Source organism: Sphingomonas alba, from assembly GCF_023516555.1.
GTDB lineage: Bacteria > Pseudomonadota > Alphaproteobacteria > Sphingomonadales > Sphingomonadaceae > Sphingomicrobium > Sphingomicrobium album.
Window position 1 is genome coordinate 1 of record NZ_JAMGBD010000002.1, and the last position, 54,700, is coordinate 54,700.

Sequence of the window (54,700 nt, forward strand, 5' to 3'; positions counted from 1 at the left end):
CGGCTGTCAGCGTCGTCGAAGCCAATGCAAGCGCAAGCATAGTGTATTTACGCATAGGTGGTCGCCCCTTTCGGTCCCTGTTGGCGTTGTTGCGCAACCGCATTGATATGCCATTGGGCGTCGCGTTGCCAGCGGTTTTTAACTCCAATCAATGCCCGATCGTCGATTGCGGCCAGTTGCGAGTCATTCGCATTGGCTTTCGCTGGCCGCTGACGGTAATGGCCGCCAAAAGCGAAGAGAGTCCAAAGAGTAACAGTGGATTACGACCGCATCTTCAAAGCCGCGATTGACCGCCTTCACTCAGAAGGACGGTACCGCGTGTTCATCGATATCCTGCGCACCAAGGGCCAGTATCCCAATGCGCAGTGCTTTGCCGGCCATAATGGCCCGAAACCGATCACCGTATGGTGCTCGAACGATTATTTGGGCATGGGTCAGCACCCCGCGGTCGTCGCGGCCATGGAAGAGGCGCTCCACAGCGTCGGCGCCGGCTCGGGCGGCACTCGCAACATCGGCGGCAATACCCATTACCATGTCGAGCTGGAGCGGGAGCTCGCCTCGCTGCATGGCAAGCAAGGCGCGCTGCTCTTCACGTCGGGCTATGTCTCGAACGAGGCAGCCCTTTCGACGTTGGGAAAGCTCCTGCCCGGCTGCATCATCTTTTCCGATGAGCTGAACCACGCGTCGATGATTGCCGGCATCCGCAACTCGGGCTGCGAAAAGAAGGTCTTCCGCCACAACGACCTTGAGCATCTAGAGGAGCTGCTGGCGGCGACGCCAGCCGAAACGCCGAAGCTGATTGCTTTCGAGAGCGTCTATTCGATGGACGGCGACATCGCGCCGATTGCCGAGATCTGCGACCTTGCCGACAAATATGAAGCCCTCACTTACTTGGACGAAGTCCATGCAGTCGGCATGTACGGTGCCTCGGGCGGCGGCATTTCGGAACGCGACGGCGTCGCCCACCGCGTCACGCTGATCGAAGGCACGCTCGGCAAGGCCTATGGTGTCATGGGCGGCTATGTGACCGCATCCACCGACATCATCGACTGCATCCGCAGCTATGCGCCCGGCTTCATCTTCACCACCTCGCTCTCGCCGGTGCTGGTCGCCGGAGCTCTCGCCAGCGTGAAGCATCTCAAGGCGTCTGCCGATGAACGCACCGCGCAGCAGTCTGCCGCGGCGCTACTGAAGGCCAAGTTCGCCGATGCAGGCCTGCCGGTCATGCCGTCGGTGACGCACATTGTGCCTCTGCTCGTCGGCTGCCCGGTCAAGGCCAAGGGTATCAGCGACATCCTGCTCGCCGAGTACGGCCTTTACGTTCAGCCGATCAATTATCCGACCGTTCCGCGCGGGACTGAGCGCCTGCGCTTCACGCCAGGCCCCCATCACAGCGCCGAGATGATGGATGAGCTGGTGGGCGCCTTGGTCGAGATTTGGGACCGGCTCGAGCTGAGATTGGCCGCCTGACACTGGCGAATCCCTCGCGCTTGGCTTAGTCACAGACCATGCGCATCGCCCTCGCCGCCGACCACGCCGGATATGAACTGAAGGACTCGCTCGCCGTATGGCTTAGCGAGGCCGGACACGACATCATCGACCTAGGAACCAATGGCCCCGAAAGCGTCGACTATCCGCGCTTCGGCGCAGCCTTGGCCGAAGCGATCGCCGACGGGCGGGCCGAACGCGGCATTGCCATTTGCGGATCGGGGATCGGCATCTCCATCGCCGCCAATCGTAATCCGGCTTGCCGCTGCGCCCGGGTCGACGACCCGCTGTCCGCGCGGCTGGCCCGCGAGCATAATGACGCCAATGCGCTGGCTTTCGGGGCGAGGTTGATCGGTAGCGACATGGCACGCGCTTGCGTCACAGCGTTCCTGGGTACCGATTTCGCTGGCGGGCGCCATGAGCGCCGCGTCGAACAACTCTCCCAACTCATGCAGGATAGCGACTGATGGCCACCGCGCCCGACCTCACCGACGTCCAGCCGCTCGGCTTCTTCACGCGCGAACTCGCCGATGCCGATCCAGCGGTCGATGCCGCCATTCATGCCGAACTGAGGCGCGAGCAACAGCAGATCGAGCTGATCGCCTCTGAGAATATTGTCAGCAAAGCGGTGCTTGAGGCACAAGGGTCGGTTCTCACCAACAAATATGCAGAGGGCTATCCCGGCCGCCGTTACTACCAGGGCTGCGGACCGTCCGATTCCGTCGAAACCCTCGCCATCGAGCGCGCCAAACAGCTGTTCGGTTGCGGCTTCGCCAACGTCCAGCCGCACTCGGGCGCGCAGGCGAACGGCGCGGTGATGATGGCGCTACTGAAGCCCGGCGACACGATCATGGGGATGAGCCTCGCCGCAGGTGGGCATCTGACCCACGGCGCCCCGCCAGCACAATCCGGCAAATGGTTCGACGCCGTCCAATATGGCGTCCGCCCCGACGACCACCTGGTCGATTTCGACGAGGTCGAGCGCCTCGCCAAGGAACATCAGCCGAAGATGATCATCGCCGGTGGCTCGGCCTATCCGCGCCACCTCGACTTCGCCCGTTTCCGGCAGATCGCGGACGAGGTTGGCGCCATCCTTTTTGTCGACATGGCTCATTTCGCCGGCCTCGTCGCCGCGGGCGAGCACCCCTCCCCCTTCGGCCACGCCCATGTCGTTACGACGACCACGCACAAGACTTTGCGTGGTCCGCGCGGCGGCATGGTGCTGACGGACGACGAGGCCATTGCAAAAAAGATCAACTCGGCCGTCTTCCCCGGCCTCCAGGGCGGCCCGCTTATGCACGTCATCGCCGCCAAGGCGGTCGCGTTCGGTGAAGCGCTGCAGCCGGAGTTCAAGACCTACGCAAAGGCGGTCATCGCCAATGCTCAGGCGCTGGCCAATCGCCTGAAGGAACGCGGCGCCGATCTCGTCGCCGGCGGTACCGACACGCACCTCGCCCTCGTCGATCTTCGCCCGCTTGGCCTCACCGGCAAGGACGCCGACCAGAGCCTCGAGCATGCAGGAATCACCTGCAACAAGAATGGCGTTCCTTTCGACCCGCTGCCGCCGGTCCAGACCAGTGGCATCCGGGTCGGCTCGCCTGCCGGCACGACCCGCGGCTTCGGTGTCGAAGAATTCCGCGACATCGCAGACATGGTCGCGGACGTGCTCGACGGCCTGCGGGTCAATGGGGTCGACAATAACGGCGCCATCGAACAGTCGGTCAACGCCCGCGTTCGCGCGCTTTGCGACCGCTTCCCGATCTACCAGGGATAAGGGATGCGTTGTCCGTTCTGCGCGCACGAAGACAGCCAGGTGAAGGACAGCCGCCCGTCCGAGGACGGCGCGGCGATCCGGCGTCGGCGGCAGTGCGAAGGCTGCGGGGCGCGTTTCACCACTTTCGAGCGCGTCCAGTTGCGAGACCTCACGGTGGTCAAGAAGGACGGCAAGCGGGAGCCCTTCGACCGGGCCAAGCTGGAGAGGGCCGTCGGCCACAGTTGCCGCAAGCGCGACGTCGACCCGGCCAAGATCGACCAATTGGTCAGCGGCGTTCAGCGGCAGATGGAAACGCTTGGCGACGAAGTGCCCTCCGTAAAGATCGGCGAGGCGGTCATGGCCGGCCTCAAGGCGCTCGATCACGTCGCCTACATTCGCTTCGCCAGCATCTACAAGGACTTCAGCGAGCCGGGCGATTTCGCGGAAATCGCGGAACGCGTCGAAAAGGAAGGCCCCCTGCCCCCGGTAGGCCACAACAAGTTGCTGTGAGCACCAACAGACCAGTCATTGTCCTCGTCCGTCCCCAGCTCGGCCAGAACATCGGCAAGGCTGCGCGGGCGATGCTCAATTTTGGCCTGGCCGAACTGCGCCTGGTCGCGCCCCGGGACGGGTGGCCCAACCCCGACGCCGGGCCTGCCGCGAGCGGCGCCGACATTGTCCTGGACCAGGCGCGACTCTTCGCAACGACCGCAGAAGCCATTGCCGACTGCTCGACGGTCTACGCGTCCACCGTCCGGCGTCGCGACCTGATCATGCCGGTCGTCGATCCCGCCGGAATGGCGGAAGGAATCACCGCAAGTCCAGGTCGCTCCGCGATCCTGTTCGGGCCAGAACGTTCTGGCCTGGAGACCGAGGATGTCGCCCTCGCCAACGCCATCGTCACCGTGCCCATCAATCCTGAATTCGGTTCGCTGAATCTCGCCCAAGCGGTGATCCTGCTTGCCTATGAATGGTCGCGTGGCCAGCAACTCGCCCAGCCCCCGGCCAAGGACCTCGAACCTCCCGCTGCTCACGCCGAGCTCGAAGGCCTCATCCGCCAACTCGATGAAGCCCTCGACGTGAAGGGCTATTTCCACCCGCCCGAACGTACCCAGGCGACCCGCAATACGCTGCGCACTATTCTCACCAAGCCCCAATGGTCGAGCCGCGAGATCCAGGCCCTTCGCGGAATCATCCGGGCATTGAACGAGCCCGCCAATTAATGATAATTAACATCATCAACGAAAAGAAGGGGCTGGCCATGTCGATATTATTCGCGTTGCTGCTGGTTCAGGCCGGGGGTGGCTCCACTGGAGTTAACAATGCTTCGCCCCAAGCACCGCTTCCCAAAATTAAAGAGCCGCTCGAGTGTCGGATCATGGTTGCTGGCGTGTCGCGGTCCAGCGACATTACGGTCTGCAAGGCAAGGGCCGCGTGGCGCGAACTAGAACTTTGCAAAGGCGCGACGCGCTACTGCTCTCCTGAGGAGAAAGCTGCCATCGCAGCCAAGCACACCGCCTTTTCCCTGAGCGAAGACAGCCGGATTATTTGTCGGTTGTTATCGGCTACAGGTTCACGGCTGCGCACACAACAGACTTGCATGGCGCAACGTGAATGGCAGCGAATGTGGGACGAGAGTCGCGCGACGATGGGACATCTTCAGAACAAGCAATCGACTCGCCCGGAGAACGTCGGACAATAGGCTCACCTTGACCTCGGGGCGCCTCTCGGCTAGGCGCCCGGCTCGCAATTGACCCTGCACGTCCGGTGAAGCGGTGGTCGCGCATGGCGCAAGGCTATGCGGTGCGGTTCCGGGCATTTTGAAACGCGAATTGGAGAATATCGCATGTCGAAGCGCTCAAGCGCCAAGTATAAGCTCGACCGCCGCATGGGCGAGAACGTCTTTGGACGTCCCAAGAGCCCGGTCAACCGCCGCGAATATGGCCCCGGCCAGCACGGCCAGCGCCGCAAGAGCAAGATGTCGGACTTCGGAATCCAGCTGCGCGCCAAGCAGAAGCTGAAGGGTTATTACGGCGACGTCACCGAGAAGCAGTTCAAGCAGACGTTCCAGCAGGCTAGCCGCATGAAGGGCGACGCCAGCCAGAACCTGATCGGCCTGCTCGAGCGCCGTCTCGACATGATCGTTTACCGCGCCAAGTTCGCGCCGACGATTTGGGCCGCCCGCCAACTGGTCAGCCACGGTCACATCCGCGTCAACGGGGTGAAGTGCAACATCGCCTCGCGTCGCGTCGATGTCGGCGATGTCGTCGAGCTCGGCACCAAGGCCCAGGATATGGCGCTAGTGATCGAAGCGCAGAGCCTCGCCGAGCGCGACGTTCCCGAATATATCGTTCAGGACGGCACGTCGAAGGTGACCTTCAACCGCGTGCCGACGCTGGATGAGGTTCCCTATCCGGTCCGCATGGAGCCGAACCTCGTCGTCGAATTCTATTCGCGCTAAGCCCGTTGGTTAGCTGAATGCAGATGGGGCGGCCTGAATAGGCCGCCCTTTTTGTTTGGAGAGCAGATTGACCCGACCTCCCCTTCCCGAATGGGCGCCGCATGAGGCGGTCTGGATCGGCTTTCCGAGCCATGGCGAGCTGTGGGAAGACGATCTTGCTCCGGCGCAGGAGGAAGTCGCGGCCTTTGCCAAGGCCGTTAATGCGGGGGGCAAGGGTGAAGCGGTGTGGTTGGTCGCGGCCAATGACGAAGCCGCTGAACGCGCGCGGGCGCTCGCGCCATTCGCCAAAGTGATCACTGAATTGTTCGGCGACATCTGGCTGCGTGACACGCCGGCCATCATCCTCGGCAGTGGCAAGGGCCGGCGCGGCGTCGATTTTCGCTTCAACGGCTGGGGCGGCAAATACGATTTGCCCGGCGACGACACGATCGGAGTCCGCCTGTCCGTAGAGGCGGGCCTGCCTTGCACCAGCGCCGATTGGGTCCTGGAAGGCGGCGCCATCGACGGTGACGGCTCGGGCACACTGATCACCACCGAACAATGCCTGCTCAATCCGAACCGCAATCCCGGCATGTCGCGAAAAGATGTCGAGGGAGCACTTTCCCGCGACCTTGGGTTCGAGCGCTTCGTCTGGCTCGGCGACGGCCTGCTGAACGATCACACAGATGGCCATGTCGACAATCTGGCGCGTTTCGTCGCGCCGGGTCGTGTCGCCATTCCCACCGCTGCAAATGGCGATCCCAACGCCGCCGTCTACAAGTCCGCCGCACGCCGTCTTGCCGATGCCCGGCTGGACATCGTCACCTTGCCGTCACCCGGAGAAATCGTCCGCGACGGCGAGATCATCCCCGCCAGCTACATGAACTTCTACATCGGCAATGCCGTGGTCGTCGTGCCGCTCTACGGTAGCGAAAATGACGAAGCCGCCGTCCATGCCGTCCAGGCCCTCTTCCCGGACCGCAAGGCGGTCGGATTGCGAGCGGACCATGTGCTGACCGGCGGCGGCAGCTTCCATTGCATCAGCCAGCAACTGCCGCTTTAAGGCCCGCGCCATGACCAAGCTTACCGTCGCCGCACTCCAGCTCGCCTTCACGGACGATACCGCCGCCAACATCAAGGCGGTGGCCGAACTCGTGCGCGAAGCCCATTCGAAGGGCGCGGAAGTGGTCCTGCCGCCCGAGCTGTTCGAAGGCCCCTACTTCTGTCGGGTCGAGGATGAAAAGTTGTTTGCCAACGCCTTGCCGACCGCCGAGCACCCGTCAGTGCTGGCGATGCAGGAACTGGCGGCCGAGCTGAAAATCTGGATCCCGACCAGTTTCTTCGAAGCGGAAGGCCCCCACCATTATAATTCGCTCGCCATGATCGGCCCGGACGGCAAGGTCGCCGGCGTCTATCGCAAGAGCCACATTCCCGACGGTCCAGGCTACGAAGAAAAATTCTATTTCCGTCCCGGCAACACCGGCTTCAAGGTCTGGAACGGCCCGCACCGCTCGACGCTCGGCGTCGGCGTCTGCTGGGACCAATGGTATCCCGAAACCGCCCGCGCGATGATGCTGATGGGCGCCGACATCCTCTTCTATCCGACCGCCATCGGGACCGAGCCTCACGATCCCGACCTCGACACGTCACGCCTGTGGCGCCGGGCGATGATTGGCCATGCGGTCAGTAATGTCGTGCCGGTCGTCGCCGCCAACCGCATCGGCACCGAGCACGGCCAGCGCTTCTACGGTCACAGCTTTATCTGCGACGAGCGCGGCGACATCCTCGCCGAGTTCGGAGCGGAGCAAAGCGGCGTGCTGGTCGCGACCCTCGACCTGGCCGCAGCCAAGAAGCACCGCGCCGCCTTCGGTTTCTTCCGGGACCGCAGGCCGGAACTTTACGGACGGCTGGTCGAAGACATTTAGTCGCGCCGCATGTGGAGCAGCGGATAAGGCCTGCCGTCCTCGTCCGTCTCGCTCCTGCTCGTCACTTCGAACCCCAAGCGCTTGTAGAAGGCCACCGCGCCTTCATTCTGCTCGTTGACCTCCACGGTCGTCGGCCGCGCGACCTCGTCGACAAGGCTGCGTCCAATTCCCGATCCGTGCGCTGCGGGGTCGATAAACAGGGAATCTACGTTCTGGCCGGTCACGCCCATGAAGGCGACGACCTCACCGTCTTTCTCGGCGATCCGCAATGCGGTGCTGCCAACATAATCCGCCACGAGGGGATCGATCGCCACCCGGTCCTGGGCAGAGAGAAAATGGTGGGTGCCATCGACTGCCCGCCGCCAGACCCGAAGAAGGGCGGCGGCATCGGTTGGCTCGCTTGGACGGAAACGAATTGTCATCGAAGCTCCAATGCCCTTTCGAAAGGCTGTTCAAACATTGCCGGCGTCAATCGCCGCGTATTCTGGTTGTAGCGGCTGCAATGATAGCTATCGAGCACGCGTTTGCCGCCCGGAAGTTCGTGTTCCGCGCCGTGCGCGAACCTGGCCTTTGAAAGCGGAACGCCGAACGACCGGCAAAGGCTGTCGTGCGCGACCTTACCGAGTGCGATGAAGATCGTCAGCTTTGGCAATGCCCCGATGGAAGCCATCAAGAACGGCCTGCAACTCGCCTCTTCTGCCGGCAGCGTTTTGTTCTGCGGCGGGAGGCATTTGACGGCATTGAGGATGATCGCACCCTTCAGCCGCACTCCGTCGTCTGGAGATCCGCCATATCGCCCCTCAGACAGCCCGAACTTCTCCAGCGTCGCGTACAGCAGGTCGCCGGCATAATCGCCCGTGAACGGCCGACCGGTGCGGTTGGCACCATGCTTGCCCGGCGCCAGCCCGACGATCGCCAGCCAGGCATTGGGATCACCGAATGATGGCACCGGCGCGTTCCACCAGTCGGGATGCTCCGCCCGGCACTGCAGTCTCAGGCCCACCAGCCGCGGACAACGCGGGCAATCGCGCGAGGGCTCGGCGTCATAGATTGGCGACAGATCCGCGGGCTGCACAGGCACGGTCCAACCCCTAACGTTCGTCCTGAGCGAAGTCGAAGGGCGTTCTATTTCCCATCCGCTCCCGCTAACGCCCTTCGACTACGCGCCCCGCGCTCCGCTCAGGACGAACGGATTTGGCTGAACGAACGCACCTCTACGCCATCGCCATCGGCTCGAACCGCATGCACGGCCGTCACGGTCGCCCCGCCGGCGTGGTCGAAGCTGCCATTGCCGAGCTCGACGGACGCTTCGACCTGTTTGACGCCTCGCCGATCCTCCTGAACCCGGCGGCCCACGGCGCCGGGCGCGATTTCGCCAATGCCGTGGCACTGGTTGAAAGCGATAAGGATCCTCACGCCGTCCTCGGCGAGTTGCACGCCATCGAGCGCCAGTTCGGCCGCCGGCCGGGCAAGCGCTGGGCAGCACGCGTCCTCGACCTGGATATCCTCGCCTGGGACGGCGGCCGTGTTCGGTCGCGCGGGCTCCGGGTGCCTCACCCTATGCTGGAGCGGCGAGCGTTCATGCTCCTGCCTCTGAGCCAGGTCGCCCCCACCTGGCGCATTCGCGACGGCCTCACTGTCCGGCATCTCGCCGCGCGCCTTGCCCGCCGCGCCCCGCACCGCTAAGCGCCCTCTCGCGCCATGGCTGGGGCCGTTAGCTCAGTCGGTAGAGCAACTGACTTTTAATCAGTAGGTCGCTGGTTCGAATCCAGCACGGCTCACCATGGCGCGCCGCAAGAACCTCCATCGCGGACCCGTTTCTAACAATCTGGTAATCCTCTGGCATTACGAGACTTTTTCGGGTGCGATGGAGTTCGCGTGGAAGACCAACCGGTAGAGACGACCCTGTACTCGCTGTCGAACGCCGCGCCGAAGCCAGGCGAGCGGCGCGAGGACGACCGTCATCTCACCCTGTTCCGCGTCGGCTCGATCACCATCGGCGATCGCCGCGAGCTTTGCCTTATCAAGAACATCTCTGCCGGCGGCATGATGATCCGCGCCTATTGCGCGATCCTCGAAGGCACGGCCCTCTCGGTAGAGTTGAAGAGCGGGCAGCCCGTCAGCGGCAAGGCGACCTGGGTCAAGGATGCGAACGTCGGCGTCGCTTTTGACGAGCCCGTCGATGTCATCGACATCCTCACCGCCTGTGCGGAAGGGCCAAAGCAACGCATGCCGAGGATCGAGGTGGACAGCATCGCCACCGTCCGCGACGGCGCCAATGTCTATCGCCTGCCAGTCCGCGATATCTCGCAGGGCGGCATCAAGGTGAAGGGCGATCCGGCGCTCGAATATGGTTGCGACCTGTCGATCACCTTGCCTGGGTTGGGGCCGCAGCCCGGCGCGCTGCGGTGGCGGCACGACGGTCACATCGGCTTGAGCTTCAATCGACTGCTGCCGCTGGCCGAGCTGGTCGGCTGGCTGCAGGGAATCCGCGACGGCCTGCGCGCCGCAGGCTAGCGGCGAACGAAGCGCAACATGAGGTTATTCGCCGGCATTTCACGCCGCTCCACGTAAAATAGGCCACGCTTCTCCGCTTCCGCGGCAAATTCCTCGACGATTCTGAGTCCCCACGCCGGATTCCGCCTTCTCAAATCCGCATCGAACGCTAGGTTGGACGGCACAGTCGGAACGCACTCCTCGATCCAGGGTCCATAGAGAATCAGCGGTGCTCCGGGGGGAAGAATCCACCTCGCACCGTCGAGCAAACCGAGCGACGTCTCCCACGGGCAGATGTGCGCCATATTGATGTTGAGCAGTGCGTCGGCGCGATCGAGCGGCCAGGTCACGCTCGTCACATCGAGAATCACCGGCTCGCGAAGATTTGCCAAACCTGAATCAGCCCGCCAAGCCTCGATCGAGCCAAGTGCATCGGCGTGGGGCTCGCTCGGTTGCCAGTCGAGATTGGGAAAGCGCTCGGCCAAATACGCCGCATGCTCCCCCGACCCGCTTGCCGCCTCCAGCACCAACCCCGAATCCGGCAGCCAATCGGCCAGAACCGCGGCGATGGGCTCGCGATTGCGCTGGACCGCGGGGTGGTTGAGTTTCACTCGGCTGCTTCGACTCCAGCCAGGATTCGCCGGGCTCGTATGGCGAGTTCGACGCGGGTCATGGCGATGAGGCCGACCGCGAAGAGCAATAGCGCATCCGTCGCGATCAGAGCCTGTTCGCTCATCTGGCCGTTGGCATCAGGGCTGGCACCGAAATAGGCGCGGACCGCGTAGCGAATAGCGATGATGACGACGAGCAGGATCAAGGCCGCGGGCGATGCCTTCTGCGTGAGCCCACCATCGACGCCGCGCTCGATGTGGATGAAGCGCCCCCGCTGCCAGCCCAGAAATCCTCCGACGATTAGCGCGCCAAAGCCAATTGCCATGCCGGCTGGGCTTGGCGGGTGCGCCCACAGCGTGACGCCGGCCAGTACCAGAAGGAGTAGGGGTAAAACCCACATCCGTTCGGGCTTCAACGGTCGAACCCGGTTCATCGACCTTAAGCGCAGGGCCAGGACCACGACGACCACAAGGATCGGCAACAGGGTCTTGAGAAAATCCGGATTCATGACGCGTTACCCTCCCCCGAAATGCGCTCCCAATCCGGTCGACGAGCCATCCGGCGCCGGATGATTGTAGCTGAGCACAGGCTTCCTCGCTGCCTGCGTTTCGTCAAGCCGGCGGCGCGGCGCGAAGACGGGCGCGGCTTTCAGGCTTTCGTCCCCTGCCCGCGCCCGTTCGGCGATCGAGCGAAGCGCGGCGATGAACTGATCGAGACCAGCTTTGGATTCTGTCTCGGTCGGCTCGACCAGCATGGCGCCGTGCACGACCAGCGGGAAATACATGGTCATCGGGTGGAAGCCTTCGTCGATCAGGCCCTTTGCAACGTCGATGGTCGAGAGGCCCTCGGCAAAGCCTTTGTCGCTGAAGATTGCCTCATGCATGCAGGGCCCCGAATGCGCGAACGGTGCGTCGAGCACATCCTCCAGGCTGCGGAGGATGTAGTTGGCATTGAGCACGCTGTCCTCGGCGACCTGGCGAAGACCGTCGGCGCCGTGGCTGAGGATGTAAGTCAGTGCGCGGGTGAACATGCCCATCTGGCCATGGAAGGCGGTCATTCGTCCGAAAGTGCGAGGATGCTCCTCGCCGGCGCTTTCCTCCTCGATCAGCCTGTAGCTGCCGTCGGGATATTTGGCCGCGAAAGGCAACGGCCCGAACGGCGCCAGCGCCTCCGACAGGACCACGGGGCCAGAGCCTGGACCGCCGCCGCCGTGGGGCGTCGAGAAGGTCTTGTGGAGATTGATGTGCATCGCATCGACGCCGAGGTCGCCTGGGCGGACCTTGCCGACGATGGCGTTGAAGTTGGCGCCGTCGCAATAGACGAAGGCGCCGGCCGCATGGACCGCATCGCTGATCGCCTTCATGTCCGGTTCGAACAGGCCGCAGGTGTTGGGGTTGGTGATCATCACCGCCGCGACGTCAGGACCAAGGCGCGCCTTTAGCGCACCCAGATCGACGCGGCCGTCCTTGGTCGCAGGGATATCCTCGACACGGTAGCCGCAGAAAGCCGCTGTAGCCGGATTGGTGCCGTGAGCACTCTCCGGAACGAGGACGACCTCACGGGCATCGCCGCGGGCTTCGAGCGCGGCACGGATGCAGAGCAGGCCGCAGAGTTCGCCGTGGGCGCCGGCCTTGGGACTCATGGCGACACCGTGCATCCCGGTGAGGTCGATCAGCCAGAACGCGAGCTCGTTGATGCACTGGAGTGCGCCCTGCACCGTCTCCTGTGGTTGCAGCGGATGAATGTCACCGAAGCCGGGCAGCCGCGCCACCTTCTCGTTGAGGCGCGGGTTGTGCTTCATCGTGCAGGAGCCCAGCGGGAAGAGTCCGAGGTCGATGGCGTAATTCTGGCGTGAAAGGCGAGTGTAGTGGCGGACGGTCTCCGGCTCGCTGAGGCCCGGGAGGTCGAGGCCATTGCGGTCGAGACCGCCGAGACGGGATGCGCCGGACTTCACCGGGTCGAAATCGACGCCGGTCTGGTTGCGATTGCCGATCTCGAACAGCAGCGGCTCTTCCAGCATCAAAGCGCGGTTGCCGGTCGTAGTGGTCACAGCAGTGGTTTCCAAAGTCGAGGGTGCCGTGGGGCGCCAGCCTGTAGGATTTGGGGTGCTCATTGCACGATCTCCTGCAGGGCGGAGACCAAGGAAGAGATGTCCTCCTCGGTCGCGGTCTCTGTGACAGCGACGACGAGGCCGTTCGCGAGGACGGCTTCGTCAGGATAGAGGCGGCCGAGCGAAACGCCGCCGAGCACGCCCTTTTCGACCATCGCATGGACGGCGGGCCGCGCTTCGACGGGCAGTTCGAGCGCGAATTCGTTGAAGAAGCTGTCGTTGACCAGACGGACGCCGGGGATGGCGGACAGCTGGTCCGCGGCTTCACACGCGCGCGCGTGATTCAACTTGGCTAGGCCGGTAAGGCCCTTCTCGCCGAGCAAGGTCATGTGGATCGAGAAGGCCAAGGCGCAGAGGCCGGAGTTGGTGCAGATGTTCGACGTCGCCTTCTCGCGCCGGATATGCTGCTCGCGGGTCGAGAGGGTCAGCACGAAGCCGCGCTTGCCCTCGGCATCGACAGTCTCGCCGGCGAGCCGGCCCGGCATCTGGCGGACATATTTCTCGCGGGTGGCGAACAGGCCGACATAGGGCCCGCCGAACTGCAGGCCGACGCCGATCGACTGGCCCTCGCCGACGACGATGTCAGCACCCATTTCGCCGGGCGACTTGATAAGGCCGAGCGCGACCGGCTCGGTATTGACTACCACCAGCAGCGCGCCGGCCGCCTGGGCCGCGTCTGCAATCGGCTTCAGGTCGGTGATGCGGCCGAGGATATCGGGATACTGGACGACGACGCAGCTGGTGTCCTTGTCGATGGCGGCGATCAGGCGGTCCGCGTCGGTTTGGGCCGTCAGCTCAGGCGCCGCGGTTTCGAGCGTGTCGCCGGTGAACTTCGCCATGGTCTTGCAGACGGAAACGTAGTGCGGGTGTAACCCCGAGGAGATGATCGCCTTCTTCCGACGCGTGATGCGCCGCGCCATGCCAACAGCTTCCCAGCAGGCGGTCGAGCCGTCGTACATCGAAGCGTTGGCGACTTCGCAGCCGTAGAGGCGCGCGACCTGGGTCTGGAATTCGAACAGGACCTGCAACGTGCCCTGGGCGATTTCCGGCTGGTAAGGCGTGTAGGCGGTCAGGAACTCCCCGCGCTGGATGATGTGATCGACGCTGGCGGGGATGTGGTGCTTGTACGCGCCGCAGCCGAGGAAAAAGGGAACGTCGCTCGCCGCAACATTCTTGGCCGCCATGCCGCGCATCTTGCGCTCAACGGCCATTTCGCTGGCGTGCATTGGCAAGCCGCGGATCGGGCCTTGCAGACGGGCCTCTTCGGGCACATCGCGGAACAGCTCGTCGACCGAGCCGGCCCCGATCACCTTGAGCATTGCGGAGCGATCGGCATCGCTCAGCGGTAGATAACGCATCAGTTGGGCTTCCTCATTATGAAGCGGAGGCGGATGTAGTCGGCGAGATTGGAGCCGACCCGGGCGGCAACGGCATCGGCGATGGACTGACGTTCGTCGTCGGGCACGCCGGCTCGGTCGAGCCAGCCGGCGCGAAACACCAGGACCCAGGCCTGGACGCCATGTTCGAGCTCGGTCGGTCGATCGATCAGCCGCGCATCGACATCCTTGAAACCTGCGCGTTCATAGACGGCCGCAAACTCCTCAGGTGTCGGATACCAGTTCGCGGCATAGGTCGGCGGTCCGAAGCCGCGCTCGACCAGCACGTCGTCCAAGGTTTCGCGAAGACGGGCCAAATTGCCCGCGCCGCCCATCTCGCCGGCAAATCGGCCGCCATTCTTGAGTGCGAACCAGATCGCACGCGCCGCCCGTTCCTTGTCCAGCACCCAGTGGAGCGTGGCATTCGAGAAAGCGGCGTCAAAGGCCTCGGAGAACTTGAGGTCCGCCGCGTCCATCAGCCGGACGTCGAGGCCCTTGGCCTTGGCGGCGGCGACCATCGACAGGCTGTTGTCGATGCCGACGACGTCAGCGCCCGCTTCCTTGATCTTCAGCGTCAGCGACCCGTCGCCGCAGCCGACATCGAGGATATGCTCGCCGGGCTGGGGATCGAGCAGGTCAAGCGCCGCGCCGCCCAGCGCCGGCACGAAACCACCGACGCGGGCGTAGTCCGCCGCGTCCCAGCTGCTGGTCGAGGTGGGTGCGTCGCTCAGAGCGTCTTCACCCACTCACGGTACTTGGCTTCGTCCATGAGGCCGTCGAGCTCGGACGTGTCCGCGAGGCGGATCTTGAAGAACCAGCCTTCGCCTTCCGGGTCGCGGTTGACGAGCGCCGGGTCGTCGGCAAGCGCCGGATTGCCCTCGATCACCTCGCCGGCGACCGGCGAATAGACGTCAGAAGCGGCCTTGACCGATTCGACGACCGCGGCGTCATCGCCCTTGTTGAGCGAGCGACCGCCCTCAGGAACTTCGACGAAGACGATGTCGCCGAGCGCTTCCTGCGCATGGTTGGAGATGCCGACGGTGCCGACGTCGCCTTCGACGCGGATCCATTCATGCTCGCCGGTGAAGTGCAGGCTCATATCAGGCTCCCTGTTTGCGGTGATAGCGATGGGGGACGAAAGGCATTGGCGTGACGGAGGCTTCGAACAGCTTGCCGCGCTGCTCGACCTTCAAGACCGTGCCGGCCTCTGCCAGCGGCGCCGCGACATAGCCCATGGCGATCGGCCGCTGCAGCGTCGGCGAGAAGGTACCGCTGGTGATGCGGCCGACTTCCGTGCCTTCGGAATCGAGGATCAGCGCGCCTTCGCGAACCGGCTGCCGGCCTTCGACGTTGAGGCCGACGCGCTTCTGGGCGGCGCCATTTTCGAGCTCGGCAAGGATGCGCATGTCGCCGGCGAAACCGCCTTCGGAACGGCGGCGCTTCTGGATGGCGAACTGGAGATCGGCCATGACTGGCGTCGTATTGGTGTCGAGGTCGTGGCCGTAGAGCGGCAGGCCGGCCTCGAGGCGCAGCGAATCGCGGGCGCCCAAGCCGATGGGCTTCACGGCCTCGTGCGCGGTCAGGGCATCGGCGACGGCTTCGACCGCATTGCCCGCGACCGAAATCTCGAACCCGTCCTCCCCGGTGTAACCCGAGCGGCTGATCCAGGCAGGAGTGCCGGCGAAGTTGAAGGCCGCGCCCTGCATGAAGCTGAGATCGGACACCCCCGGCGCCAGCGTTTCCAGCACCTCGGCCGCACGCGGCCCCTGCAGCGCGAGCAGCGCCTGTTCCTTCATGTGGTCGAGGACGACACCCTTCGGCAGGCGCCTTTCGAACTGTTCGATGTCGCCATGTTTAGTGGCACCGTTGACGACGACATAGAAATGGTCGGCGCGGCGTGTCGCCATCAAATCGTCGATGATGCCGCCATTGTCGTCGAGCAGCATCGAATAGCGCAAGCGGCCATCCTTCAGAAGCTGCAGCTCACCCGGAAGCAGGGTTTCGAGACCGGCATCGACGCGGTCGCCATGAAAGGTGAGCTGGCCCATGTGGCTGACATCGAACAGGCCGGCATTGGTCCGGGTCCAGACATGTTCAGCAATGACGCCTTCGTACTGGACCGGCATGGAATAGCCGGCGAACGGCACCATGCGCGCGCCGCGGGAGCGGTGCCAGGCATCGAGCGACAGCGTCTGGAGGTCTTCGGTCGTCTCGGCCATTCGCTCGGCGCTCCCAGAATTCAGGCTCGTCAAAGCAACGAGCAATGACGCCCGCCCCTTGATCTGAGCCCCCTTCTGTCGCTGCGCCTGAGAGCTTTGCCCCTTCGGCGGCTCCCGCTTTCACAAGAGCACTTTCCAGACTGTCCGGCGCGCGGCGGTCCCTTATGCCTGAGAGATTCCGGGGGCGGTTGCTCCTTCGGCGGCCGGTCGAAACCGGCACTCTCCCGTCACGCGCCTCTAGCGGGAACCCGCCAGAAGACGCGGCTGCATTGGCCCGCCACCGGGGCCGAGTCAATCAGGACGAGCGGCGGAGCGCGCGCCTAGCGGGTCGCGTTGTAGCGGAGCTGGTCCTGGGTCAGCTGGAAGCCGATCAGCTGCTCGAAGGTCGCCCGGGCCACGGCATCGCGAATCCGGGGATCGGCCAGCGGGTCGACGGCCGCATCGGCCTCACCGGGCTTGCGCTTGCGCGTCAGTTCGGCGCGGACATCTTCGGGTAACGCGGCCGCGCCGCGATTCACCCGGCCCGTTACCTGCGCGCTGGTCTGGGCGCGAACACTTCCGGCGGGAAAGTTGAGTGCGACGTAGCCGACCTTCTTGGCCACGACATCAGACCCGCCCTGGGCGATGACATCGTAGTAAGGCAGGGTCACCTGCCGCGCCTCACCTGCATCTCGGCGGGTGGCGACCACGTCGAACGTGGCCGTAGAAACGACGTTGGTCGCATCTTCCGTGCAGCTGGCGCGCAGGTTGGTGATGGTCGCAACGACATCGATAGCCGATGCATCCTTGCTGGTCGCCGGGTTGAACAAAGTGATGTCGCCGGTGCCGGCGGGAATGCCGACCTGCGGGCAGGACGAGCGAGTGACATAAACGCCGGTGTCGTCAAGGGTCCCGGCCGTTTTGCAGGCCGAGAGGGAAGCGATGGCGGCAAGAGCGATCAGACCGGACTTCACAGGGCGCAATTCAATGATCCTTCGGAGAGGGCGTATTATTGGCCCGCAGTCATAGGTAGGCCCTACCAAGGCTGCAAGCGATGCCTTACATCGCACCACAATGCCTGAACCCAAGCCTAACCTTCGCGTCCTGATTGCGGCGCCGCGCGGTTTCTGCGCCGGAGTCGACCGCGCCATCCAGATCGTCGAGCTGGCGATCGAGCGTTTCGGTCCGCCGGTTTATGTCCGCCACGAGATCGTCCACAACCGCTTCGTCGTCGACAGGCTGCGCGGCCTTGGCGCGGTCTTCGTCAAGGAACTGAACGAAGTTCCGGACGGACGGCCGGTCATTTTTTCGGCCCATGGCGTGCCGAAATCGGTGCCGGCGGCCGCCCGGAATCGCGGACTCGACTATCTTGACGCCACTTGCCCGCTCGTCAGCAAGGTGCACCGCCAAGCCGAGCGGCTGATCGAGTCGGGACGGCATATCATTTTCATCGGCCATGCCGGCCATCCCGAGGTCATCGGCACCTTCGGTCAGGCGCCCGCGGGATCGATGACCCTGGTCGAGACCGTCGAGGACGTCGCCAGCCTGTTGCCGGGCGATCCCGCGAACCTCGCCTTCCTGACCCAGACGACCCTTTCGGTCGACGATACGGCGGAAATCGTCGGAGCGCTGAAGGCGCGCTTCCCGGCCATCCAGTCGCCACGCAGCGAGGATATTTGCTACGCGACCACCAACCGGCAGGCAGCAGTGAAGGCGATCGCGCAGGAGTGCGACCGGATGCTGGTCATCGGCGCGCCCAACAGCAGCAATTCCCTGCGGCTCGCCGAGGTTTCGGAGCGCGAGGGCGTGGGGGCGAGGCTGATCCAGCGCGCCGCCGACATCGACTGGGACTGGCTTGGCGAGCCGGAGACCGTTGGCGTCACCGCCGGGGCATCAGCGCCCGAGGTCCTTGTCCGCGAGGTCGTCGAGGCCCTGAGCGAGCGGTTCCACGTCACCGAGGAGGTGGCAGACCACACACCCGAACGCATGATCTTCAAGCTGCCGCGCGAGCTGGTGGCTTGAGAGAACTCCCGCTCGTCGAAATCTTCACTGACGGGGCGTGCCGGGGCAACCCGGGACCCGGCGGTTGGGCGGCGCTGCTGCGCACTGGCGACAAGGAGCGCGAAATCAGCGGCGGCGAGGAGCATACGACCAACAACCGCATGGAGTTGATGGCGGCGATCCAGGCGCTGGAGGCCCTGAAAAAGCCGTGCCGCGTCGAGCTCCACACCGACAGCAACTATGTACGCGACGGCATCACCAAGTGGATCCACGGCTGGCGGCGCAATGGTTGGCGCACAGCCGACAAGAAGCCGGTCAAGAATGCCGAGCTGTGGCAGGAGCTATGCATCGCCGCCAAACCACACCGAGTCGAATGGCATTGGGTCAAAGGCCACAGCGGCCATGTCGAGAACGACCGGGTCGATGCTTTGGCCTGCGCCGAGGCCGATGCGCGGCGCTGATCAGGCGCTTTCGGTGGGAGCCTTCGGGCCGTTCTGCTGGATCGAATCGATCGCGTTCTGGGCGCCGGAGCGGCTGGAATAGCCCTCGGTCCAGAAAATCGTCTCCGAATTATATTTGAACTTGGCGACATATTCGCCGGCCTTGTTCTGCTCGATCACGAACTTGTGTGCCATGCCCGCATCTCCTGCGTGAGGAGCTGGTTACATATGTTAGTTGTGTGCCGGGGCGAAGGCCGCGGGGTCGATTCCGTCGAGTTCCGAGGGCAGTTCATCGCCGCGAATCAGGCTTGCGCAGAGCAAGGATGCAGCCGGTGCAGTCTGGATGCCCATGCCGCCCTGCCCCGCACACCAGAAAAAGCGTGGGCTGGCGGGAGCGAAGCCGAACTTCATGCGGCGGTCCGGCGCGAAGGTCCTAAGGCCCGCCCATTTGCACTCGACCGCCTCGACCGGCCAGTCGACGGCTTTCTCGAACCGGTCGATGGCGGTTGCGACGTCGATTTCTTCCGGGGCGGCGTCGCAAGGTTCGACCGGCGTTTCGTCGAGTGGGCAGACCCAGACGCTGTTGTCGGCCTCACCCTTGAAATAGAAACTCTCGTGGCTGTCGGTGACGAACGGCAGGTCGCGAAGGCCTGTGCGGCCGATTCGCAGCTGGACCACGGTACGGCGCTTGGGAACGAGGCCGAGGCCTGTGACCCCGGCGCGCGTCGCGACCTGCTCGGCCCAGGCGCCGGCGGCATTGACGAGGACCGGGGCGCGGACCTCGCCGGCGCTGGTTTCGATGCGCCAGGCGCCGTTCGATTCCCGGGCGCTGAGCAGCTCGGCGTCGGTGCGAACGATGCCGCCGCCGCGGCGGATGGCCGAAAGGCAGGCGTTGTGGAAGGCGGCGACTTCGATGTCGGCGCAGGTGCCTTCGTACCAGGCGCCGACCCATTGCTCGCGAAGGCCGGGGATGACGCGCTCCAGTTGGGGGCGATCGAGGTAGGCGGGTTCGTAGATTCCGCCGAGGTCGCTGACGCCGTCGACATCGACAAGTCCGGCGCGAACAAGGTGGATGGCGCCGCGAGTCCTCAGGAGAGGAGCTTCGCTATCCGGCCACCGCCCGTCGAAGAAAGGCCTGGAAGCGAGGGTCAGCCGTCGTTCCGGCGTGTCTCCGCCGAGGCTCGCCTGCCAAAAGGCGGCGGACCGTCCGGTGGCGTGACGGCCGCACAGATCCTCGGCTTCGATGATGAGGATCCGCGCGTCCGGAACCAGCCGGGCGCCAAGGCTGGCACCGGCGATTCCGCCACCGACGATGACAATGTCATAAGTCTCCATCGCGGCGGCTGGTTACGGTTTGGAAAGCCGCACCGTCTAGGGGGACTGTCATGATAAACGCCGGATTCACCGAACTCCTGCTTGGCCTGCTTGCGATCCTGTTGGTCGTCGCCGCGGTCATCGACGTCAGGACCTACACCATTTCAAATGGGCTCAACGCCGCGGTGGCGCTGATGGCGCCGCTCTTCTGGTGGTCGATCGGCCTGCCCTTCTGGCCAGACGCCGCGATCCAGGTTGGCGTGGCCGTGGGAGTCTTCGTGCTGCTGGCGATCACGTTTTACATGGGAATGATGGGCGGCGGCGACGTCAAGCTGGCGGCCGCGATCGCGCTGTGGTTCCCGCCTTTCACGACTTTGCGATTTTTAGTGATGATGTCGCTGGCCGGCGGCCTGCTGACGATTATCGTTCTGCTGATCCACAAATTTCGCGGAAAAGCGCCAGTTGCCGAAGGCGAGAAGCCCGCCCGCGTCGAGGTTCCTTACGGAGTCGCCATCGCTGCGGGCGCGCTTTGGATTCTCGGCCAACGCTTTCTTAACCAATTTGCCTGATTTGTGAGGCTGATTGAGGGACCCATCTGGGGGAGGCGTGTTCGCCATGAACGCTAAGAAAGTCGCACTGCTCGTCGGAGCATTGGTCATCGCAGTTATCACCGCGGTCATGGCCAAGAACATGTTCACAGGAGCTGCCGCACCGCAGGCTGCAGCTGCCCAGGTCCCGACCGGACCCAAGGTGCTGGTGGCCCGCAAGGCGCTGCCGGTTGGCACGATCATCGACCAGGAAAGCCTGGCCTTCCAGGCTTGGCCGAAGGAGTTGATCCAGAACGCCTACTACCTTGAGGGCCAGCCCGAATCCGACATGGCCAAGCTGATCGGCACGGTTGTCCGCAACCCGATCACCGCCGGCCAGCCGATCACCCAGGGTGCACTTGTCGGCCCGAACGATCGCGGCTTCCTGGCCGCGGCGCTTGGCCCGGGCATGCGCGCCGTGACTGTCCCGGTTTCCGGCACGACCGGCGTCGCCGGCTTCGTCTTCCCGGGCGACCGCGTCGACCTGGTGTTGACGCAGGAAGTCGCCGGTGGCGGCGATGGCCCGCCGCTGAAGGTTTCCGAGACCATCGTCCGCAACCTGCGCGTGCTCGCCACCGACCAGCGCACGGATAGCAAGGACGAGGAAGGCAAGACCGTGGTCAAAGCCTTCTCAATGGTCACCGTCGAGGCCACTCCGCGCCTCGCCGAAAAGATTGCGGTGTCGCAGTCGCTGGGCACGATCTCGCTGTCCCTGCGCTCGATCGCCGACAATACCGCTGACCTGGAGCGCGCCGTTGCCGAAGGCGACGTCAAGCTCCCGGCCAATGCCAATCCGGCCGAAGAGCGCAAGCTGCTGCTGGCCGTCGCCAATCGTCCTCAGGACAACAACACCACGTTCGTGACCGGTGGTGACGTGTCGCGCTTCCAGCGCACCAGCGTCCCGCAGCGCCAGGCGGAAGCGGCTCCGGCCGGTTCCGGCGGTGCCACCGCCGCCGTCCCGGTTGGTCCAGTCGTCCGTGTCGCCCGTGGCAATGCTGTCATGGTCGTTCCGGTGGGAGCCCGTTAAGATGAAGAGCATCACCAAGAAGAGCCGCGTCCGCCTGGGCACCGCCCTCGCCGCGCTGGCCATCGGCTTCGGTAGCGTCACCGCCGCGGTTCCCGCTTCGGCAGCGCCCAAGGCCGGCAGCTTCCGCCCCAGCCAGACAGTCCTACTGTCGACGGGCGAGGGCCAGGTCGTTCGCCTCCCGGCGGCCGTCGCCGACGTCTGGACGTCCAATCCCGCGGTCGCCGACGTCTATGTCAGCAACTCGCGGCAGATCAACCTGTTCGGAAAGGCCGACGGTGAGTCGACCGTGGTTGCGACTGCTGCGAACGGCGCCGTCGTCTACTCGGCCAACGTTAGGGTCAGTCAGAACATCACGTCGGTTGACGCGATGCTGCGCGCCGCGATGCCCCAGGCGAGCATCAAGGTCCTGAACGCCGGCCAGTTGGCCGTGCTGACGGGCACCGTCGGTTCGCCGGACGAGGCAGCGCAGGCCCAGCAGCTGGTTGCAGCCATGCTGAACCCGGGCGTCGACATGTCCAAGGACGGCGCGACCTGCAAAATCTGCGTGGTCAACCGCCTGAGCGTCGCGACGCCACTTCAGGTCAACCTGAAGGTCCGCATCGCCGAAGTGAACCGCTCGCTGACCAAGTCGATCGGCGTGAACCTGTTCGCCAGCGATCCGACCAGCGGCTTCAAGTTCGGCATCGGCCAGGGCGATCCGACCGCCACCACTGGCCCGGGCAGCTCGCCGTTCAAAGTCGGTTCGCTGATTGCTGGCGGCACGACCCTGGGCGCAGCCGGAAAGCTTTTCGGCCTGGATCTCGCCGGCGCCATCGACCTTGCTGCCAAGGACGGCCTGGTGACAATCCTCGCCGAGCCGAACCTGACTGCGCTTTCGGGTGAAACCGCCAGCTTCCTGGCCGGCGGCGAATTCCCGATCCCGGTCGGACAGGGCAACAACGCCGTCACCATCGAATATAAGCAATATGGTGTCGGCCTGGCCTTTACGCCGATCGTCCTGGCTGACGGCCGCATCTCGATGCGCGTCCGCCCGGAGGTCAGCGAGCTCAGCAACGAAGGCTCGGTGAAGACCGGCGATTTCATCGTCCCGGCGCTCATCACCCGCCGTGCGGAAACGACCGTGGAGCTCGGCTCCGGCCAGTCTTTCATGATTGCCGGCCTGCTGCGCAACTCGAATACGAACTCCATCACCAAGGCCCCTTTCCTGGGTGACTTGCCGATCCTGGGCGCCCTGTTCCGGTCGAGCAGCTTCCAGCGGTCGGAGACCGAGCTGGTGATCATCGTCACGCCTTATTTGGTCCGGCCGACGTCGCATCAGCTGGCGTTGCCCACCGATGGCTACCGTACTCCGACGGACATCGAGGGTCTTGGCAATGGCCAGGTCTACACTGGGGTGTCAGGCCCGCGTCCCGTCGCTCCGGCCCCTGCGCCAGGAATGAGCGCCGGTGCGGCCGTAACCGCCGCCCCCGGCTTCAAGCAGTGAACCGCAACGCGAGGAGAATGAAGATGCGCAAAGGTTTCGCAATCGTGCTTCTGGCTTCCGCTCTTGCGGCCTGCACCACGCCGACTGTCGACCAGCCGACCCGCGGCATGGTCGCGACCAACCAACCGATCGTCACTCGCAGCGATTATGCGATGGACGTTGTGGCGCCGGACGGCGCCCTGCCCGCCTCCGAGGAAGCTCGCCTTGACGGCTGGTTCCGCGGCCTCGGCCTTGGCTATGGCGACAACATCTACGTCGATGGCGATTATAGCGGCGCGGCCCGTGCGGACGTCGCTCGCGTCGCCGGCCGCTATGGCATGCTGATCAACACTGGCGCGGCCCCGGTCACCGCCGGCACCGTCCAGCCCGGCAGCGTTCGCGTCGTTGTCAGCCGGACCCGGGCAACCATGGCCGGCTGTCCCAACTGGGATCGCCCGGCCGCACCGGACTTCGACAACCAGCAGCTGCCAAGCACCGGCTGCGCCGTGAACGGCAACCTGACAGCGATGGTCGCCGATCCGCAGGACCTGGTTTACGGCCGCGAGGCGGGCAGCGTCGTTGACGCCGCCGCGGCTGCCAAGGCTGTCCGCTCCTACCGGGCTGCCAAGCCCACGGGCGAAAATGGCCTGCAGGACGTCAATACGAAGCAGAAGGGTGGCAAGTAATGAACGCTCCGTTCCAGGCACGCGCGGGTTTGCGAGACCCCTTCACCGCCTTCGTCTGCGACGATGCCACGGCCGACATGCTGCGGCCTGTCGCGGTCGAGCACGGCTGGTCGCCAGAAAAGGTCAACAAGGGCGGCTTGCGCAATGCCGTGCAGTCGCTTTCCGTGTCCGCCAGCCCGAACATCCTGTTCGTCGACCTGTCGGAATCGGCTGACCCGCTCAACGACATCAACGCGCTTGCGGAAGTCTGCGAGCCCGGCACGATCGTGATCGCCGCCGGCCAGGTGAACGATGTCCGCCTCTATCGCGACCTCGTCGCCAGCGGCATCCACGATTACCTGCTGAAGCCGTTCACGGCCGACCAATTGCGCGACACGTTCGCGCATGCGCAGGCCATCCTGTCCGGCCCGCGCGGTGAAGCGCAGGTCGACAAGCCGCATGTCATGGCCGCCGTCATTGGCGTTCGTGGCGGCGTCGGCGCGTCGACCATCGCCACCAGCCTGGCCTGGCTGCTCGGCGCCAAGGCGAGCCGCACGACCGCGCTGTTGGACCTCGACGTCCACTTCGGCACCGGCGCCCTCGCCCTCGACCTCGAGCCGGGCCGTGGCCTGACCGACGCCATCGAGAATCCGAGCCGCATCGACGGCTTGTTCATCGAGCGCGCCATGGTCCGTGCCAACGAGCGCCTGTCTGTGCTGTCGGCGGAAGCGCCGATCAACCAGCCGCTGGTGACCGACGGCACTGCCTTCTTCCAGCTTCAGGAAGAAATGCGGAATGCCTTTGAGTCGACGGTGCTCGACCTGCCGCGCCACATGCTGATCCAGTATCCGCACCTGGTGCACGATGCGCACGTTGCGGTCGTGGTCAGCGAGCTCACCCTGGCGGCGACGCGCGATACCATCCGCATCCTCGCCTGGCTGAAGTCGAACGCGCCGCAGACCAAGGTGGTCGTGGTCGCCAACCGCATGCCCGCAGGCGGCGCGCTGGAGATCAGCCGCAAGGACTTCGAGCAGTCGATCGAGCGCGGCGTGGACGTCGTCTTCCCGGACGACGGCAAGCTGGCGGCCCAGGCCGCGAAGCTCGGCAAGCCGATGGCGGAAGTCGCCAGCAGCAAGATCACGGCTCCCTTCACCCAGCTGTCGAACATGGTCTTGAGCCATGCCAGCGAGGAAGGCGTGGCCGAGGCCAAGACGAGCGCCAAGGGCCTGGTCGATAACCTCAAGACCATGCTGTCGAAGCCGAAAGACAAAGCTGCGTAACTCGGGTTTCCGGCGGTGCACCCGCGCCGCCGGCAGTAAGGAACGGACGGACCCAAAATGCTGATGCCGATCCTCTTTGCGGTTGCCGTGTTTGGCGTGCTCGCACTTGGCTACATGGCCTTTAGTGGCCCGTCGCCGGCGAAGACCGTCAAGCGCCGACTCGAACTGCTTCGCGAGCGCCATGGCGATGCCATGACCGCAAGCGCCCAAGCGCAAATCCGCAAGCTGTTCGCGAGCCGCAACCAGAACAAGGTCGAGAGCGCGCTTTCGAGCCTGGTCCCGAAGCCGGCGCTGCTGAAGCTTCGCCTTGAACAGACTGGCCGCGATATCCCGCTTGGCAAATATGCCGGCGTCTCGATCGGTATTTTCGTCGTCATCGCCGCCGGCCTTGCGTTCAAGGGCGCTCCCATCCTGCTGGCGATCATGTTCGCGGCCTTCGTTGCCATCGGCGTGCCGCACATGGCGATCGGCTTCCTGATCAAGCAGCGACTTGCCAAGTTCAACACTAACTTCCCCGATGCCATCGAATTGATGGTTCGCGGCCTGCGCTCGGGCCTTCCGATCACCGAAACGCTCGGCATCGTCGGAAGCGAAATCCCGGGTCCAGTCGGCCTCGAATTCCGCGCTGTCGCCGACAAGATGAAAATCGGCCGGACGATGGAAGCGGCGCTCCAGGACACGGCCGATCGCATGGGCACGCCCGAATTCCAGTTCTTCGTCATCACTCTTGCTATCCAGCGCGAGACAGGCGGCAACCTTGCCGAGACGCTGTCGAACCTTGCCGACGTGCTGCGCAAGCGCGCCCAGATGAAGCTGAAGATCAAGGCCATGAGCTCGGAATCCAAGGCTTCGGCCATGATCGTCGGCTCCTTGCCTTTCATCGTCTTCGTGCTCGTGTGGATGGTGAACCCCAACTACATGACCGGCTTCTTCGTCGACCAGCGGCTGATGATCGCCGGCATGGGCGGCCTCATCTGGATGAGCATTGGCGTGTTCATCATGGCCAAAATGGTCAACTTCGAGATCTAGGGATCGTGTAATGCACGCTGCAGGCCCAACCATTCTTGGCTTCGACGTCGTCTGGATCGCGACCCTGTTGTCGGCGGTCGCGACCCTTGCCGTACTCACCGCCATCTATGCGGCGACCACGGTCAAGGATCCGATGGCACGCCGCGTCAAGGCGCTGAACGAGCGCCGCGAGCAGCTGAAAGCCGGCATCGTCGCTTCGACGAACAAGCGCAAGAAGCTGACCAACAAGAATGTGGCGGCGGATCGCGTCCGGGGCTTCTTGAGCAATTTCAAGATGATCCAGGACGATCAGCTGAAGAAGACCCAGATCAAGCTGATGCAGGCCGGCATCCGTGCCAAGGATCTCGCCTTCTTCATCATTGCCGCGCGCTTCGTGCTTCCGCTCGTCATCGGCACGGCTGTGGTGCTGGCGCTCTACGTCTTCGATTTCATGCCCGATTGGGGTGCCTTCAAGCGCTACGCCGTCACGGCCGGTGCGCTGGTCGGCAGCTACAAGGCACCGGACATCTGGCTGAAGAACAAGGTCACCAAGCGCAGCCATGCGGTGCGCAAGGGCCTTCCCGACGCGCTCGACCTCCTGGTCATTTGCGCCGAGGCCGGCCTCACCGTCGACGCCGCCTTCGGCCGCGTCGCCAAGGAGCTGGGCAAGGCCTATCCGGAGCTGGGCGACGAATTCGGCCTGACGGCCATCGAGCTGGGCTTCCTCAACGAGCGCCGCCAAGCCTTCGAGAACCTCGCCACGCGCGTCGACCTGGAAGCCATTCGCGGCGTCGTGACCACCATGATCCAGACCGAAAAATACGGTACGCCGCTGGCTTCGGCCCTGCGCGTCCTGTCGGCCGAGTTCCGTAACGAGCGCATGATGCGCGCCGAGGAAAAGGCAGCCCGCCTGCCGGCGATCATGACCGTTCCGCTGATCCTGTTCATCCTGCCGACCCTGTTCATCGTCATCCTGGGTCCGGCGAGCTGCTCCATCAGCGACAGCTTCATCAACAGCTAGGCCCCAAACACCCTGGGGGGACGAACCGCCGTCACGGGAGACCGTGGCGGCGGTTTCGCATTTGGAACGGTTCGGTGCGCTCAGGCTTTTGTCTCCCAAAATAGATAAGGGGACAGAACAATGATCGCCTTCACCTCCGACCAGTGGATCATCATCGCCCTGGTCTTTGTCTTGGGCCTGCTGGTCGGTGCATTCCTGTTCGCCGGCAGCGGCCGCAAGTGGAAGCACCGCTATCGCTCCGAAACCGACCGACGCGAGGCGCTGGAGCGTGAGCATGCGAAACATCGCCGAGAGTATGAGGCACGCGAGAAGGAATGGCGCGAGCAGGACAGCCTGCGCGCCGCGGCGCTCAAGGACCGCCGCGACGTCGAGGACGACCGGCCGCTCTAGATAAGGAAATCCGCCAGACGCTTCAGGCGTTGGCGGCGATGAATTTCTCGACGACCGGCGCAATCTGCTCGCGCCACTTGCGGCCATTAAAAATGCCGTAGTGGCCGACACCCTTGGCCAGGAGATATTCCTTCTTCGAGGCTGCAAGCGTCGATGCGAGCCCGAGCGCGGCGTGGGTCTGGCCAATGCCGCTGATGTCGTCGCGTTCGCCTTCGATGGCGAGGAGCGCCGTATCCTTGATCGCCTTGGGATCGACGAAGCGGCCGCGGTGCATCATCTCGCCCTTCGGCAGCAGGTGACGCTGGAAGACCACGTCGACGGTCTGAAGGTAATATTCGGCGGCCATGTCGCAGACCGAGAGATATTCGTCGTAGAAATGGCGGGTGGCGTCGGCACTTTCGTCGTCGCCGTCGACCAGATGCTTGAACATCTCCCAATGGCTGACAAGGTGGTTGCCGAGGTTCATGGTCATGAAGCCTGCGAGTTGCAGGAAGCCTGGGTAAACCTTCCGCCCTGCCCCCGGATAGATCATCGGCACCGTGGCGATGACATTGCGCTGGAACCAGGCGTGGGGCCGCTGGGTCGCCAGCGTGTTCACCGCCGTCGGCGCCTCGCGCGTATCGATGGGCCCGCCCATCATCGTCAAAGTCTTGGGGCGGCAGGGATGCTTGTCGGCATTCATCAGGGAGACGGCGGCATAGGCCGGAACCGCGGGCTGGCAGACGGCAAGCATGTGGGCGTTCGGTCCGACCGCCTCCAGAAACTCGATGAGGTAATCGATATAGTCGTCGAGGTTGAAGCTGCCGTCCGACAACGGCACCAGCTTGGCATCGCGCCAGTCGGTGATGAACACATCATGCTTGGGCAGCATGCGCTCGACCGTGCCGCGGAGCAGGGTCGCATAGTGCCCCGACATGGGCGCGACGATCAGCAGCTTGGGCTGCCCGGTGACACCTTCCTTGGCGAAATGCAGGAGTTGGCCGAACGGCTTGCGGAGCGCGATTTCCTCGCGGACCGCGACGATCTTGCGGCCGACCTTGGTCTCGTGAAGTCCGAATTCGGGCTTGCCGCGCGACGCGGAGGCATGGGCAAAGACGTCGAGGCTGGCGGCGACGATTGGGCCCATATGGCCGTATGACAGAGGATTTGCGGGATTATTGAGCCAACCGGCACCCATGGCAGCGACCCGGCTTGCGCCGGCCAGCAGCGAGCGCTGCACCTCATAGGCGTCGTAGAGCATCAAATGTCCTTGGGAAGATGATTGTCGATCACGAATTAACGAGATTGGGGCCGAACGGGTCCGCATGCAAGGTAAATGCTGCACTGCACCTCTTGCGTTGCGGCAATTGAGGCTTGCCCGCCACACTGCTAGTCGGTGCGCTAATGGCTACCGACCCAACGACGCCCGCCAAGCGCAGCCTTTCCAGCCTGCGGATGGTCTGGGACCATGCGACCCGCTATCCCGGTCATGTCGTGGCGGCGGCCATTGCATTGCTCGTTGCAGCCGCCGCGACGACCGGCGTTCCGTACGCCTTCAAGCTGATCATCGACAAAGGCTTCTCCGGCAGCGGCGAGATTGGCCGCTGGTTCGAATATCTCCTGCTGCTGGTGCTGGTGATGGCGGCGGCCACCTCCGTCCGCTTTTATTTCGTTTCCTGGCTGGGTGAGCGAGTCGTCGCCGACATCCGGCTGGCGGTTCATCGCAACCTGCTCAGGATGGCGCCTGGCTTCTTCGAGGAGAACCGGCCGGCCGAGATCACCAGCCGAATCACCGTGGACACGACAATCATCGAACAGGTCGTTGGAACGACCATTTCGGTCGCCCTGCGTAACATCGTCATGGGCATCGGCTGCGCAGTGATCCTGTTCGTTCTGGCACCGAAACTGGCCAGCATGATGCTGCTCGGCATTCCGCTGGTGGTGATCCCCCTTACCGTGCTGGGCCGCCGGGTCCGGGCGATTTCGCGAAAGAGCCAGGACCGCATTGCCGACGTTGGAACCGTTACCGGCGAAGTCCTCGGCGCGATGAAAGTCGTCCAAGCTTTCAACCAGCAGCAGCGCGAGGCCGAGCGCTTCCGCGACGCGACCGAGACGGTCTTCGCCACTGCCAAGAAGCGCATCCTCCTGCGCGCGCTGATGACCTTCACCATCATCGCCCTGATGTTTTCGGCGATCACCTGGGTCATCTGGCAGGGGGCCATCGACGTTAGCGCCGGCAGGATGACTGGCGGCACGATCGCAGCGTTCGTGCTCTACGGCGGCCTTCTGGCCGGCGCCTTCGGAGCATTGTCCGAGGTCTATGGCGACCTGTTACGTGCGGCAGGGGCAGCAGAGCGCCTCAGCGAATTGCGCAATGCCGAGCCGACGATCAAGGCCCCTGCCCAGCCGACGCCCCTGCCCGAGCCGGCAAAGGGATTGCTGGAGTTCAAATCGGTCGAATTCCGTTACCCGACGCGTCAGGACGTATCGGCTCTCCACGAATTCTCGCTGGCGGTCAGGCCGAACGAAAGGCTGGCAGTCGTCGGCCCATCGGGATCCGGCAAATCGACCATCTTCCAGCTGGCGCAGCGCTTCTACGACCCGCAGGCGGGCAGCGTTTCGATCGACGGCGTGGACTTGAAGGCCGCCGATCCGGCCGATGTCCGCTCGCGTATCGCGATGGTGCCTCAGGAGACGGTGATTTTCGCCGCTTCGGCCCGTGACAACCTTCGCTACGGCAACTGGGTCGCCACCGAAGACGAGCTTTGGGAAGCCGCGCGCGATGCCAATGCGGAGGCCTTCCTTCGTGCCCTCCCCGAAGGACTCGACACATACATGGGTGAAGGTGGCGCCCGCCTGTCCGGCGGCCAGCGCCAGCGCATTGCAATTGCCCGAGCGCTATTGCGCCGCGCGCCGCTGCTATTGCTCGATGAAGCCACCAGCGCGCTCGATGCCGAGAGCGAGAAGCTTGTCCAGGACGCGCTGGAACGGTTGATGGAAACGCGGACGACGATCATCATCGCGCATCGGCTGGCGACCGTGCGCGCAGCCGACCGGATCATCGTCCTGGATCAAGGCCGCATCGTCGAGGAAGGCACACATGCCTCGCTGAGCGGCTCGGAAGGTCTCTATGCCCGGCTCGCGCGCCTGCAATTCGACGGGTTGGCGGCATAACCGGTCGGCATTGTTACCATGCCGCCTGTTCAGTCGGCAGCAAGGCCATTTGCCGCTAAACGGCGTGCATGCGACGCAACATTGGTAGACGAGCCTTTCTAGGCCTGGCCGGCACAGCGACCGTCGGCGCGATTGCGACGGCGGCCTGCAGCCGCACCCCAGCCCGCAAGTTCGAGATCCAGCTGTCCGACGCCCAATGGCGGCAGCGGCTGGGCAATGAGCGCTTCCACATCCTACGCGAAGCCGGCACCGAGCCTGCCTTCACCAGCCCGCTATTGAACGAGCATCGCAAGGGCACGTTCGTCTGCGCGGCCTGCAACTTGCCTCTGTTCAGTTCGGCGACGAAGTTCGACAGCGGCACGGGCTGGCCGAGCTTCTGGAATGCCCTGCCGAACGCGGTCGTCTATAATCGCGACTTGTCCTTCGGAATGATCCGCACGGAAGAATTATGCCGTCGCTGCGGCGGGCACCTCGGCCATGTGTTCGATGACGGCCCGCGGCCCACCGGCAAGCGGCATTGCATCAACGGCCTGGCGTTGAAATTCGTGCCCGCGACCGGACGCGCTGCATGACTTTATTTCTGCTCGCCTATTTGGGTGGCGTCCTGACCATCCTCAGCCCCTGCATCCTGCCGGTGCTTCCCTTCGTCTTCGCCCGCGCAGACCGGCCGTTTGTGAAGAGCGGCCTGCCCTTGCTGGTCGGAATGGCCCTGTCGTTCGCGGCCATCGCCACTCTGGCGGCGGTCGGTGGTGGCTGGGCAGTGGAAGCCAATCGGGTCGGCCGCGCAATTGCGCTGATCCTGTTTGCCGGCTTTGCGCTCCTGCTGATCTTCCCGAGCCTGTCCGATCGGGCGATGCAACCGCTAGTCCGGCTTGGGGAGCGGTTGTCAGGTCCGGGCCGCAAGGAAGGCATTGGCGGGTCGTTGCTGCTGGGACTTGCGACCGGCCTGTTATGGGCACCGTGCGCGGGCCCGATCCTGGGGCTGATCCTGACTGGCGCGGCGTTGTCCGGGGCGAGCGCGAATACGGTCCTGCTACTCCTCGCCTATGCGCTGGGCGCCGCGACCTCGCTTGGCTTGGCGCTGCTGATCGGCGGCAGGGTTTTCACGGCGATGAAGAAGTCGCTGGGCGCCGGCCAGTGGGTGCGCCGGGCGCTTGGCGTGCTGGTGCTGGCGGCCGTCGTGGTCATCGCGCTGGGCCTCGACACCAAATTGCTGACCAAGGTCTCAAGCAGCCAGACCAATGCGATCGAGACCGGCCTGGCGAAGGCGCTGGGCATGGAAGACCGCATGCCGAGCGGCGGCTCCGCCAGTCTCAGCGACCAGGGACCGATGCCGCCATTTGACGGCGCGACGGGATGGCTGAATAGCGCGCCGCTCGATGCCAAGGCCTTGAAAGGCAAGGTCGTCCTGGTCGACTTCTGGACGTACAGCTGCATCAACTGCATCCGAACCATCCCCGAGATCGAGGCGCTGCATAAACGCTATGCCAAGGACGGGCTGGTAATCGTCGGCGTCCACACCCCGGAATTCGCCTTCGAGCGTGACCCCGCCAACATCCGCAAGGCCATCGGCGACTTCGGCATCACCTACCCCGTCGCCATCGACAGCAACTACACAATCTGGCGCGCCTTCAAGAATCAGTATTGGCCGGCGCATTACCTTGCCGATGCCGATGGACGCATTCGCTACCACCATTTCGGCGAGGGCGGTGCGGCACAGACTGAGGCGGCCATCCGTACATTGCTCGCCGAGGCTGGACGCAATCCGGGCGACGGAATGGCGCAGGAACAGGCCCAAGGGGCGAGCGCGGCTGCGTCCGGCGAGGCCGCGACCCGCGAAACCTATGTCGGCTTCGGGCGAGGCGCGAATTTCGCGTCGCCGGGCGGGTTCGTGCGCGGCAAGCCGGCGAGTTACGCGGTTCCGGCTCGACTGGCGCCTGGCCAGTGGGCTTATGGCGGGCAATGGACGGTCGAGCTGTCACGCGGCCGATTGAACGCGGCAGGCGGCTCAATCACCATGCGGTTCAAGGCTCGCGACCTGCACCTGGTTCTGGGTAGCCCAAATAGCAAACCGGTCCGCTTCAGGGTGGCGCTCGACGGCAAGGCACCCGGCGCCGACCACGGCATGGATATCGACGCAGCAGGCAACGGCCAGGTAACGGACCACCGCCTCTATCAGCTCATCCGGCAGAAGAGCGGCGCCGCCGAGCGGACCTTCACCATCACTTTCCTCGATCCGGGCGTCGAGGCCTACGCGTTTACCTTCGGCTAGGTTGGTCGCCATCCGTCTTGCGACCCGCTAGGGCGCGGCCATGGCCCCTCCCCGCACCTTCGACGCGATTATCATTGGCGCCGGCGCGGCGGGCATGTTTTGCGCCGCGTTGGCGGGGCAACGCGGGCGGCGCGTGCTGCTGATCGATCACTCGCCGGAGCCGGGGCGCAAGATCATCATCTCCGGCGGCGGACGCTGCAACTTCACCAACGTCGGCGCGGGCGCCGGGAATTTCCTGTCCGCCAACCCGCATTTCGCCAAGTCGGCTCTGGGACGTTTCGCGCCGGCCGATTTCATCGCACTGGTGGATAAGCACGGCATCGCCTGGCACGAGAAGACGCTGGGGCAGCTGTTCTGCGACGGCTCGTCGAAGCAGATCGTCGCCATGCTGTTGGATGAATGCGCGGCTGGCGGGGTTGAGCTCGCCTTCGGGCAGGCTGCGACAGTCGAGCATCGGGACGGCGGCTTCGAAGTCGGGCTGGGCGCTAAAACGGCACGGGCGCCGGCATTGGTGCTGGCCACAGGCGGCCTGTCGATCCCCAAGCTCGGCGCCACGAGTTTCGCATATGACGTCGCGCGGCGCTTCGGCCTGAAAATCGTCGAACCAAGGCCAGCGCTGGTGCCGCTGACCCTTCCGGGCGAGCAGGCCCTGTTCAAGACCCTCTCGGGCGTATCGGCGGAGGTCGTGGCCAGCGCCGGAACCGGGCGGTTTCGCGAGGCCGCCTTGTTCACCCACCGCGGCCTGTCGGGGCCGGCGATCCTCCAAGTCTCCTCCTACTGGAAACACGGTGAGCCGGTGACGATCGATTTCCTACCCGACCGACAGCGGGGCTGGTTGCGGCAGGCGAAGCGAGAAGAGCCGCGCGCATCTTTGCGGCGTATCGTCGGGCGCCTGCTCCCTGAGCGGCTGGCGGAGACCTTGCTGGAGCAGGTCGGGGCTGGCGGCGACGTCGGCAACATAGCCGACCGGACGCTCGAAGATATCGAGAAGCGACTGGCCGGCTGGCAGTTCACGCCCAACGGAAGCGAGGGGTTCGCCAAGGCCGAAGTCACGATTGGGGGTATCAGCACTGCCGAGCTGTCGTCGAAGACTATGGAGGCGAAGCGGTTGCCGGGCCTGTACGCGATCGGCGAAGCGGTCGATGTCACGGGCTGGCTGGGCGGTTATAATTTCCAATGGGCCTGGGCGAGCGCTCATGCCGCGGCGCAGGCGCTTTAGGCTCGCCTGAACACCGCCCATTGGAAGCGTTGGTCCGAGCCCCAGGGCGTGATGTGGGTCTCGATCCAGTCGGCGACGGGCACGAAGTCATCACCGAGTTCAGCCGAAAGACCGGCGGCGTCGTATCGATGAACAGGGAGTCCGCTGCATTTGTCAGGTCCATCGAGGGCGAAGGTGGCGACGATGACATGGCTGCCTGGGTGGGTACCGGCGAGTAACGCGCGCCTGTAGGCTTGGCGCTCGTCGGGTGTCGTCAGGAAATGGAAGACCGCGCGGTCGTGCCAGATGTCGTAGGTTCTTGTCGGGCGCCAGTGGCGGATATCGGCGATCTCCCAGTGGGCCTGATCGGCGCGGGCGCCGAGCCTCCGTCGAACCGCGTCCAAGGCGGGCTCGGCAATGTCGACCAATGTGATGTCGGACCAGCCGCGATCGAGGAGTGCATCCGCAAGGACAGAAGCCCCTGCCCCGATGTCGACCAACGACTGCGAAGGGTTCGCGTCGATACGGTCGAGCGCCTCTAGTGAAGGCGATGGAGAATCTTGGAACCAGCTAACCTCGCCGGGCTGCTTGGTCTCGTACACTTGTCGCCAATGATCGCGCGGATCCATGGGGCGAGCCTAGGCGCGGCGGGGCCAAACAAAAAGGGCGGCCCGTTGCCGGACCGCCCCTCTTCTTAAGCGGGTGGACCGCCTAGAAGGCCTTCATATAGGCTTCGTTACCGATGAAACCCATCTTTTCGACATGGGCCCGCTTGGTGACCGCGAGCACCTCGTCGACCGTGCCGTAAGGCGCCTCCGGCTCGGGCTGCAGGTGCAGCTCGGGGATCGGGTTCATCTGCTGCGAGACGTCCAGATACTGGCGCAGCTGGTCAAGGTTGACCCCCGTGCCATTCCAAGTGACGGTCCCATTCGCCGTGATCGAGAGCACGTTCTTGATCGGGTCGACCGGCGGCGGCGTGTTGTTCGCCTGGTTCACCGGCAGGTCCAGCTTCACCGCGTGAGTCTGGACCGGGATGGTGATGATTAGCATGATAAGAAGCACCAGCATGACGTCGATGAGCGGCGTCGTGTTGATGTCCATCATGGGTTCGCCAGATTCATTGTCACTGGTGGTTTGCATCGCCATGGCGATAGTCTCCTGGCGTTACAGGCGGGTCGTGACCGCACCCGGGGGTGGTTCAGAGATGAACCCGACCCGAGCGAAGCCCGCGCGCTGCATGGTGAAAATGGTACCGCCGATGCACTTGTACGGCGTGTTCACGTCGCCGCGGATGTGCGCCTCCGGCATGTTCTCTTCGGTGACGTTCTGAGCGCCGCCAACATCCTTGATGAGCTTCTCAAGCTTCTCGACCGCCCGCTTCAACAGCTCATCGCTGTCGACCTTGGTGATGTTCCAATACACCTCGCACGTGCCGCCAGGGCCTGCGCGAACCGAAAGGTTGACGTTTTCCGGCTTGGTCGTCGTCGGCTCGTAACGGACCGACGGCAGCTTGACCGGGATCGCCTGCAGAACGACCGGGACGGTGATCAGGAAGATGATGAGCAAAACCAGCATCACGTCGACGAGCGGCGTGGTGTTGATGTCAGACATAGGGACGTCTTCGCCCTGGTCGTGCTCGCCTACTTGCATTGCCATGTCTTGGCTTCCTCGAAACTACTTTACCGCCTTCGGATAACCCGGGCCGGCGCGATCTGGGACGCCGGCCCGAGCCTAAGGCTTAGCTGACGCGGGTCGGCTCGTTCGGAGCAGTCGCGCGGGCCGGAGCCGGAGCCGCCGCCTTCGGAGCCGGGCCCGAGGCCATCTTCGGCTTCACCGCACCGTTCGACATGATGTAGCCGTGGATGTCGTTCGTGAAGGCCGCGAGGTCTTCCATGATCGACTTGTTGCGGCGGATCAGCCAGTTGTAGGCGAGCACCGCCGGAACGGCGACGACGAGGCCGAGCGCGGTCATGATGAGCGCTTCACCGACCGGGCCGGCGACGGTCGAAATGTCCGCCTGACCCGACGCGCCGATCTTGATGAGGGCGCGATAGATGCCGATGACGGTACCGAACAGGCCGATGAACGGAGCGGTCGAACCGACGGTCGCGAGGAAGGCGAGGCCTTCACCCAGGCGGGCGCCGATCGAACCCTGCGAACGAGCGAGGCTGTTGCCCATCCAGTCGTGCTGGTCGATCGGATCGGTCAGCTTGCCGTGCTGGTCCTGAGCAACGAGCGCATCGTCGACGATCGCACGATAAGCACTGCGCGATTCCAGCTTCGTCGAAGCTTCCTTCAGGTTCGCGGAGTTCCAGAAATTGGCGCGGACCTTGTTACCTTGGCTGATGATCTTCTGCTGCTGCAGCAGCTTGGTGAAGAGGATGTAGAAGCTGAAGATCGACATGCCGACCAGGATGATGAAGACGGTCCACGAAATGAGACCGCCCTGCTGGAGAGCCTGGAACAAGCCGTACGGATTGTTGCCGGCCGGCGCTGCTGCTGGAGTTGCCATAATTCAATTTTCCTTTTCGTAATCCGGTAATGTTTCGACTTTTACGGTTTCTATTCGAGACGCCAGGTGACCCTGCCGGTGACAGTCGCGCTCACGGCATTGCCGTTCGCGTCCTGTGCCGGCTCGTAACGGGCCCTGCGGGTAAGGATGCTGCAAGTCGCGCTGTCCAGGGACCGCGACCCGCTCGATGACGAGACCGAGCAATTGCTGACGCGGCCATTGGCGCCAATGGTCAGGGTGACCACCGTCGTGCCCTGTTCATCATTGTCGATCGCCTGCTGCGGATAATCGTCATTCCGGATCAGGCCCTGAAGGCTGCCCGAAAGGCTCTTCGGCTCCGACCGCTTGGGCGGAGGCGGGGGTGCAGGCGGTGCCGGCGGCGCCATCGGCGGCGGCGGCGCAGTGATTTCACGCTGCTGGAGCACAATCGGCGGCGGCGGCGTGTTCAGCTGAACCAGCGGCGGCGGCGTCATCGGCGGCGGCGGAATATCCACCGGCTCCGGCGGAGGCGGCGGCTCTTCAGGGGGTGGCGGCTCTTCCTCGACATCGAACGTCTTAAGGTCCTGAGCGGCCTTCTTCATGACGTTATAAGCCAGGCCGGTCACAATGGCATAGCCAAGAACCAGGTGGATGAGCGCAACGATAATGATCGCAGCGGTGCGATTCGAGCTCATCTGTTTGCGTTGGGCGTATGCCATTAACCCGCAACTCTCCTCAAAACCCGTGGCGGGAAACCACGGAAAAGACCGGACTCACAGACGCGTGTCCTGCCTGAATGGAACCCACTGATGTATCAACATATCATCAGCAGAATGCGCGCCTCCTTAATTGAGGCAAAATGGCGGCGCAACGAATTTTGTTCCTTTGCCGTTACGCCCATGAAACTTAGTCCGGCCGGTAACGAGGGTAGGACGCAATCTCGACCCCGACCGCTCTCGCATCGGCATAAATGTCTGGCTTCGAGCTTCTCACGCGCAACGCTTTGACGCCGCGCATGGCCGCAAACCGCTGGTAAATCGCGTGGACCAAAGTCTCCTGCAGATTGTAGCGACGCTCACCAGCGATGCGGCAAATTTCATTACGTAGCAGGTCGTAATCCCAGGCATTGGCAGGATCATCCCCGGCGGGCGGGTCGAAGTCGTCGAGCCAAATTTCGACCGTCACCAGCAGCCGCTGAGGCGCGCCCACTTCGAAATCGTGGAAGCCGATGTCAGCCTCAACCTCGAGCGAATCGAGTAGGATGCTGCTCGACTTGACCCGCAGCTCACGCGGAACCAGCCCGTCCAGTTTGACAACCTCGCTCATCGCCCCTCCGAAACGTCACTATCGCCGTAAGGCGACAGGAATTGGACATCGCGAGACAGGCCCCAAAAGCGCTGTCCGCCGTCGATGGTCAAAATCTCGCCAGTCATGGTCGGCGTTGCGGCGAGGAAGCGCACGGCAGCGGCAACATCATCCGGTTCCACGCCTCTCTTAAGCGGATTGAACTCGTGCATCGACCGGTAATTATCCTCATCCTGCCCGGGTGAACGGAGCATGAGCGCCGGAGCAATTCCACAGACGCGGATGCCCCTTCCCGCCAAGGCCCGCGCCGCTAATTCGGTGAAGCCTGCAAGCGCCTGTTTGGACAAAGTGTAGCTGAGGAAATCCGGGTTTGGCGCCGAAAGCTTCGCATCGAGCAGGTTGATAACGAGCGCGTCACCACTCTCATGCTGGGAGGCCAATGCCTCCGTGAGCAATACCGGTGCACGCAAATTAACCGCCATGTGGGCATCGAGTTCGGCGGAATCGAAGCTGCCGAGCGTGTCGGGAGCAAAGCGCGCGGCATTGTTCACAAGCAACCGTACGGGTGGCAGGCGATTGGCGGCTTCGAAGATTCGCGAAGCGCATTCCCGTTCCGCAAGGTCGGCCACGACGCGTATGGCGCCCGGCGGCACGTCGTCGCCTTCATGATGTGCGTGAGCGACGACCGTCCAGCCGTCAGCCAGCAGCGTCTCCGCAATGACGCGGCCAACACGCTTGGCAGCGCCGGTAACGATGGCGGTGCGCGATTCCATCGCGCGTCATTGCGTCGGCGCGCCGGCAATGACAACAGGGCTCGCATGCCCGAAACCCGCCAACCGATCCGTGTCGCCGGCCAGCCATTGGACGCGCTGGCGGAAGTGATTGGTGCGCGCCGTTTGCCCCCGGTCGAGCGCTGGGACCCGGCCTTGTGCGGCCATTCCTGCATGCGCATCGCCGCGGACGGCAGCTGGTATCACAATGGCGAGAGGATCGAACGGCCGGCAATGGTGCGACTGTTTTCGACCGTGCTCAGGCGTGAACCGGACGGCAGCCATGTGCTCGTGACACCGGTCGAGAAGCTGACAATCGACGTGGATGTCACCCCATTCCGGGCGCTGGCGATGAGCCATGAAGGTGACGGGGAAAAACGCCGGATTGCCTTCGAGATCGACAGCGGCGACGCGGTGATCCTGGGCGCGGCCCATCCGTTGCGGATGATCGATGAAACGCCGCGGATCGAGGTTCGGAACGGGCTGGAAGCGATTGTTGCACGCCCGCTCTATTACGAACTCGCCGACATCGCCTTGGCCGAGGGTCATCAGCCGCCAGGCATCTGGAGCGACGGGTGCTTCTTTCCGCTGTGACCCTCGCCGAACGCCTTCGCGCCTCACTGGCGCTAGAATCGCGGGAGGGGCTGCTGCCCGGAGACCTGATGGAAGGCGCCACCGATGTCGGCAAGGAGGCGGCGGTGCTGGTTGCCATCACCGACCGCGATGAGCCCGGCGTAATCTTCACCGTCCGCCGTGAGCACTTGAGGACTCATGCCGGACAAGTCAGCTTTCCGGGCGGACGCTGCGATCCGGGTGAAGGTGCAGTGGAAGCGGCGTTGCGGGAAGCGGACGAGGAGATCGGCCTGCCCCAGTCTGTCGTTGATGTATGGGGGATGGCAGACCGGTACCGCACGATCACCGGATACTGCGTGACGCCGGTACTGGGCCTCGTCCCGGCAGACCTGGCGCTTGCGCCGCACGAACACGAAGTCGCCGACTGGTTCGAAGCGCCCTTGTCCTTCGTGCTCGATCCGGCCAACCAGCAACTGATGAGCGCCGAGTTCCAGGGCCGCACGCGGCATTATTACGAGATCAACTGGCAGGGCCGGCGCATCTGGGGCGCGACCGCGGCAATGCTGGTCAACCTCAAGCGCCGACTGGAATGGGCATGAGGCTCGACGCCGAAAAATGGCGCGCGCACCGTGGGGTCGAACGGATCCTGAAGGCGCTTGGCTCTGCCGACGGCCTGACCCGCTACGTGGGTGGCGCCGTCCGCGACGACCTGCTCGGCTTGCCGGTCAACGACATCGATTTCGCTACGCGACTGACCCCGGACCAGGTCGTCGAGCGGCTGGAAAAAGCGCACATCAAGGCCGTGCCGACCGGCATCGACCATGGCACGATCACCGCGGTCGCCGATGGCCAACCGGCCGAGGTGACGACACTCCGCGCCGATGTCAGCACGGACGGGCGGCGGGCGACAGTCGAGTTCACGGACGATTGGATGGCGGACGCATCACGGCGCGACTTCACCATCAACGCCCTCTACGCAGACCCTGAGACCGGCGAAGTTCACGATTATTTTGGTGGCCTGGACGACCTGAAGGCGCATCGGGTGCGGTTCATCGGCGATCCGTTGACCCGCATCGCCGAAGACCATTTGCGCATCCTTCGCTTCTTTCGCTTTCACGCCCGGTTCGGAGACGGCAAGCCGGACGCTGAGGCGATCGCCGCCTGCGCGGCGCGCGCGAACGACCTGATGGCGCTCAGCCGGGAGCGGATCGCCGACGAACTGCTGAAATTGCTCGCGCTCACTGATCCATCGACAACGGTGGAGTTGATGATCGAGCGCGGAATATTCACGCCGGTCCTGCCTGAAATCGTCAGCGCCGAACCTTTGCGCTCGTTACTGGCGGCCGAGCAGGAAGCCGGTTTTGAGCCGGACTCCCTGCGGCGGTTATCCGCGTTGCTGCCGAGGGATGCCGCGACAGCGGGAGCGACTGCCGCGCGGTTGAAGCTGTCGAACAAGGCGCGGAAGCGGATTGGACTGGCAGTCGACGCCGACTTGTCGGACAGTCCTCAATCCCTGGCCTATTGGATAGGTACGGAGAGCGCGATCGACCGGCTGCTCCTGGCTGGGCGAGCAAGCGACGCTCGCGAAATCCGTGATTGGGCAGTGCCGAAACTGCCAATCGGGGGCGGCGACCTGATCAAGCTGGGGATCACGCAGGGCCCGCGGGTGGCCAAGACCTTGCAAGCGATTGAGCAGGCCTGGGTTGCGGATCAATTTCCGGAAGGAGACGCCTTCGCGGCCATCGTGAGAAAGGCAGTCGATAGCGAAACCCGGTAATTCTACTGATGGCGTTGTTACGTGTGCGCCAGCGATAAGCGGGCATGCGCGTTATCCTGCTCCCCGCAGTGGCCGCATCTCTTGCCGCCACTCCCCTCGCCGCCCAACCGCATGGCCTAGCGCACTCCGCCAATCTTGGTGAGCAAAATGTCGGGGACACGCTCGAGCGCGACGTGCTCGACGTGCCAGCGAGCGGTGCTTACTCCGAAATTCGGATTTGCGCCTGGAAGAAGCCGGTGCGGCTGTTCGATGCGACCGTGCAGTTCGATGACGGATCGCAACATACACTGAGGGCCGCCCGGCAAGGCGCGATCATCCCCAGAAGCGGCTGCACGAACTGGCTGCACCTCGGCGGACAGCGCACGATCAACAATGTTCATATGAATTACTGGGCCGAATATTTCGGCCCCACGCGCGCCGACATCGAGGTTCGCGGCCGCTAGGCCTTCCGGCGACCTTTCCAATATTCGAGCGCGGCGTCCGGCTCGAGCGGCTTCGCGAAATAATAGCCCTGACCGCTGGCGCAGCCGAGGGTCGCCAAGGTCGTCGCCAACTCCACGGTTTCGATGCCCTCTGCAGTTGTCGACATGCCGAGCGCTTCGGCAAGGCTGAGCACGGCGCGGACGATGGCGACGCTGTCCGGATCGACCATCATGCCGGTAACGAAGCTGCGGTCGATTTTAAGGACATCGATCGGCAAACGCTGCAGGTAGGCAAGACTGGAGTAACCGGTTCCGAAATCGTCCATCGCGACCGTGGCATCGAGCGCCTTCAGCGCTTCGAACACGCGTTGCGCGCGGAGCGGGTCCTGGACGATCGAGCTTTCGGTCAGCTCGAGCGTCAGGCGATCGCCGTTTAATCCGTGCGTGCGCAATGCGCTCTGGACAATACCGGCAATGTCGTCTCGGGCGACCTGGATCGCCGACAAATTGACACCGACGTAGACCGGAAGCGTTTCGCCGGCCTTGCGATCCCACTCCGCCAGTGTCGTCGCGGCACGATCCATCGCCCAGCGGCCGAGTGTCAGGATGAGCCCGCTTTCTTCGGCGACGGGGATGAATTCGGATGGGCTGATTTCGCCCCGATCATCGTGATGCCAGCGAGCCAGGGCCTCAAAGCCAGCAACCTCTCCTGATTGCAGGTCGATCAGGGGTTGGTAGAAAAGTTTCAGTTGGTCCTTGTCGAGGGCACGGCGCAATTCGGTCTCGATCGAGAAGCGGCGCCGGGCGGCGCTGGCTTCCTTGGGCTCGTAGACCTGGGGCTTGCCAGCCACCTTGGCTTGCTTGACCGCAAACTGGGCGTTGCGAAACAGCTCCTCGGAATCCTGGTCCTTTTGCATGATCGCGACGCCGATCGCGCATTCCACGCGGATTTCGAGCTCGCTGAGCTTGAAAGGGGCGGTCATCACGTCCTGGATACGTTCGGCGGCAGCAAGCGCATCTTCGATGCCGCGACGAAGAGTGACCAGGATACCGAATTCGTTTCCGCCGGTGCGGGCGAGCAGATCGCCAGCGCGCAGGGCCGAAATCAGGCGGCGGGCGAAGGTGATGAGGAGCTCGTCCCCGGCAAGGCTGCCCATCGACTCATTAATGCGGCTAAAGCGCAGCATGTCGACGACGAGCACCGCATGTTCGAGTTCGCCGGCGCTCTTTTCGCCGGCTTTCTCGACGAAGTCGGTAAAAGCGAGGCGGTTGGGAAGGCCGGTCAGGCTGTCGCGCAGCATTTCCGCCCGCAGCGCCCGCTCGGCCTGGACCTCGACGGTGCGGTCGACGAGGCTCAACAGGCATCGCGGGCCATCGCATTTGCGCCGGGCAGGCAGTGGCGCAAGCTTGATGCGGAAATAGCGGGCGGAGATGCCTTCGCCGTCGCGAAACTCCAGCTCTTCAGCATTGTCAGAGCCGTCGAAAAAGCGCTGCAGCAACTCCGCAATCGGTCCGGTCTGCAAGCAGGCTTTTTCTTCCGCCTGGATGCCGGCGGTGCAGGTCGAGGACGAGACGGCGTCGGCAAACTTCTGGTTGTACGAAACGAGGAGTAGGCGTTTGTCTTCAGTCCGGCCGATCACCGCCGAGGCGATAGGCAATGCGTTGAGCAGGGCTTCGTGATCCGTACCGGCCCGGCGCGCTTCCTCGACACGCGCATCCTTCTCCGAAGGACCCGTACCGGCGCGCGAAAACGCCTCCGCTAATTTGGCGGCAGCCTGCATGAGTGCCGGGTTAAACGGGAGAGGTTAATGTCTCGTTGCGTGGGCAGGTTAACGGCAACATTTGTTGTCAAAGCTAATCTGTGTTTGATTCGCGCCTTAAGGCTTTGAAAAATTACCGAAACTTATTGCTACGTGGGAAGCCGAGCGGCGGCATCCGACCGGCCGCTCCGCGGGCCGCACGCCAAGGCGTTAAATCGGTTTCCGTACGGGTCCGCCCGCTCTCGCCGCCAAGGGCCCAGCTTAGCCCATCGGCAAGTTTCAAGGTCGTTACGTCAGCCAGGCCGCCATCGCGGTAACGCTGGAGGGTGACACCTTGCCCGCGCGCCAGTTCCGGCAGTTCGGACAATAGGAAGACGAGCATTTTCCGGTTCTCGCCGATAACCGCAACGGCATCGTCGCCTTCGGCGAGCGGCTCGACAACCGCGACCTTGGCCCCGGCGCGCAGGTTGACCAGCTGCTTGCCCTTGCGGGTCTCGGCAATTGTCGCCTCGCCGCTGGTGAGGAAGCCACGGCCATCGCTGGCGGCGACGAGCAATTTCATGTCGGGTTTCACGACCATCAGGGTGACGATGCCGACCTCGGCCGGAAGATCGATGAGCAGGCGCACCGGTTCACCGAAACCTCGTCCACCGGGCAGCTTGTCGCCACCGAGCGTATAAACGCGACCGTCTTCGGCGGCGAGCAGCAGCTTGTCGGTCGTCTGGGCGTGGAAAATCTGCTGGAGCGCATCACCCTCGCGGAATTTCAACGTCTCCGCGTCGTCGAGCGCGACATGGCCCTTCATCGCCCGGATCCAGCCGCGCTGCGACAGGATCACCGTGATCGGCTCCTTCTCGATCATCGCCGACCAGTCGATGTCTCGGGCAGTCGTCACGACTTCTTCGATGCGGGTCCGGCGCTCGTCGCCGAACTTCTCCTTCATGGTGCTCAGGTCCCGTTTGAGGCGGGTACGCTGGCGGGCCGGGCTTTCGACCAGCTTGACGAGGTCATCGCGCTCCTTCGAGAGGGCTTCGCGCTCCTTCCCGATCTCCATTTCCTCAAGCCGGCGCAGGCTGCGAAGGCGCATGTTCAGGATTGCTTCGGCCTGCCGGTCGGTGAGCGAGAATTCCATCATCATGACGGCCTTGGGCTCGTCCTCGGTGCGGATGATCTCGATGACGCGGTCGAGGTTGAGGAAGGCAATGAGGAAGCCGTCGAGCAGTTCAAGCCGATCGTCGATCTTGGCGATGCGGGTCCGCGACCGGTTGAGAAGGACCTCAATCTGGAACGCAAGCCAGGCGGTAAGCGACTGCTTGAGGCTCATGACACCCGGCGTGCGGCTGGCATCGAGCACGTTGAGATTGAGCGGGAAGCGGACTTCAAGGTCCGTCAGTCGGTATAAGCTTTCGAGCAGCAACTGAGGATCGACGGTCCGGCTGCGGGGTTCAAGGACGACGCGGACCTGTTCATCACTTTCGTCGCGGACGTCGGCGAGGATCGGCAGTTTCTTGTTGGCGATGAGGTCGGCGACCTGCTCGATCAACTTGCCTTTCTGGACGCCGTACGGGATCTCGCTGACCAGAAGGTGCCAGCCACCGCCCTTTTCCTTCTCGATGCTGATGGAGGCACGAAGCCGGAAGCTGCCGCGGCCGGTGGCATAGGCCTGAGCGATGGTTTCGCGGCTGTCGACCAAGACGCCGCCGGTCGGAAAATCCGGACCGCCGACAAAGTCCATCAGCGCCGCATCTTCAGTATGCGGATTGTCGATGAGCTGGATGGCGGCGTCGGCGAGCTCGCTGACATTGTGCGGCGGAATACTGGTTGCCATGCCCACAGCGATGCCGCTGGCGCCATTGGCGAGCAGATTCGGGAAGAGTCCTGGGAAAACCTCCGGCTCCTCTTCCTCGCCGTTGTAGGTGGGGCGGTAATCGACCGTGCCCTCGTCGAGGCCGGCCATGAGCTGTGTCGCAACCGCGGTCAGCCTGGCCTCGGTGTAACGATAGGCCGCGGCATTATCGCCATCGATATTGCCGAAATTTCCCTGACCGTCGACGAGCGGGTAGCGAAGCGCGAAATCCTGGGCGAGCCGGACCATGGCGTCATAGACCGAGGCATCGCCGTGCGGATGATACTTGCCGATGACGTCGCCGACGACGCGGGCGGATTTCTTGTAGGCGCTCGCCGGGTCGAGCCGGAGCAGCCGCATCGCCCAAAGCAGGCGGCGGTGGACGGGCTTCAGGCCGTCGCGGACGTCGGGCAGAGACCGGGCCGTGATCGTCGACAGCGCGTAAACCAGGTAGCGCTCCGAAAGGGCGGCGTCGAAGGGCGTGTCGATGGTGGTCGAGGGAAGGTCGTCGGCTTGCATGATCAGCGGCTTAGCAAGGCCCGCGCCCCCGCGTCAGCCCGAGGGCGATATTTATCCACCGATTTTGCATCATTTAGCTGCTGGGGCTGCTGTCCCGATCCGGCACAGGGTTCTGCCTAAACATTTGTTGCCCAGATTATAGTAAATGACTAATTAACCACATCTGCCGACTCCGGGCGCTTGGACGCGCACGCCCGGCGGCAACCTCACGCGAGAGGCGAGAATAATGCTGAAGTATATTGCTTTGCTGGGAGCGGCGTCGATCGCCACCATGATCATTCCGACTACGCCGGCCATGGCGGATGGCGCAACCGTCGGAAAGGACGCCTGCTTTAGCCAGGTCCCCGATGCGAATGGCGTGCTGGCGGGCGAATTCGTCAATGGCACCGCGTCCGTCCGAACGAACAGAAACTGGTCGACGGCCACATGTCACTTCAACCTGTCGCCGGACCAGACGCCTGCGAAGCGAACGAGGGCATCGGGCTTCGCCTGCACAGTTGCAAACGATCAGATCACTTTTGATTCAGTTGTGGCTGCGTCGCCGGGTGGGCAGATGTCGATGACCTGCAGGTATAAAACGACACCTTAGCTGCGACCGGGCTCTTACGGGCGCGTTTCAAGGATAGGATCCCAGTCTTCCCACAGGGCCCGTCGGGACGAGCATGCGGCTCCCGGCGGGCCCGACTTATGTGAAGAGGCGGACAGCCGCCATTCCGGCAAATAGCGCTGCCACCGACAGCACGACCGAACCCAATGCATAAGCAGCCAGCGGCCCCCAGACACCGCGTTCCCACATCAAGGCAGCATCCAGGCTGAACGCGGAAAAGGTGGTGAATCCTCCAAGGATTCCTGTGGTGAGAAACAGCTTCAAATGCTGCGACATGCCCATACGGTGGGAAAACCACGCGGCCAGGAAGCCCATCAGGAACGACCCGACTACGTTGACCGCCATGGTGCCCATGGGAAACGCGTAACCCAAGCGAGCAGCGAGCGTGTTGACTCCATGCCGCGCCATGCCGCCGAAACCGGCGCCTGCGAATACGATCAAATACGGTCCCATGAGACTCCACCTGCTGCAATAATGCGCCTGGTAGGAGCCATCAGCCTTTGCGGCGGTTATCGGGAGACCCCATTCCCCTCGCACGCCGATTAGCACGGGGGTTTTCCGCACACCAGCTAACCCATGTTGGGGGCACTTGAGGCCTGCCTTGCCTGCCCTGACGCTCGTCGTTGCGGCTGCGTGACTCCAGCAACGGTGCCTATGACAACACGTTTGCATGCCATCCTCCCTTAACCAGGAAGCAAGATCATGAAACGCAATGTTATTTTAGGCGCCGCCGCCGTAGCTGCCTTGATTGCCGGTGCGCCATCTCTAGCGCAAGGCGCCAGCGGTGGTAGCCATGGGGGCGGCGCGAGCGCGACCGCTGCGGGCCATGCTGGCGGCATGGGCAGCATGGCGCCTGGCCCTGTTTCGGCGGGCGGCATGGGCTCAGGGTCGATGACGTCCGGCATGGATCGTGCGACCACTGCGACCAGCGGCAATACTCACGCCACCGCAGGTTTTGGCAGTGCCATGGACATGCGCGCCTCCGCGCAAACGCGGCGCGACACGGCCCGCGCCAATAGCCAAGGTCCGGCTCACGCTAACGTCAACGGCCTGACACACGCGAACTCCAACAGCGTGCTTTCCGGCGCTGGCGTGACGACGCTCACCGGGCTGGCGGCCGGCGCAACGGTCAGCAACACCGCCGGCACATTGGGAACCGTGAGCAGCATCGTGACAAACAAAAGCGGCGCCGTCGTCGGAATCAACGTGACGCTCGATAGCGGCGGCACGGTCTTCATCCCGGCAACGACACTAACCATGAACGGTACGGCCGTTACGACGACATTCGTGCCCCACGGCTAAACACCAGATACGCCGACCTTGGAGGCCCCGGCTCGCGCCGGGGCCTTTCAAATGTCCAGGCCCGCGGTCCGCGCCGCTTCGTGATCACCACGCGCGGTCGGCAGCAACCATTCGCAGAAACGCTTGATCTTGGGCGACTGGCGGCGGTGCTCGGGACATACGAACCAATAGCCCCAGCCGCGCGAGCTGGTTTCGCGGAAGGGACGGACCAGTCGCCCCTCGGTCAGATCGTAGCGCCAGAAGAAAGGTGTCAGCATGGCAATGCCGCGGCCGGCCATGGCCGCGGTGCCCTCGGCCGTCTGGGAGTCGAGCTGGACGCCGGGCTGCGGCGGCCTGTCCGGCACTTCGACGCCGCGCTCGGTCAGCCACTGGTCCAACCAGGGGTCGTTGGCGCTGACCCGTGGTAGGCCGACGAGGTCGTGCGGCTCCATGTCTCGATCGCCGTGTTCATTCTGCCATTCCTCCATGAACCGGGGACTGCAGATGGGCGTGTAGTCGATCTCGAACAGCCGTGTGGCGTGAAGGCCGGGCCACTCGCCCTCCCCCGCGCGGATGGCGACATCGAACTCCGTGGTCGCGAAATCGATCAGGCTATTGCTGGCGTCGAGGCGGACGGCGAGGTTGGGGTGCTCCATCTGGAAGCCGCCGATCCGCCATGCCAGCCAGGTGTTGGCGAAGGTCGACGTCGTCGAGATGCTGAGCATGTTCTCATCGTCGGCGCGGACCGCGGCGAAGGCGGCGTCCATCCGGTCGAAGGCGTCGGTCAACGGGCGCAAGAGCCGGCGGCCGATGTCGGTCAGCCTGACCCTGCCCTTCGATCGTTCGAACAAGCGCGCGCCGACCCGGTCCTCCAGCGCGCGGATCTGATAGCTGACGGCCGCCTGAGTCATGCCGAGTTCTTCGGCCGCGGCAGTGAAGTGCTCATGGCGAGCAGCCGCTTCAAAGACTCGGATGGCGGATAAAGGCGGCAGTTTGCGCATGAGCCGATCTATAAGTCTAACTTATGATGTTTGTCGATCCTTCAATTGGTATAACGAAGCTTCAGAATGCATATTCCTCGTTGACGGAAGAAGCCTCCCGCGAGGCCTCGCCCCGGCCAAAAGGAGGAAGAAGCATGACTTATCAGCTGAACCAGCGGCTGTTCCTCGAGAACGGTCCCGCGACGCAGGCCGCCGACGCCCGCGCCCGCCGCAAAGCCGCGGCGGATTTCTACCTCGCCGAGCGCGCCCGACTGGACGCCGCCCGCAAGGTCATTGGCGCCGATCTCAAGATTGCCGCCTGAGGAAAAAGGGAAGAAAGGATGATCACCATGGTCGACGAGATCTACGATCGCTCATTCCAGGCTGGCCGGGCCGAATTCAACAGCGGGTTGCTCGCTATCATCGCGGGCATTCGCGATGCACTGACCCCGGTCATGGCCTCGCTCCACCGGATTGAATGGGACGCCCCTTGGGAAACCAAGGCCGGCCCCCGCGCCAAAGCCTGAATTGACCCCCAGCGGCACCTCCCCCTCGTGTGCCGCACCCTGACCGGCCCGTCCGCAGCTCCCAAGGACGGGCCGGTCAATTGCGTGAATCAGACCCCTGCCCTATAGGTCGCCGCGACGGCCCCGGGCCCGCGTCCCGCAAGGGCAAAGCGGTCCGGGGCATTTCGATTTTTAAGCATCCGGGGAGCAGGCATGGTACGCCGCCGCCAAATCTACGAAGGCAAGGCCAAGATCCTTTACGAGGGTCCGGAGCCCGGCACCTTGATCCAGTATTTCAAGGACGACGCGACGGCCTTCAACGCGCAGAAGCGCGGCACGATCAGCGGCAAAGGCGTGCTCAACAACCGCATTTCCGAGCATATCTTCACGGCGCTACAGACGATTGGAGTGCCGACGCATTTCATCCGGCGGCTTAACATGCGCGAGCAGTTGATCCGCCAGGTCGAGATCGTGCCGATCGAGGTCGTCGTCCGAAACGTCGCCGCCGGCTCCCTTTCTAAGCGCCTGGGTATTGAAGAAGGCACACAGCTGCCGCGCACGATCATCGAATATTATTACAAGGACGACGCCCTGGGCGATCCGCTGATCGCGGACGAGCATATCGCCTGTTTCGGCTGGGCCAGCCAGGATGAGATGAACGACATCGCCGACATGGCGATCCGTGTGAACGACTTCATGTGCGGCCTGTTCGCAGCGATCGGTATCCGCCTTGTCGATTTCAAGCTGGAATTCGGGCGGGTCTGGGACGGCGATTATGCCCGCGTCATCCTGGCCGACGAGATCAGCCCCGACGGCTGCCGCCTGTGGGACATGAAAACCAGCGAGAAGCTGGACAAGGACCGCTTCCGGCTGGACCTTGGCGGTGAAGCCGAAGCCTATCAGGAAATCGCCCGCCGGCTTGGCCTGCTGCCCGAGGAAGGCGAGGAAAACGCAGTCCTCGACCTCGACAGCCACCGCAAGAAGCGGGGCCGTTAGCGCACGTGTCCGTTCCCCGCGTCCGCGTCGTGACGTTGAACGCGGCGCTCGGCCCACTCGATTATCGTGTTCCCGACGGCTGGCAGGTCGAACCCGGCTCGGTGGTGGTCGCGCCCCTTGGACCAAGGCAATTGGCCGGTGTCGTCTGGGAACCCGAGCGCCTGCCGTCCGAGGAGGTCGGCGACAATCGGCTCCGCTATCTGGTCTCACAGCTCGACGTTCCGCCGATCCCGGCTCCGCTCCGCCGGCTATGCGAGTGGACGGCCGATTACTACCTTTCGCCGCTGGCGGCCGTCTTGCGGATGGTCCTGCCGTCCTCGGCGGCGTTGGAAGGGTCGCGGCAGCTGATCGAATATCGGCTGACCGGTTTATCGCCGGACCGGATGACACCCCAACGGCTGAAGGCACTCGCGGCCCTGGAAGGCAAGCAGGGCACGATCCGCGAACTGGCGGCGATTGCTGAGGTCAGCGACGCGGTCCTCCGTGGGCTGGTTCACGCCGGGGCGATTGAGCAGGTCGCGGTTGAGGCCGACCGGCCTCTCAAGACCCCGGATCCCGATTTCGCGCGGCCCGAACTGACGGATGAACAGGCCGAGGCGGCGGCAAGCCTCACCGGCGCGATCGGCAGGGGATTCGACCCGGTATTGCTCGACGGGGTCACCGGCTCAGGCAAGACCGAGGTCTATTTCGAAGCGATTGCCGAGTGCTTGCGGACGGGCAAGCAGGCGCTCGTGCTGCTGCCCGAGATCGCGCTCACAGAGCCTTTCCTGAAGCGCTTCCATGCGCGGTTCGGTTGCGCGCCCGTCGCGTGGCACAGCGATCTCCGGTCATCGCAACGCCGCCGTGCGTGGCGAGCCATAGCTAGCGGCGAGGCAAAGGTGGTCGTCGGTGCCCGTTCCGCCTTGTTCCTGCCCTATCGCGACCTCGGCCTAATCGTCGTTGATGAGGCCCATGAGCCAAGCTTCAAACAGGAAGAAGGCGTCCAGTATCATGCGCGGGATGTCGCCGTGATACGCGGGAAGTTCGAGGACATCCCGGTCATCCTTTCTTCGGCAACGCCCGCCATCGAAACGCGACACATGGTGGAATTGGGGCGTTATCGCGAGCTGAAGCTGGAGGCGCGCTTTGCCGGGGCGAGCTTGCCCGAGATCCGCGCCATCGACCTGACGCAGGATCCGCCGGAGCGCGGAAGGTGGCTGGCGCCAAGCCTGGTCGCCGAGCTCGAAGCCAATATCGACGCGGGTGAGCAAAGCCTGCTCTTTCTCAACCGACGGGGTTTCGCTCCGCTGACGCTCTGCCGGCATTGCGGCCATCGCTTCCAGTGCCCGAACTGCACGGCCTGGATGGTCGAGCACAGGCTGATGCGGCGGCTGGCCTGTCACCATTGCGGCCATGTCATGCCGCCACCCAAGGCCTGCCCTGAGTGCGGCGAAGAAGACAGCCTGGTCGCCTGCGGACCGGGTGTCGAGCGCATTGCCGATGAGGTTGCGGCGCTGTTCCCCGACGCGAGGACGGCGATCGTGACGTCGGATACAATCTGGTCGCCAGCCAAGGCCGCCGAATTCGTCGCGGCGATGGAAACAGGCGAGATCGACATCGTCGTCGGCACGCAGCTGGTGACCAAGGGCTATCATTTCCCCAATTTGACCCTGGTCGGCGTCGTCGATGCGGACCTTGGGCTGGCGGGCGGCGATTTGCGGGCTGCCGAGCGCAGCTTCCAGCAAATCCAGCAGGTCGCCGGGCGAGCAGGCCGGGGCGACAAGCCGGGCCGGGTGTTAGTTCAGACCCACGACCCCGAGGCCGGGGTCATTGCCGCCTTGGTCAGTGGCGATATCGCCGGGTTTTATGGCTCCGAGACCGAAGCGCGGCGCGATGCTGCCATGCCGCCGTTCGGGCGCCTCGCGGCCATCATCATCTCCGCAGAAGACGCCGGCGAGGCCGAAGCGGTCGCGCGGCGGATCGGGAATGCCGCGCCGAGGGTCGAGGGAATGGCGGTCTTTGGACCGGCTCCCGCCCCGCTCGCCATGCTGCGCGGGCGGCACCGGCAGCGGTTACTGGTTCATGCCGCGCGGAGCCTCGACGTCCAGGATGTCATTCGGGATTGGCTCGCAGAGCTCGACTGGGGCTCTAAGGTACGGGTCGCAGTCGATGTCGATCCTTATAGTTTCCTCTGATTGACCTTCTCTGGCCAAGCGATAGGCTATCCATGCTCGGGGGGAGGTGAAGCGTGTTTTCGAAGATCGTTATCGGGGCGGCGGCCTTGGCGGCAGCCGCGCCCGCTTCCGCGTCGTGGGAGGAAGCAAAAAGCCGGCATTTCATCATCTACTCAGAGCAGAAGCCCGAGGACCTGAAGCTCTATGCGGAGCGCCTTGAGCGCTTCGACCAGGCCGTGCGAGTGGCGCGCGGAATCAAGGATCCGCCGCTCAATGACGCCGGCAAGCTTATCGTCTTCGTGCTCCGCAATTCCGATGCCATCGAGGGGATCATCGATGCGCGCGGAAGCGGTATCGCGGGCTTCTACATTCCCAGGGCCGCAGGGCCGGTCGCGTTCGTCAACCGGGAGCGGGCCAGCAGCAAGTTCGACCTGTCGGGAGAAGAAGTCTTCTTCCACGAATATCTGCACCACCTCATGCTGGAGCAGGTCGACATGGCCCTGCCGTCCTGGGTCGTCGAGGGATTCGCGGAATTCTTCGCCACGGCCCAGGTCGCGGACGATGGGTCCGTCACCCTTGGCTATGTACCTGAGTATCGCTCGCCCGGATTATTCAACCTGAAGGGCCTGACGCTGGACGAGATGCTCGGCGCAAGCGACCGCCATATCGACGATGAGGAATGGGAGCTGACCTATGGCAAGGGTTGGCTGCTCGCCCATTATCTGACGTTTGAGAAATCGCGCCGCAACCAGCTTGGCCGCTACATCACCGGGATCCAGAAGGGCGAGGCCCCGATCGCTGCCGCCAGTGCCGCCTTCGGTGATCTCAAGCAGCTCAACAAGGAGCTTGAGGCCTATCTTCGCGAGAAGCGCCATAGCGGGATCGTCATCCCATCCGAGAAACTGACACCCGGGCCGGTGACCTTACGCCCGCTGGACGCGCCGGAGGACGCCGCCATGCGGGTTCGAATGAAAACGTCGATCGGTTTCGGGAAACGTGCCGCGGCTCGGGTCGCCAGCGATGCCAAGGCACTTGCCCGCGACTACCCAAATTCCGCTCATGTCCAGTCGCTGCTCGCCAAGGCTGAGCTGCAGGTCGAAGAGCCGGACCAGGCGTTGGCCGCGGCCGACCGCGCCCTCGCCATCGACGCAGGCAATCGCGAGGCCATGATTTACAAGGGCCGCGCCCTCATGGAGCTTGGTCGCAAGGAGCCGAAGTCGGCCGACTGGAAGGCGGTTCGAGCCCTGTTCGCCAAGGCCAATCGTGCAGACCCGGACGATGCGGAGCCTCTGATGCTTTTTTACGAGAGCTACGTTGCGGAAGGTGCGGCCCCGAGCAAGAACGCGGTTGAGGGATTGAAATATGCCCACTCCCTCGTGCCCCAGGACGATGATTTGCGCATGCTGCTCGTCCGCCAGCTTGTCCATGACAGCGCCTTCGATGCCGCAGCACACATGTACGGCCCAGTCGCCTATGACCCGCACGCAGGCGATGAACGAGAGCAGCGCCTGGCGGTCATGGAAAAGCTGAAGGCAAAGGACGGCAGTTCAGCGATCACGATGCTCGACCAAATGGACGCCAAGAGAAAGAAGAAGAAGGAGTAAGCTTAAGCGAATCTCTCTAACAGATCGTTAGATTGACCTTTCAGAACAATGCTTTACGGTCGGATCCATCATTTCGGGGGAGATGTTTTCCGTGCGTTCCAGCCTATTTTTCGGCGCCGCCATGCTGGCGCTGGCCGCGCCTGCGTCCGCTGCCTGGCAGCAGGCTTCGTCCAAGCATTTCGTTATTTACGGCGACATGACGCCCGACGAGATGAAGGCTTATGCCTCGAAACTTGAGACCTTTGATGCCGCATCCCGCCTGATCAGGTCGATGAAGGACCCGAGCCTGGGTGATGGCAATCGCCTTCAAGTCTTCGTGGTCAGTGATTTGACCGCCATCGGCCGCCTTGTCGGCTCGAACGACTACGGAATTGCCGGCTATTTCATGGGGCCAGTCAAGGGACCCGTGGCGGTGGTTCCGGAGAAGGTTCGCCAGAAAAGGTTTGGCGAGGCGAAGATGACCGGCGAGCAGGTTTTCTTCCATGAATATACGCATTCGCTGCAATTGCAGAACACCAACAAGCCCTTGCCGCAGTGGCTGAGCGAAGGCTTCGCCGAATTCATGGCTTCGCCCGTCTTCGGAGCCGATGGATCGATCGGCATTGGCGCTCCGCCCGAATATCGCGCGGAGCAGTTGTTTCAGGGCCGGCAGGTGCCGATTTCAAACCTGGTCAGCAACCGCGTTGACGCCGACTATGACATGATCTCGTTCTACACCCAAGGCTGGCTGTTGACTCACTATCTGTCGATGGAACCGAGCCGGAAGGGGCAGATCGATCGGTATGTGGCGGCGATCAATTCCGGCACGCCACCGCTCGACGCTGCCAAAGCGACGTTTGGCGATCTCGGCGAGCTCGAGAAGACGCTCATGTCCTATCGCCGCCAAAAACAGCT

Annotated in this window: 62 protein-coding genes, 1 tRNA gene and 3 riboswitches (1 of these 66 cut by a window edge); of the genes, 39 read left to right on the plus strand and 24 right to left on the minus strand. The window is 63.9% G+C overall.

Features of this window, described 5'->3' with window-relative positions:
- From LZ536_RS09745 to aguB, 10 genes are all read left to right on the plus strand, one after another.
- Positions 1-290, plus strand: a 290-nt coding sequence (locus tag LZ536_RS09745) for a hypothetical protein (RefSeq protein WP_249848605.1), incomplete at its 5' end; no start/stop codon positions are given.
- Positions 256-1,470: a 5-aminolevulinate synthase gene (hemA, locus tag LZ536_RS09750; protein ID WP_249848606.1), complete on the plus strand. Its 1,215-nt coding sequence runs from the start codon at positions 256-258 to the stop codon at positions 1,468-1,470. The genes LZ536_RS09745 and hemA, both read left to right, overlap by 35 nt.
- Positions 1,471-1,508: 38 nt before the next feature.
- Complete coding sequence (gene rpiB, locus LZ536_RS09755; RefSeq protein ID WP_249848607.1) at positions 1,509-1,955, plus strand: ribose 5-phosphate isomerase B; 447 nt, start codon at positions 1,509-1,511, stop codon at positions 1,953-1,955.
- Positions 1,955-3,262 (plus strand): serine hydroxymethyltransferase, encoded by a 1,308-nt coding sequence (locus LZ536_RS09760; RefSeq protein WP_249848608.1) that lies wholly within the window; start codon positions 1,955-1,957, stop codon positions 3,260-3,262. Before rpiB ends, LZ536_RS09760 begins: the two co-directional genes overlap by 1 nt.
- A gap of 3 nt (positions 3,263-3,265) precedes the next feature.
- Complete coding sequence (gene nrdR / locus LZ536_RS09765) at positions 3,266-3,751, plus strand: transcriptional regulator NrdR (protein WP_249848609.1); 486 nt, start codon at positions 3,266-3,268, stop codon at positions 3,749-3,751.
- Positions 3,748-4,464, plus strand: coding sequence for an RNA methyltransferase (locus LZ536_RS09770; protein ID WP_249848610.1), 717 nt, complete (start codon positions 3,748-3,750; stop codon positions 4,462-4,464). The genes nrdR and LZ536_RS09770 overlap by 4 nt, the downstream gene beginning before the upstream one ends.
- Positions 4,464-4,943 carry a hypothetical protein gene (locus LZ536_RS09775; protein ID WP_249848611.1) on the plus strand — a complete coding sequence of 160 codons (480 nt, stop codon included), beginning with the start codon at positions 4,464-4,466 and terminating at the stop codon, positions 4,941-4,943. The genes LZ536_RS09770 and LZ536_RS09775 overlap by 1 nt, the downstream gene beginning before the upstream one ends.
- 144 nt (positions 4,944-5,087) lie before the next feature.
- On the plus strand, positions 5,088-5,702 hold the full coding sequence (rpsD, locus tag LZ536_RS09780; protein ID WP_249848612.1) for a 30S ribosomal protein S4: 615 nt from the start codon (positions 5,088-5,090) through the stop codon (positions 5,700-5,702).
- A 67-nt stretch (positions 5,703-5,769) separates the two neighbouring features.
- Positions 5,770-6,744 (plus strand): agmatine deiminase family protein, encoded by a 975-nt coding sequence (locus tag LZ536_RS09785; protein WP_249848613.1) that lies wholly within the window; start codon positions 5,770-5,772, stop codon positions 6,742-6,744.
- A gap of 10 nt (positions 6,745-6,754) precedes the next feature.
- Positions 6,755-7,606: an N-carbamoylputrescine amidase gene (gene aguB / locus LZ536_RS09790; protein WP_249848614.1), complete on the plus strand. Its 852-nt coding sequence runs from the start codon at positions 6,755-6,757 to the stop codon at positions 7,604-7,606.
- On the opposite strand, the gene LZ536_RS09795 is transcribed toward aguB, so the two are convergent.
- Entirely contained in the window at positions 7,603-8,028 is a 426-nt protein-coding gene (locus LZ536_RS09795) for an acetyltransferase (RefSeq protein WP_249848615.1), read from the minus strand. The genes aguB and LZ536_RS09795 overlap by 4 nt on opposite strands.
- Positions 8,025-8,687, minus strand: coding sequence for a uracil-DNA glycosylase (locus LZ536_RS09800; RefSeq protein ID WP_249848616.1), 663 nt, complete (start codon positions 8,685-8,687; stop codon positions 8,025-8,027). The genes LZ536_RS09795 and LZ536_RS09800 overlap by 4 nt, the downstream gene beginning before the upstream one ends.
- A 113-nt stretch (positions 8,688-8,800) precedes the next feature.
- Here LZ536_RS09800 and folK point away from each other — a divergent pair, with 113 nt between their 5' ends.
- The 3 genes from folK (at position 8,801) to LZ536_RS09815 (ending at position 10,123) form a co-directional block, all read left to right on the plus strand.
- Positions 8,801-9,292: a 2-amino-4-hydroxy-6-hydroxymethyldihydropteridine diphosphokinase gene (folK, locus tag LZ536_RS09805; protein ID WP_249848617.1), complete on the plus strand. Its 492-nt coding sequence runs from the start codon at positions 8,801-8,803 to the stop codon at positions 9,290-9,292.
- 22 nt (positions 9,293-9,314) lie between these two features.
- Positions 9,315-9,390, plus strand: a tRNA-Lys gene (locus LZ536_RS09810).
- Positions 9,391-9,484: 94 nt separating this feature from the next.
- Entirely contained in the window at positions 9,485-10,123 is a 639-nt protein-coding gene (locus LZ536_RS09815; RefSeq protein WP_249848618.1) for a PilZ domain-containing protein, read from the plus strand.
- On the opposite strand, the gene LZ536_RS09820 is transcribed toward LZ536_RS09815, so the two are convergent.
- From LZ536_RS09820 to LZ536_RS09855, 8 genes are all read right to left on the minus strand, one after another.
- A complete protein-coding gene (locus tag LZ536_RS09820; protein ID WP_249848619.1) occupies positions 10,120-10,713 on the minus strand; it encodes a DUF938 domain-containing protein in 594 nt (197 codons plus the stop codon). The two genes, LZ536_RS09815 and LZ536_RS09820, sit on opposite strands and share 4 nt — an antisense overlap.
- Positions 10,710-11,222, minus strand: a complete 513-nt coding sequence (locus tag LZ536_RS09825) for a CcdC protein domain-containing protein (protein WP_249848620.1) — start codon at positions 11,220-11,222, stop codon at positions 10,710-10,712. The genes LZ536_RS09820 and LZ536_RS09825 overlap by 4 nt, the downstream gene beginning before the upstream one ends.
- Before the next feature lie 6 nt (positions 11,223-11,228).
- On the minus strand, positions 11,229-12,827 hold the full coding sequence (gene gcvPB, locus LZ536_RS09830; RefSeq protein WP_249848621.1) for an aminomethyl-transferring glycine dehydrogenase subunit GcvPB: 1,599 nt from the start codon (positions 12,825-12,827) through the stop codon (positions 11,229-11,231).
- Positions 12,824-14,182, minus strand: coding sequence for an aminomethyl-transferring glycine dehydrogenase subunit GcvPA (gene gcvPA, locus LZ536_RS09835; RefSeq protein ID WP_249848622.1), 1,359 nt, complete (start codon positions 14,180-14,182; stop codon positions 12,824-12,826). Before gcvPA ends, gcvPB begins: the two co-directional genes overlap by 4 nt.
- Positions 14,182-14,946 carry a class I SAM-dependent methyltransferase gene (locus LZ536_RS09840; protein ID WP_249848623.1) on the minus strand — a complete coding sequence of 255 codons (765 nt, stop codon included), beginning with the start codon at positions 14,944-14,946 and terminating at the stop codon, positions 14,182-14,184. Before LZ536_RS09840 ends, gcvPA begins: the two co-directional genes overlap by 1 nt.
- Positions 14,928-15,299 carry a glycine cleavage system protein GcvH gene (gene gcvH / locus LZ536_RS09845; RefSeq protein ID WP_249848624.1) on the minus strand — a complete coding sequence of 124 codons (372 nt, stop codon included), beginning with the start codon at positions 15,297-15,299 and terminating at the stop codon, positions 14,928-14,930. The genes LZ536_RS09840 and gcvH overlap by 19 nt, the downstream gene beginning before the upstream one ends.
- 1 nt (position 15,300) lies before the next feature.
- Complete coding sequence (gcvT, locus tag LZ536_RS09850; RefSeq protein WP_249848625.1) at positions 15,301-16,419, minus strand: glycine cleavage system aminomethyltransferase GcvT; 1,119 nt, start codon at positions 16,417-16,419, stop codon at positions 15,301-15,303.
- A gap of 74 nt (positions 16,420-16,493) precedes the next feature.
- Positions 16,494-16,559, minus strand: a riboswitch (glycine riboswitch).
- Between the two features lie 5 nt (positions 16,560-16,564).
- Positions 16,565-16,656: riboswitch (glycine riboswitch) on the minus strand.
- 83 nt (positions 16,657-16,739) lie between these two features.
- Positions 16,740-17,372 (minus strand): hypothetical protein, encoded by a 633-nt coding sequence (locus tag LZ536_RS09855; RefSeq protein ID WP_249849203.1) that lies wholly within the window; start codon positions 17,370-17,372, stop codon positions 16,740-16,742.
- A gap of 100 nt (positions 17,373-17,472) precedes the next feature.
- Between LZ536_RS09855 and ispH the strand changes: the two genes are divergently transcribed.
- Both ispH and rnhA read left to right on the plus strand, forming a co-directional pair.
- Entirely contained in the window at positions 17,473-18,420 is a 948-nt protein-coding gene (ispH, locus tag LZ536_RS09860; RefSeq protein ID WP_249848626.1) for a 4-hydroxy-3-methylbut-2-enyl diphosphate reductase, read from the plus strand.
- Positions 18,417-18,860, plus strand: coding sequence for a ribonuclease HI (gene rnhA, locus LZ536_RS09865; RefSeq protein ID WP_249848627.1), 444 nt, complete (start codon positions 18,417-18,419; stop codon positions 18,858-18,860). Before ispH ends, rnhA begins: the two co-directional genes overlap by 4 nt.
- On the opposite strand, the gene LZ536_RS09870 is transcribed toward rnhA, so the two are convergent.
- Both LZ536_RS09870 and LZ536_RS09875 read right to left on the minus strand, forming a co-directional pair.
- The gene (locus tag LZ536_RS09870; RefSeq protein ID WP_249848628.1) at positions 18,861-19,034 is read right to left on the minus strand and encodes a YegP family protein; all 174 of its coding nucleotides are present in this window, start codon (positions 19,032-19,034) and stop codon (positions 18,861-18,863) included. It lies immediately after the preceding gene.
- 36 nt (positions 19,035-19,070) lie between these two features.
- The gene (locus tag LZ536_RS09875; protein WP_249848629.1) at positions 19,071-20,174 is read right to left on the minus strand and encodes an NAD(P)/FAD-dependent oxidoreductase; all 1,104 of its coding nucleotides are present in this window, start codon (positions 20,172-20,174) and stop codon (positions 19,071-19,073) included.
- Between the two features lie 50 nt (positions 20,175-20,224).
- Here LZ536_RS09875 and LZ536_RS09880 point away from each other — a divergent pair, with 50 nt between their 5' ends.
- The 8 genes from LZ536_RS09880 to LZ536_RS09915 all read left to right on the plus strand — a co-directional run bounded on the left by LZ536_RS09880 (position 20,225) and on the right by LZ536_RS09915 (position 27,593).
- Positions 20,225-20,722, plus strand: a complete 498-nt coding sequence (locus LZ536_RS09880) for an A24 family peptidase (RefSeq protein WP_249848630.1) — start codon at positions 20,225-20,227, stop codon at positions 20,720-20,722.
- A 46-nt stretch (positions 20,723-20,768) separates the two neighbouring features.
- The gene (cpaB, locus tag LZ536_RS09885; protein WP_249848631.1) at positions 20,769-21,767 is read left to right on the plus strand and encodes a Flp pilus assembly protein CpaB; all 999 of its coding nucleotides are present in this window, start codon (positions 20,769-20,771) and stop codon (positions 21,765-21,767) included.
- 1 nt (position 21,768) lies between these two features.
- A complete protein-coding gene (locus tag LZ536_RS09890; protein ID WP_249848632.1) occupies positions 21,769-23,250 on the plus strand; it encodes a type II and III secretion system protein family protein in 1,482 nt (493 codons plus the stop codon).
- Between the two features lie 23 nt (positions 23,251-23,273).
- The gene (locus LZ536_RS09895) at positions 23,274-23,915 is read left to right on the plus strand and encodes a CpaD family pilus assembly lipoprotein (protein ID WP_249848633.1); all 642 of its coding nucleotides are present in this window, start codon (positions 23,274-23,276) and stop codon (positions 23,913-23,915) included.
- On the plus strand, positions 23,915-25,174 hold the full coding sequence (locus LZ536_RS09900) for a pilus assembly protein CpaE (RefSeq protein ID WP_249848634.1): 1,260 nt from the start codon (positions 23,915-23,917) through the stop codon (positions 25,172-25,174). The genes LZ536_RS09895 and LZ536_RS09900 overlap by 1 nt, the downstream gene beginning before the upstream one ends.
- A gap of 57 nt (positions 25,175-25,231) precedes the next feature.
- Positions 25,232-26,203 (plus strand): type II secretion system F family protein, encoded by a 972-nt coding sequence (locus LZ536_RS09905; protein WP_249848635.1) that lies wholly within the window; start codon positions 25,232-25,234, stop codon positions 26,201-26,203.
- A gap of 10 nt (positions 26,204-26,213) precedes the next feature.
- Positions 26,214-27,203, plus strand: coding sequence for a type II secretion system F family protein (locus tag LZ536_RS09910; RefSeq protein WP_249848636.1), 990 nt, complete (start codon positions 26,214-26,216; stop codon positions 27,201-27,203).
- A gap of 120 nt (positions 27,204-27,323) precedes the next feature.
- Positions 27,324-27,593 carry a LapA family protein gene (locus LZ536_RS09915; protein ID WP_249848637.1) on the plus strand — a complete coding sequence of 90 codons (270 nt, stop codon included), beginning with the start codon at positions 27,324-27,326 and terminating at the stop codon, positions 27,591-27,593.
- Positions 27,594-27,615: 22 nt separating this feature from the next.
- Here LZ536_RS09915 and LZ536_RS09920 read toward each other — a convergent pair whose 3' ends face one another.
- The gene (locus tag LZ536_RS09920; RefSeq protein ID WP_249848638.1) at positions 27,616-28,833 is read right to left on the minus strand and encodes a polyhydroxyalkanoate depolymerase; all 1,218 of its coding nucleotides are present in this window, start codon (positions 28,831-28,833) and stop codon (positions 27,616-27,618) included.
- A gap of 143 nt (positions 28,834-28,976) precedes the next feature.
- Here LZ536_RS09920 and LZ536_RS09925 point away from each other — a divergent pair, with 143 nt between their 5' ends.
- The 4 genes from LZ536_RS09925 to LZ536_RS09940 all read left to right on the plus strand — a co-directional run bounded on the left by LZ536_RS09925 (position 28,977) and on the right by LZ536_RS09940 (position 34,237).
- Positions 28,977-30,746 carry an ABC transporter transmembrane domain-containing protein gene (locus LZ536_RS09925; RefSeq protein ID WP_249848639.1) on the plus strand — a complete coding sequence of 590 codons (1,770 nt, stop codon included), beginning with the start codon at positions 28,977-28,979 and terminating at the stop codon, positions 30,744-30,746.
- A 68-nt stretch (positions 30,747-30,814) separates the two neighbouring features.
- Positions 30,815-31,318 carry a peptide-methionine (R)-S-oxide reductase MsrB gene (gene msrB / locus LZ536_RS09930; RefSeq protein WP_249848640.1) on the plus strand — a complete coding sequence of 168 codons (504 nt, stop codon included), beginning with the start codon at positions 30,815-30,817 and terminating at the stop codon, positions 31,316-31,318.
- Positions 31,315-33,018, plus strand: coding sequence for a cytochrome c biogenesis protein DipZ (locus tag LZ536_RS09935; RefSeq protein WP_249848641.1), 1,704 nt, complete (start codon positions 31,315-31,317; stop codon positions 33,016-33,018). Before msrB ends, LZ536_RS09935 begins: the two co-directional genes overlap by 4 nt.
- A 40-nt stretch (positions 33,019-33,058) precedes the next feature.
- On the plus strand, positions 33,059-34,237 hold the full coding sequence (locus LZ536_RS09940) for a BaiN/RdsA family NAD(P)/FAD-dependent oxidoreductase (RefSeq protein WP_249848642.1): 1,179 nt from the start codon (positions 33,059-33,061) through the stop codon (positions 34,235-34,237).
- On the opposite strand, the gene LZ536_RS09945 is transcribed toward LZ536_RS09940, so the two are convergent.
- The 7 genes from LZ536_RS09945 to LZ536_RS09975 form a co-directional block, all read right to left on the minus strand.
- Complete coding sequence (locus LZ536_RS09945) at positions 34,234-34,845, minus strand: class I SAM-dependent methyltransferase (protein ID WP_249848643.1); 612 nt, start codon at positions 34,843-34,845, stop codon at positions 34,234-34,236. The genes LZ536_RS09940 and LZ536_RS09945 overlap by 4 nt on opposite strands.
- A gap of 82 nt (positions 34,846-34,927) precedes the next feature.
- A complete protein-coding gene (locus LZ536_RS09950) occupies positions 34,928-35,362 on the minus strand; it encodes an ExbD/TolR family protein (protein WP_249848644.1) in 435 nt (144 codons plus the stop codon).
- Between the two features lie 18 nt (positions 35,363-35,380).
- Positions 35,381-35,872, minus strand: a complete 492-nt coding sequence (locus LZ536_RS09955; protein WP_249848645.1) for an ExbD/TolR family protein — start codon at positions 35,870-35,872, stop codon at positions 35,381-35,383.
- An 82-nt stretch (positions 35,873-35,954) separates the two neighbouring features.
- A complete protein-coding gene (locus tag LZ536_RS09960) occupies positions 35,955-36,728 on the minus strand; it encodes a MotA/TolQ/ExbB proton channel family protein (RefSeq protein ID WP_249848646.1) in 774 nt (257 codons plus the stop codon).
- 50 nt (positions 36,729-36,778) lie between these two features.
- Positions 36,779-37,426 carry a TonB family protein gene (locus LZ536_RS09965; RefSeq protein ID WP_249848647.1) on the minus strand — a complete coding sequence of 216 codons (648 nt, stop codon included), beginning with the start codon at positions 37,424-37,426 and terminating at the stop codon, positions 36,779-36,781.
- Between the two features lie 187 nt (positions 37,427-37,613).
- The gene (locus LZ536_RS09970; RefSeq protein WP_249848648.1) at positions 37,614-38,033 is read right to left on the minus strand and encodes a dihydroneopterin aldolase; all 420 of its coding nucleotides are present in this window, start codon (positions 38,031-38,033) and stop codon (positions 37,614-37,616) included.
- Positions 38,030-38,785, minus strand: coding sequence for an SDR family oxidoreductase (locus LZ536_RS09975; protein WP_249848649.1), 756 nt, complete (start codon positions 38,783-38,785; stop codon positions 38,030-38,032). The genes LZ536_RS09970 and LZ536_RS09975 overlap by 4 nt, the downstream gene beginning before the upstream one ends.
- 45 nt (positions 38,786-38,830) lie before the next feature.
- Between LZ536_RS09975 and LZ536_RS09980 the strand changes: the two genes are divergently transcribed.
- Genes LZ536_RS09980 through LZ536_RS09995 form a run of 4 tightly spaced genes read left to right on the plus strand, consistent with a single transcriptional unit; the run spans position 38,831 to position 41,575 of the window.
- Positions 38,831-39,376 (plus strand): DUF1285 domain-containing protein, encoded by a 546-nt coding sequence (locus LZ536_RS09980; protein ID WP_249848650.1) that lies wholly within the window; start codon positions 38,831-38,833, stop codon positions 39,374-39,376.
- Complete coding sequence (locus LZ536_RS09985; RefSeq protein WP_431357956.1) at positions 39,373-39,954, plus strand: CoA pyrophosphatase; 582 nt, start codon at positions 39,373-39,375, stop codon at positions 39,952-39,954. Before LZ536_RS09980 ends, LZ536_RS09985 begins: the two co-directional genes overlap by 4 nt.
- Complete coding sequence (locus LZ536_RS09990; RefSeq protein WP_431357942.1) at positions 39,945-41,132, plus strand: CCA tRNA nucleotidyltransferase; 1,188 nt, start codon at positions 39,945-39,947, stop codon at positions 41,130-41,132. The genes LZ536_RS09985 and LZ536_RS09990 overlap by 10 nt, the downstream gene beginning before the upstream one ends.
- Positions 41,133-41,176: 44 nt before the next feature.
- On the plus strand, positions 41,177-41,575 hold the full coding sequence (locus LZ536_RS09995; protein ID WP_249848652.1) for a DUF2541 family protein: 399 nt from the start codon (positions 41,177-41,179) through the stop codon (positions 41,573-41,575).
- Here LZ536_RS09995 and LZ536_RS10000 read toward each other — a convergent pair.
- Positions 41,572-43,335 (minus strand): putative bifunctional diguanylate cyclase/phosphodiesterase, encoded by a 1,764-nt coding sequence (locus LZ536_RS10000; RefSeq protein ID WP_249848653.1) that lies wholly within the window; start codon positions 43,333-43,335, stop codon positions 41,572-41,574. The genes LZ536_RS09995 and LZ536_RS10000 overlap by 4 nt on opposite strands.
- 112 nt (positions 43,336-43,447) lie before the next feature.
- Positions 43,448-45,679 carry a DNA topoisomerase IV subunit A gene (gene parC, locus LZ536_RS10005; protein ID WP_249848654.1) on the minus strand — a complete coding sequence of 744 codons (2,232 nt, stop codon included), beginning with the start codon at positions 45,677-45,679 and terminating at the stop codon, positions 43,448-43,450.
- A 226-nt stretch (positions 45,680-45,905) separates the two neighbouring features.
- On the opposite strand from parC, the gene LZ536_RS10010 reads away from it, so the two are divergent.
- Entirely contained in the window at positions 45,906-46,268 is a 363-nt protein-coding gene (locus LZ536_RS10010) for a hypothetical protein (RefSeq protein ID WP_249848655.1), read from the plus strand.
- Positions 46,269-46,364: 96 nt separating this feature from the next.
- Here the strand turns inward: LZ536_RS10010 and crcB are convergent, their stop codons facing one another.
- On the minus strand, positions 46,365-46,727 hold the full coding sequence (crcB, locus tag LZ536_RS10015; RefSeq protein WP_249848656.1) for a fluoride efflux transporter CrcB: 363 nt from the start codon (positions 46,725-46,727) through the stop codon (positions 46,365-46,367).
- Between the two features lie 36 nt (positions 46,728-46,763).
- Positions 46,764-46,825, minus strand: a riboswitch (Fluoride riboswitch).
- 163 nt (positions 46,826-46,988) lie between these two features.
- Here crcB and LZ536_RS10020 point away from each other — a divergent pair.
- Complete coding sequence (locus LZ536_RS10020; protein WP_249848657.1) at positions 46,989-47,588, plus strand: hypothetical protein; 600 nt, start codon at positions 46,989-46,991, stop codon at positions 47,586-47,588.
- 47 nt (positions 47,589-47,635) lie between these two features.
- Here LZ536_RS10020 and LZ536_RS10025 read toward each other — a convergent pair whose 3' ends face one another.
- A complete protein-coding gene (locus LZ536_RS10025) occupies positions 47,636-48,568 on the minus strand; it encodes a LysR substrate-binding domain-containing protein (RefSeq protein ID WP_249848658.1) in 933 nt (310 codons plus the stop codon).
- A 134-nt stretch (positions 48,569-48,702) separates the two neighbouring features.
- Here LZ536_RS10025 and LZ536_RS10030 point away from each other — a divergent pair, with 134 nt between their 5' ends.
- The 6 genes from LZ536_RS10030 to LZ536_RS10055 all read left to right on the plus strand — a co-directional run.
- A complete protein-coding gene (locus tag LZ536_RS10030) occupies positions 48,703-48,870 on the plus strand; it encodes a hypothetical protein (protein WP_249848659.1) in 168 nt (55 codons plus the stop codon).
- An 18-nt stretch (positions 48,871-48,888) separates the two neighbouring features.
- Positions 48,889-49,074 (plus strand): hypothetical protein, encoded by a 186-nt coding sequence (locus LZ536_RS10035; protein WP_249848660.1) that lies wholly within the window; start codon positions 48,889-48,891, stop codon positions 49,072-49,074.
- A 192-nt stretch (positions 49,075-49,266) separates the two neighbouring features.
- On the plus strand, positions 49,267-50,049 hold the full coding sequence (purC, locus tag LZ536_RS10040; protein ID WP_249848661.1) for a phosphoribosylaminoimidazolesuccinocarboxamide synthase: 783 nt from the start codon (positions 49,267-49,269) through the stop codon (positions 50,047-50,049).
- Positions 50,050-50,054: 5 nt separating this feature from the next.
- Positions 50,055-52,223 (plus strand): primosomal protein N', encoded by a 2,169-nt coding sequence (locus LZ536_RS10045; protein ID WP_249848662.1) that lies wholly within the window; start codon positions 50,055-50,057, stop codon positions 52,221-52,223.
- A 53-nt stretch (positions 52,224-52,276) separates the two neighbouring features.
- Positions 52,277-53,806 (plus strand): DUF1570 domain-containing protein, encoded by a 1,530-nt coding sequence (locus LZ536_RS10050; RefSeq protein WP_249848663.1) that lies wholly within the window; start codon positions 52,277-52,279, stop codon positions 53,804-53,806.
- 91 nt (positions 53,807-53,897) lie between these two features.
- Positions 53,898-54,700, plus strand: the 5' portion of a protein-coding gene (locus tag LZ536_RS10055; protein WP_249848664.1) for a hypothetical protein. Its footprint extends 727 nt past the window's final position; only the first 803 of its 1,530 coding nucleotides appear in the window; it begins with the start codon at positions 53,898-53,900; its stop codon lies off the right edge, out of view.

Bases quoted from the DNA above. Each gene is read 5' to 3' on its own strand.
- rpiB (WP_249848607.1), top strand. From the start codon at position 1,509: ATGCGCATCGCCCTCGCCGCCGACCACGCCGGATATGAACTGAAGGAC.
- LZ536_RS09760 (WP_249848608.1), top strand. From the start codon at position 1,955: ATGGCCACCGCGCCCGACCTCACCGACGTCCAGCCGCTCGGCTTCTTC.
- nrdR (WP_249848609.1), top strand. From the start codon at position 3,266: ATGCGTTGTCCGTTCTGCGCGCACGAAGACAGCCAGGTGAAGGACAGC.
- LZ536_RS09775 (WP_249848611.1), top strand. From the start codon at position 4,464: ATGATAATTAACATCATCAACGAAAAGAAGGGGCTGGCCATGTCGATA.
- rpsD (WP_249848612.1), top strand. From the start codon at position 5,088: ATGTCGAAGCGCTCAAGCGCCAAGTATAAGCTCGACCGCCGCATGGGC.
- aguB (WP_249848614.1), top strand. From the start codon at position 6,755: ATGACCAAGCTTACCGTCGCCGCACTCCAGCTCGCCTTCACGGACGAT.
- LZ536_RS09795 (WP_249848615.1), bottom strand. From the start codon at position 8,028: ATGACAATTCGTTTCCGTCCAAGCGAGCCAACCGATGCCGCCGCCCTT.
- LZ536_RS09825 (WP_249848620.1), bottom strand. From the start codon at position 11,222: ATGAATCCGGATTTTCTCAAGACCCTGTTGCCGATCCTTGTGGTCGTC.
- gcvPB (WP_249848621.1), bottom strand. From the start codon at position 12,827: ATGAGCACCCCAAATCCTACAGGCTGGCGCCCCACGGCACCCTCGACT.
- gcvPA (WP_249848622.1), bottom strand. From the start codon at position 14,182: ATGCGTTATCTACCGCTGAGCGATGCCGATCGCTCCGCAATGCTCAAG.
- gcvH (WP_249848624.1), bottom strand. From the start codon at position 15,299: ATGAGCCTGCACTTCACCGGCGAGCATGAATGGATCCGCGTCGAAGGC.
- gcvT (WP_249848625.1), bottom strand. From the start codon at position 16,419: ATGGCCGAGACGACCGAAGACCTCCAGACGCTGTCGCTCGATGCCTGG.
- ispH (WP_249848626.1), top strand. From the start codon at position 17,473: ATGCCTGAACCCAAGCCTAACCTTCGCGTCCTGATTGCGGCGCCGCGC.
- LZ536_RS09870 (WP_249848628.1), bottom strand. From the start codon at position 19,034: ATGGCACACAAGTTCGTGATCGAGCAGAACAAGGCCGGCGAATATGTC.
- LZ536_RS09875 (WP_249848629.1), bottom strand. From the start codon at position 20,174: ATGGAGACTTATGACATTGTCATCGTCGGTGGCGGAATCGCCGGTGCC.
- LZ536_RS09880 (WP_249848630.1), top strand. From the start codon at position 20,225: ATGATAAACGCCGGATTCACCGAACTCCTGCTTGGCCTGCTTGCGATC.
- cpaB (WP_249848631.1), top strand. From the start codon at position 20,769: ATGAACGCTAAGAAAGTCGCACTGCTCGTCGGAGCATTGGTCATCGCA.
- LZ536_RS09890 (WP_249848632.1), top strand. From the start codon at position 21,769: ATGAAGAGCATCACCAAGAAGAGCCGCGTCCGCCTGGGCACCGCCCTC.
- LZ536_RS09895 (WP_249848633.1), top strand. From the start codon at position 23,274: ATGCGCAAAGGTTTCGCAATCGTGCTTCTGGCTTCCGCTCTTGCGGCC.
- LZ536_RS09900 (WP_249848634.1), top strand. From the start codon at position 23,915: ATGAACGCTCCGTTCCAGGCACGCGCGGGTTTGCGAGACCCCTTCACC.
- LZ536_RS09905 (WP_249848635.1), top strand. From the start codon at position 25,232: ATGCTGATGCCGATCCTCTTTGCGGTTGCCGTGTTTGGCGTGCTCGCA.
- LZ536_RS09910 (WP_249848636.1), top strand. From the start codon at position 26,214: ATGCACGCTGCAGGCCCAACCATTCTTGGCTTCGACGTCGTCTGGATC.
- LZ536_RS09915 (WP_249848637.1), top strand. From the start codon at position 27,324: ATGATCGCCTTCACCTCCGACCAGTGGATCATCATCGCCCTGGTCTTT.
- LZ536_RS09920 (WP_249848638.1), bottom strand. From the start codon at position 28,833: ATGCTCTACGACGCCTATGAGGTGCAGCGCTCGCTGCTGGCCGGCGCA.
- LZ536_RS09925 (WP_249848639.1), top strand. From the start codon at position 28,977: ATGGCTACCGACCCAACGACGCCCGCCAAGCGCAGCCTTTCCAGCCTG.
- msrB (WP_249848640.1), top strand. From the start codon at position 30,815: ATGCGACGCAACATTGGTAGACGAGCCTTTCTAGGCCTGGCCGGCACA.
- LZ536_RS09935 (WP_249848641.1), top strand. From the start codon at position 31,315: ATGACTTTATTTCTGCTCGCCTATTTGGGTGGCGTCCTGACCATCCTC.
- LZ536_RS09940 (WP_249848642.1), top strand. From the start codon at position 33,059: ATGGCCCCTCCCCGCACCTTCGACGCGATTATCATTGGCGCCGGCGCG.
- LZ536_RS09945 (WP_249848643.1), bottom strand. From the start codon at position 34,845: ATGGATCCGCGCGATCATTGGCGACAAGTGTACGAGACCAAGCAGCCC.
- LZ536_RS09950 (WP_249848644.1), bottom strand. From the start codon at position 35,362: ATGGCGATGCAAACCACCAGTGACAATGAATCTGGCGAACCCATGATG.
- LZ536_RS09955 (WP_249848645.1), bottom strand. From the start codon at position 35,872: ATGGCAATGCAAGTAGGCGAGCACGACCAGGGCGAAGACGTCCCTATG.
- LZ536_RS09960 (WP_249848646.1), bottom strand. From the start codon at position 36,728: ATGGCAACTCCAGCAGCAGCGCCGGCCGGCAACAATCCGTACGGCTTG.
- LZ536_RS09965 (WP_249848647.1), bottom strand. From the start codon at position 37,426: ATGGCATACGCCCAACGCAAACAGATGAGCTCGAATCGCACCGCTGCG.
- LZ536_RS09970 (WP_249848648.1), bottom strand. From the start codon at position 38,033: ATGAGCGAGGTTGTCAAACTGGACGGGCTGGTTCCGCGTGAGCTGCGG.
- LZ536_RS09975 (WP_249848649.1), bottom strand. From the start codon at position 38,785: ATGGAATCGCGCACCGCCATCGTTACCGGCGCTGCCAAGCGTGTTGGC.
- LZ536_RS09980 (WP_249848650.1), top strand. From the start codon at position 38,831: ATGCCCGAAACCCGCCAACCGATCCGTGTCGCCGGCCAGCCATTGGAC.
- LZ536_RS09990 (WP_431357942.1), top strand. From the start codon at position 39,945: ATGGGCATGAGGCTCGACGCCGAAAAATGGCGCGCGCACCGTGGGGTC.
- LZ536_RS09995 (WP_249848652.1), top strand. From the start codon at position 41,177: ATGCGCGTTATCCTGCTCCCCGCAGTGGCCGCATCTCTTGCCGCCACT.
- LZ536_RS10000 (WP_249848653.1), bottom strand. From the start codon at position 43,335: ATGCAGGCTGCCGCCAAATTAGCGGAGGCGTTTTCGCGCGCCGGTACG.
- parC (WP_249848654.1), bottom strand. From the start codon at position 45,679: ATGCAAGCCGACGACCTTCCCTCGACCACCATCGACACGCCCTTCGAC.
- LZ536_RS10010 (WP_249848655.1), top strand. From the start codon at position 45,906: ATGCTGAAGTATATTGCTTTGCTGGGAGCGGCGTCGATCGCCACCATG.
- LZ536_RS10020 (WP_249848657.1), top strand. From the start codon at position 46,989: ATGAAACGCAATGTTATTTTAGGCGCCGCCGCCGTAGCTGCCTTGATT.
- LZ536_RS10025 (WP_249848658.1), bottom strand. From the start codon at position 48,568: ATGCGCAAACTGCCGCCTTTATCCGCCATCCGAGTCTTTGAAGCGGCT.
- LZ536_RS10030 (WP_249848659.1), top strand. From the start codon at position 48,703: ATGACTTATCAGCTGAACCAGCGGCTGTTCCTCGAGAACGGTCCCGCG.
- LZ536_RS10035 (WP_249848660.1), top strand. From the start codon at position 48,889: ATGATCACCATGGTCGACGAGATCTACGATCGCTCATTCCAGGCTGGC.
- purC (WP_249848661.1), top strand. From the start codon at position 49,267: ATGGTACGCCGCCGCCAAATCTACGAAGGCAAGGCCAAGATCCTTTAC.